Raw genomic sequence first — 54,807 nt, 5'->3', positions numbered from 1 at the left:
TGTCACCAAGCCGTTCTCCTCGCGCGAGCTGGTCGCCCGTATCCGCGCCGTCCTGCGCCGCCGCGGCGAGCCCGAGGAGGTCACCCCGGCCGCTCTGGAGGCCGGTCCGGTCCGCATGGACGTGGACCGCCACGTGGTCACGGTCTCCGGCTCCAAGATCGACCTGCCCCTCAAGGAGTTCGACCTGCTGGAGATGCTGCTGCGCAACGCCGGCCGCGTCCTGACCCGCATGCAGCTCATCGACCGCGTCTGGGGCGCCGACTACGTCGGTGACACCAAGACCCTCGACGTCCACGTCAAGCGCCTGCGCGCCAAGATCGAGCCCGACCCGGGCGCACCCCGCTACCTGGTGACGGTCCGCGGCCTCGGCTACAAGTTCGAGCCGTAAAGAGCCCGAAAAAACAGCTGCGGTACGCCGAAGGGCGGGACCTCCTCGGAGGCCCCGCCCTTCGTGTCGTACGAGGGTCTCGTACGGCTGCTCAGTGGCTAGCGGCCGATTCACCGGCCGTCGCGCTCGTGGACGCGGAAGCAGACGCAGACGCCGCGCCGGTCGGCGTGGCCGCACCGGTCGGGGTCGGGGAGCCGGTCGGCTTCGGCGAGGTCTTCGGCGCCGACGGCACGGCGCTCGGGCCCCACTTGGTGTAGTAGCTGTCGGCCGGGACGACGAAGGCGCGCAGGCTCACGTCACCGGTCGTGCTGAAGGTGAAGGTGACCTTCTGGGCGTTGCCGTTCTTGACGCTCTCGCCGAGTTCGGTCACCGCGGCGGAGGCGTTGTTCCTGCCGCCGAGGACGACGGAGCCGTGGGCCGGGACGGTCACCTTGCCCTTGCCCTTGGCGGGCGTGATCTCGGCGCTGCCGCCGCCGTCGATGCTCACGGAGTCCAGCGTCTGGGGCTTGTCGCCGGCGTTGAAGACGGTGGCGGAGATGACGGCCGGACCCTTTGTCTCACCGGACGCCTCGGGGGTCGTCTGGGTGATCACCACGACGTTCTGGAGCTTGATGTCGCCCACGCGGGTCTCCGCGTTGTCCGGCTTGACCTCCAGGGTCTGGGCGTTGCTGCCGGCCGCGCACGCGGAGAGCGCGGCGATCGAGAACGCGATGGCAGAGGCGGCGAGGGCGCCGCGTCGAAGGCTGCTGCTCACGGCGGCGGCAACTCCTTGACTTGAGCGGGGCGGCCCGTAAAGCCGCGCTAAGTGTCTGTCAGCGGCCTTAGGTTACCGAGCCGTTCCCGCAGGGCCGCACCCGACCCTCCCCAAGAGGCGTGTCACTCGCTTCACAAGTGACTCACCAGTCACTTGTGACCCGTACTCCGGCCCGGTCCGGCTTTCACATAACCGCGTTCGCAGCCAGTAGCAAAACTTCCGTGAAGGAATGTGTGATCGTCCCCGGAATTGATCACCACCTGATCCGCCGGCCGCGCGTGATCAATTCCGGATTCGGCGGGGAAGTGACGCCGAGCACCGAACGGAGTAGCGGAAGTCGCACACTTGGAACCGGACATTTGGGGACGTTAGCCCGCTCGGAGGGGGCTCCGGATGCGTGTAACGTACGCGTTTCACCTCGCCCGGAGAGCCGCTCCGACCTGCGAATTCCTTCTTCCGCGCGGCCTCCGCAGCACGTTCCTGTTGCTGTTGTCAAGCCCCGAGATATGCTCTGACCTGCGAAAACACCATTCAGAACCCGCAGTTTCCGTGTTACCCTGGATAGCCACGGAAGGGGTACCTGTCACATGACGTTCAAGGTTGGCGACACCGTGGTCTATCCCCATCACGGGGCCGCGCTGATCGAGGCTATCGAAACTCGCCAGATCAAAGGCGTGGACAAGACCTACTTGGTGCTGAAGGTCGCCCAGGGTGACCTGACGGTACGTGTGCCAGCGGACAATGCGGAGTTCGTCGGCGTGCGGGATGTGGTCGGTCAGGACGGGCTGGACCGGGTCTTCGAGGTGCTGCGCGCGCCGTACGCCGAGGAGCCCACTAACTGGTCCCGTCGTTACAAGGCAAACCTGGAGAAGCTCGCCTCCGGCGATGTCATCAAGGTCGCGGAAGTCGTGCGTGACCTGTGGCGTCGTGAGCGCGAGCGCGGACTCTCCGCAGGTGAGAAGCGCATGCTCGCCAAGGCTCGGCAGATCCTGGTGAGTGAACTCGCCCTCGCGGAGAACACGAACGAGGACAAGGCCGAGGCGCTGCTCGACGAGGTTCTCGCGTCCTGAGCGTCTCTGTGCAGGCACCTCGCCCGCTCAGCTCAGCACACACTGAATCCGAATTGCCGCACTGAAATGCCGCGGTGCCCGATGACGCAACAGCTGTCGCCGGGCGCTGCGGCATGTCTGTCTCCGGATGCCGGACCCAGCACGCCCCCGAAGACACTCCGGCGAAGACGCCCGGAGTGCCGTGCGCGTGTTTCTCTCGGAGAAAGATCCCCCGATACTTGGCGTGCCGGGCCCGGGCAGCAGGCTCGACCGGGGTCACGGAAGGGTCCGGTCAAGGCGTCGCGCCCGGCACGCTGTCTCCGTACCCACGTTGGCCGAGCACACAAACCTGACAGGAACCGATGTCTGACGTTTCGCGTCCTTCGCCCGCCGAAGCACGTGCGGGGGCCCGCACCGCGGTGGTGATTCCGGCCGCCGGAAGGGGCGTACGCCTCGGTCCGGGCGCTCCCAAAGCGCTCCGGGCGCTGAACGGCACTCCCATGCTGATCCACGCGGTCCGCGCGATGGCCGCATCCCGTGCCGTCTCGCTGGTCGTCGTCGTGGCCCCGCCCGACGGCGCCGGCGAGGTCAAGTCCCTCCTCGACGCGCACGCCCTGCCCGAGCGCACGGACTTCCTCGTCGTCCCGGGCGGCGAGTCCCGGCAGGAATCGGTCCGGCTCGGCCTGGACGCCCTGCCCTCCGACTTCGGCATCGTCCTGGTCCATGACGCGGCCCGCCCACTCGTCCCGGTCGACACCGTCGACGCGGTCATCGAGGCCGTACGGGACGGTGCGAGCGCCGTCGTCCCGGCGCTGCCCCTCGCGGACACCGTCAAGGAGGTCGAGCCCGCCGTCGCTCCCGGTGAGCCGGAGCCGGTTGTGGCCACCCCGGTCCGCGCGCGACTGCGTGCCGTGCAGACCCCGCAGGGCTTCGACCGGGCGACCCTGATCCGCGCCCACGAGACGGTCACCGAGGACGTCACCGACGACGCGAGCATGGTCGAGCAGCTGGGGCTCACCGTCGTGGTGGTGCCCGGTCACGAGGAGGCCTTCAAGGTGACCCGCCCCCTGGACCTGGTCCTCGCGGAGGCGGTCCTGGCCCGCAGGAGGCTCAACGATGGCTTCTGAGCAGCCCGTGCTCCTGCCCCAGGTCGGCATCGGCACCGACATCCACGCCTTCGAGGAGGGCCGCGACCTGTGGTGCGCCGGCCTGAAGTGGGAGGGCGAGGGCACCGGCCTGGCCGGCCACTCCGACGCGGACGTCGTCGCCCACGCCGCCTGCAACGCGCTCTTCTCCGCGGCCGGCCTCGGCGACCTCGGTCAGCACTTCGGCACCGGCCGCCCCGAATGGTCCGGTGCGTCCGGCGTCACGCTGTTGACGGAGGCCGCCCGGATCGTCCGCGCGGCGGGCTTCCGGATCGGCAACATCGCCGTTCAGGTGGTGGGTCCGCGCCCGAAGATCGGCAAGCGCAGGGACGAGGCGCAGAAGATCCTCTCGGCGGCGGCGGGTGCCCCGGTGTCGGTGTCGGGGGCGACCACGGACGGCCTCGGATTCCCCGGCCGCGGCGAGGGACTGATGGCGGTGGCGACGGCCCTGGTCGTCAGGCAGGGGTGACAATCGGCCGTAAGGGAAGGGTGACAAAAGGACTGCTCCACGCACCCCCTTCGGCCCACTACCCTAGGTCCCGTGACTATTCGCCTGTACGACACCAGCGCCCGGCAGATCCGTGACTTCGCCCCGCTCACGCCGGGCTGTGTCTCGATCTACCTGTGTGGTGCCACCGTGCAGGCCGTCCCGCACATCGGTCACATCCGCTCCGGCCTGAACTTCGACATCATGCGCCGCTGGTTCGAGTACCGCGGCTACGAGGTCACCTTCGTCCGGAACGTCACCGACATCGACGACAAGATCATCGTCAAGGCGGCCGAGCAGAAGCGCCCCTGGTGGGCGATCGGGTACGAGAACGAGCGCGCGTTCAACGACGGCTACACCGCACTCGGCTGCCTCCCGCCCAGCTACGAGCCGCGTGCCACCGGGCACATGACCGAGATGGTCGAGATGATGCAGGGCCTCATCGAGCGCGGCCACGCCTACGAGTCCGACGGCAACGTCTACTTCGACGTGCGCTCCTTCCCGGGCTACCTGCAGCTGTCGCGGCAGGAGCTGGACAACCTGCTCCAGCCGTCCGGCGACGGCGAGACCGGCAAGCGGGACCCGCGTGACTTCGCCCTGTGGAAGTCCGCCAAGCCGGGCGAGCCGACCTGGTCGACGCCGTGGGGCCCCGGCCGCCCCGGCTGGCACCTGGAGTGCTCGGCGATGGCCCACAAGTACCTGGGCACCGCCTTCGACATCCACGGCGGCGGCCTCGACCTGATCTTCCCGCACCACGAGAACGAGATCGCCCAGGCCAAGGCCTACGGCGACGACTTCGCGCAGTACTGGGTGCACAACGCCTGGGTCACCATGGCCGGCGACAAGATGTCCAAGTCGCTGGGCAACTCGGTGCTCGTGTCCGAGATGGTCGAGAGGTGGCGGCCGATCGTGCTGCGCTACTACCTCGGCACGCCGCACTACCGCTCGATGATCGAGTACAGCGAGGACGCCCTGCGCGAGGCCGAGTCGGCGTTCGCGCGGATCGAGGGCTTCGTGCAGCGCGTGGTCGAGAAGGCCGGTCCCGTGGAGCCCTCCGCCGAGGTACCGCCCGCCTTCGCCGAGGCCATGGACGACGACCTGGGCGTCCCGCAGGCGCTCGCCGTCGTGCACACCACCGTCCGGCAGGGCAACAGCGCCCTCGCGGCCGACGACAAGGAGGCCGCGGTGGCCCGCCTCGCCGAGGTGCGCGCCATGCTCGGCGTCCTCGGCCTCGACCCGCTCGACGCGCACTGGGCCGGTGAGTCCGACCGGGGCGAGGACCTGCACGGCGTGGTCGACAGCCTCGTACGCCTGGTCCTCGACCAGCGGGAAGCGGCCCGTGCCCGCAAGGACTGGGCCACCGCCGACGCCATCCGCGACCAGCTCGGCCAGTCGGGCCTGACCATCGAGGACGGCCCGCAGGGGCCGCGCTGGACGCTGGGTCCCCGCTAGCCCCTTTCTTGATCGATTGTGCCGCCCGGCCCTCCGGGCGGCACACTGCATAGACGTACGAACGTTTCACCGACGCAGGCACTCACGGAGAACAGGTAGGTCATGGCAGCCAACAACCGCCGCATGTCCGGCAAGAAGGGCGCGCAGGTCGGCAGTGGCGGCCAGCGACGCAGGGGCCTGGAGGGCAAGGGTCCGACCCCGCCCGCCGAGGCGCGCAAGGGCCACAAGAAGAACCGAATCGCCAATGCCAAGGCGAAGCAGACGGTGCGCCGTTCCGCGCCGCGCGGCCGGGGCGGCAAGGGCACCTCGGAGATGGTCGTCGGACGCAACCCCGTCGTCGAGGCGCTGCGCGAGGGCGTGCCCGCGGTGACGCTCTACGTCCAGCAGTTCATCGACAACGACGAGCGCGTGCGCGAGGCGCTCCAGCTCGTCGCCGACCGGGGCGGCGTCCACCTCATGGAGGCCCCCCGCCCCGAGCTCGACCGCATGACCAACGGGCTCAACCACCAGGGCCTGGTCCTCCAGGTCCCGCCGTACGAGTACGCCCACCCCGAGGAGCTGGCCAACGCCGCCTACGACGAGGGGCAGGACCCGCTGATCGTCGCCCTCGACGGCGTGACCGACCCGCGCAACCTCGGTGCCGCCGTCCGCTCCGTCTCCGCCTTCGGCGGCCACGGCGTCGTCGTACCCGAGCGGCGCGCGGCCGGCATGACCGCCGGTGCGTGGAAGTCGTCCGCCGGTACGGCCGCCCGCACCCCGGTCGCCCGCTGCACCAACCTGACGCGCGCCCTGGAGGCGTACAAGAAGCAGGGCATCGCGGTCGTCGGCCTCGCCGCCGACGGCGAGCACGAGATCGGCGACCTGGAAGCCCTCGGCGGCCCCGTCGTCATCGTGGTCGGCAGCGAGGGCAAGGGTCTGTCCCGCCTGGTCGGCGAGACCTGCGACTACCGGGTGCGGATTCCCATGCCGGGCGGCGCGGAGTCGCTCAACGCCGGTGTGGCGGCCGGGATCGTGCTCTACGAAGCGGCTCGCCGCCGGGCCTGAACGACTGTTCGGCGCAGTCCCCCACACGGGGTGTTCCCGGCGTACGGGGCAAGCTTGACGGGGTCCGGACACATCCGGCGAGTCAAAGCAGTGTCCTAACCACACGTCACTCGGTTAGATGAGTGTGGACACCAGAACACCCCGCACACCCACGGGGGACGGCCCGTCGGGATTCGACGACGCTCCCGCGCTGAGCATGGTGAAGGTGCCGAGCGATCCGGCGCAGATCATCGTCAATCATGCGAGCTTCCGCGTGCAGTTGGGCGCGTCGACGAGACGCGCCCAATCCCCGCGGATCGCACGGCACTTGATCGCCGCCGAGGACACCGCCCGGATGCCGGCCGTAGGCGCCGCGGGGCGCCGTCGGCCCGTCGTGTGGAGCGGCAGGTCCGCCCCCGACGACACCGGCGCCCACCGCCTGTTGCAGGCCGTCCGGGGCGGCAGCGTCGGCCATGCCGAGCCGGCCGCCGCCGACGCCGGAGCCACCCAGGTCATCCCCCGTATCGACGTCGATCACGGCTACCAGGCCGACTACGACGGCGAGTTGGCCCAGACCATGGCGACCCCGCTCGTCGGCGCCCAGCGCACCCCCGACGGCGACGGCACCCGGCTCCTGCCCCACATGCGCACGGTGGGCAGCGCGTACGACGAACCCGCCCACGAGGGCGAGGAGTTCGACGACGGCTTCGACGAGGCCCGCGCCGACCGCGCCACCAGGCGACAGGGCGACGAAGCCGCGCGGCACGCCTACTACCCGGGCCGCCGGATGAACCTCGGCGTCGTCCTCCTCCCGCTCCGGATCTTCCTCGGCTTCATCTCCATCTACGCCGGCATGGGCAAGCTGTGCGACCCCGTCTACTTCGACGGCGGCAAGCGCGGCTCCATGGTCAAGTGGCTCAACACCCTGCACCCGTGGGACGTGGCCGAACCACTGCGCCAGTTCGCCCTCCAGCACCCCGTCGGCTCCGGCCTCGTCATCGCCTTCCTCCAGGTCATCGTGGGCGTCCTCACGATCCTGGGCTGCTGGCAGCGCGTCGCCGCGGTCGTCGGCGCCGGCCTGTCCGCCGCGCTCCTCGTCACCGTCAGCTGGAAGAGCGTTCCCGCCTACGACACCCCCGACATCATCTACCTCGCCGCCTGGTCCCCGCTGATCATCGCCGGCGCCCCCGTCTACTCCATCGACGGCCGCCTCGCGGGCCGCGCCTGGCGCCGCCTCGGACCCCACTCCGACATCTGGGAACTGCGCCGCTACGTCCTTCGACGCGGCGCCCTCGTCACCACCATCGTGATGGGCCTGACCCTGCTGATCGGCTCCGTGCTCGGCAGTGCCGTCCGCGACGCCGACCGCATCATCGTCCCCGGCCCCGGCGAGGCCCCGCGCAACGAACTGCCCGGCTCCCCGCTCCCGCAGGACTCCGCCAAGGCCCGCAAGAAGAGCCCGTCGGCGTCCACCCGGCCCAGCCAGGGCGCCACCACGGGCCCCTCCGCCGGCACCTCGGCGACCCCCGGCGCCACCCGCGACACCGACACGACCACCACCACCGGCGGCTCGCCCAGCCAGACCCAGGGCACCACGGGCCGGACCTCCCCCCAGCAGTCCTCCCCGGCCCAGCAGGCCCCCAGCACCACCTCGGGCCCGACCGGGGGCACGAGCACCTCCGGCGGTTCCACGGGCGGCTCCGGCACCGGAGGTTCCTCCTCCGGCCAACCGGGCCTGGTGGGAGGCCTGTTGGGGTAGGCGGGCCGGTGGGCGACGTACTGGGCGACCCCACCGGCTGAGAGACACCGCCCACACACGGAGAAGGTCCCGCACACAGGATGTGCGGGACCTTCCCGGTGTACGGCGCCGCTATCGGCCGAGTGCCGCGAGTTCCTTGGCCGCCTCGGTCAGATCCTTCGCGGTGTCGATGGCCCGCCAGTACGCCCCCTGCGGAATCGGGAACCCGGCCAGCCGCAACTCACGGGCCAGCGTGGGGAACGTCGTCCGCTCATGATCCCCCCGCTCCGGCAGCAGATCGGCGAACCCGGGCGAGAAGACGTACACCCCCGCGTTGATCTCGAACGTCGACGGCGGTGCCTCTATGAAGTCGGTGATGTGACCGAACCCGTCGGTCTGCACCGCCCCCCAGGGAATCCGCGGCCGCGCCAGCGCGAGCGTCGCGATCGCGTCCCGCTCGGTGTGGAAGTCCGCCATGTCCCGCAGCGAGAACCGGGTCCAGATGTCACCGTTCGTCGCGTACCACGCCTGATCCGGGTGCGGCAGACGCGCCGCCGCGTACTTCAGTCCGCCACCCCGGCCGAGCGGCTCCGTCTCGATGACCGTCTGCACGCGCAGCGGAAGGTCGGCCGTCTTCAGCCAGTCCTGGAGCACCTCGGCGAGATGCCCGCAGCTGACCACCACGTCCGTCACGCCCTCCTCGGCGAGCCAGACAAGCTGATGGCCGATGATCGGAGTTCCCGTGCCGGGGATCTCGATCATCGGCTTGGGCCGGGTGTCGGTGTAGGGGCGCAGCCGGGATCCCTGGCCGCCGGCCAGGATCACGGCCTGGGTGGGGCGGGACGCGGCGTTCGGATCGGTCATGACCGGAACTTTACGACGCGCCCCTCTCCCGACCTCGGTCGGCATCCCCTCTCGCGGGGTCAGCCGCTGTGTGCCGCGGCCACACCCGTCGCGAAGGACGTGTCGCAGACGGGGCGGGCGTAGGACTGGGCGCGCGTGGGGCCGTACACACGGACCGCGGCGCGGCCCAGGGCCTTCGCGATGGAGGCGCAGTGTCTGGCGAGCGAGGGGCGCTCGTTCACGGCCTCCTGGAGGTGCGTGAGGGCGATGCCGGGGTTCTTCTCCTGGAGTTCGGTCAGGAGCTGCCCGCGCAGGGCGTCCTGGGGGGCGAGGGGGGCGCTGCGCGGCTTGCTGTCCGAGACCGTCGCGTCCGACGCGGTGAGCACCGAGGAGCTCGAGGGATCCCCCGACCAGTTGACTCGGGTGACCGCGAGGGTCCCGGAGAGCACCAGGACGACCGGCAGGACAAGGGCGAGGGAGCGGCCGATACGGCGGGCGGGGCCCCGGCCGCGTCGCGTCTGTTGGTAAGTGGAGTGCTTCACGCGTGTGAGGGTAGCGTGCGGTAATGATTTGGCGACATTTAGTCACCGGTTCGGGGGATGAGGCAGTGCCGATTTTCGGGTAGGGCGTTGACGAACACTGCTCGAAATGGCCGGTGTGCCGGGGTATTTGTCGACGCGTTGGGGGGCGCTCGGGGCGGGTTCCGGGCGCGAGAAGGGCCCCGCAGAGGCTCTGCGGGGCCCTTCTCGTCAACCTGGGTGAATTGCTGCGGTTCGTCCTCAGTCGGTGAGGCGCTCGCCCGTGGAGGTCGAGAACACGTGGGTCTCGCCCGGACGCGGCACGACGTGCAGCGTGGCGCCCTTGTCCGGGACCGCGCGGCCGCTGACGCGGACGACCAGGTCCTTCAGCTCGCCGTCGACCTTGGCGGAGCCGTAGACGTAACCGTCGGCGCCGAGTTCCTCGACCACGTTCACGGAGACCGCGAGACCGGCCGGGGCGTCCTCGGTGTCCTTGGAGAGGGCCGCGGCGGCGGCGCCGTTGTGCTCGACGATGTCGAAGTGCTCGGGGCGGACGCCCACGGTCACCGTGGTGTCACCCTTGTCGGAGGCGGCCTTGAGGGCCTCGCGGTTGACGGGCACCACGCTGTTGCCGAACTTCACACCGCCGTCGGTGATCGGGACCTCGACGAGGTTCATCGCCGGGGAGCCGATGAAGCCGGCGACGAAGAGGTTCGCCGGGCGGTCGTACATGTTGCGCGGCGAGTCGACCTGCTGGAGCAGACCGTCCTTGAGCACGGCGACCCGGTCGCCCATCGTCATGGCCTCGACCTGGTCGTGGGTGACGTAGACGGTGGTGATGCCCAGACGGCGCTGCAGCGAGGCGATCTGCGTACGGGTGGACACACGGAGCTTGGCGTCCAGGTTGGACAGCGGCTCGTCCATGAGGAAGACCTGCGGCTCACGCACGATGGCGCGGCCCATCGCGACACGCTGGCGCTGACCACCGGAGAGGGCCTTCGGCTTGCGGTCCAGGTACTCGGTGAGGTCGAGGATCTTCGCGGCCTCCTCGACCTTCTGCCGGATCTCCGTCTTGTTGATGCCGGCGATCTTGAGCGCGAAGCCCATGTTGTCGGCGACGGTCATGTGCGGGTAGAGCGCGTAGTTCTGGAACACCATGGCGATGTCCCGGTCCTTCGGCGGCAGGTGCGTGACGTCGCGGTCACCGATGCGGATGGCACCGCCGTTGACGTCCTCGAGCCCCGCCAGCATGCGGAGCGAGGTGGACTTGCCACAGCCGGACGGGCCGACCAGGACGAGGAACTCGCCGTCCTCGATGTGGATGTCGAGACCGTCGACGGCGGGCTTCGTGGAACCCGGGTAAATGCGGGTCGCCTTGTCGAACGAAACAGTGGCCATGGCTCAGAGGCCCCCTTCTACCGGCAGGAACGTGCCGGACGATCCGTTGTAGGAAGGTGGTGTAGTCCACACAGGTGTGGACTGGCTCTGGACGGTACCTGGCGTTCACGCGTATGTCAGTACCTGGCGGACTGTGAACTTCGCGGAAATTTTCGAACGGGGCAGAGCACCGCACTTTTGACCTTGCTGTTCGGCTTCCTGCTTCATCGTCCACGGCCGACCACACACAGCCCTGGTGAGCTGGGTCTGATCGGTCTTAGGGGGACTCCACAGGCATTCCGGCCGACGGCCCGTCGGTCCGTACTGCAGCAGCCGCGCTCTACGCGGCCAGCAAACGCAAACCCTCGTCCCTGAGGCTCACGGCAGCGTTCACACGCGCCGAATGTCCGCTCCAACTGCTCGGCCTGCTCCTCGGTCGGATAGAAGCGGAACCGATAAATGCGGTGATGCGTGCCGGGCGTCTTGGCGCGGGACTTCAGCGGCGTCGCCTTGCGCGTGTGGTGCTTCAGGCGCTCGACGATGCCGAGGACCTCGCGCTTGACGCGCTCAGCCACTGTCTCCTCCATGACCCCTCCCCTGACGACCCGATCTTCGGAACAGCACGACGAGGTTCCGCACTCCACACGCCCCCGAAACCGTACTGGCTGGAGGAAACGAGCGCTGTGTACAGTGGAGCCGCCTTCGCGTACGGCGTTCTGGTACGCGGCGCCTCCTTAGCTCAGCTGGAACGAGCAGCTCACTTGTAATGAGCAGGTCGTCGGTTCGAATCCGACAGGGGGCTCTGTCGAAAGCCCAGCTCAGACCCTGTCTGAGCTGGGCTTTTTGCTGAGCAGAGGCGGTGCCAGCCCGTCGCTTCTACGATGGCAGCCCCCACACCAACGGATTCTGCGGTGTTCACGCACGAGCGTCTTTCCCTAGAGGTTGGGTGGGGTGATCTCAGCGGATGATCCGAAGTGGATCGAGCCGTTTGTCGGTCGAGTCCGGAGCAGTTCAACCGGTTCGTCGCGCTGGTGCGCCGGCGCGGTGGTGACATTCAGCGAGGCCGACCGTGGCGCACGAATCTGACGTTGCGGCAGGTGGCGCCGCTGTTCGGGGTCTCCGAGTCGGCCGCGGACCGGATTCTGGACCACACTCGACGAACCTGCAGGTGGTCATCGACGCCAACAGCCGCCTGGTGGTGGCCATCGGCGATCCGCTGCCCGGCAGTCGCAACGACTGCCGGGCTTTCAGCGAGTCCGGAGTCGACCGGGTCTGCCGCGGTGTCCCCACCATCGCCGTACAGGAAGCGGAGAACTCGGTCCACCGTCGCGCTCGGGCACGCGTCGAGCACGCCTTGTCCCGAAGGGCAACGGGGTCCACCAAGCCGCACTCGCCATCGCCCGCCTCCACAACATGGCCCTCACGGGGCGGTGCGACTGTTCGGCATCACCGAGCTGACCGGCATGTACTACCTCGGCGCGGCCCACCCGAAAGCACCGCCAGGCTGCCCAGGCAGCCCGTCTGGTTCAGCTCGGAAGCGTGGCGAGCCAGTCGGTCAGCAGGCGGTTGACCTCGTCGGGGCGTTCCTGCTGGATCCAGTGGCCGCAGCCTTCCAGGAGGTGGGAGGCCGACAGGCGCGGGAGGGTGGTGGGGTAGGCGTCGATGGCGTCGGACATCCAGATGGTGGAGGCGTCCAGGGCTCCGCCGATGAACAGGGACGGCTGCTTGATCGGGGCTCCGCGGTGCGGGGCGAGGTCTTCCCAGTCGCGGTCCATGTTGCGGTACCGGTTGAGGGCGGCGGTCAGACCGGTGCGCTCGAACTCCCCGGCGTAGACGTCGAGGTCCTCCTCGCTCAACCATGCCGGGAGCGGGCCGACGGGGAAACGGTCGCGCAGCTGACAGCCCAGGGTGACGAAGTGCGGGTCGGGCTCGCCCTCGGCGGGCATGGTGTCGGCGGACAGGGCCGCGTAGAAGCCCGCGAGCCAGCCCCGGACATCGGGGTCGATCTCCGTCTCGGCGCGGCCGGGCTCCTGGAAGTAGGAGACGTAGAACTCCTGCTCGGGGCCGCCGATCTGGCCGAAGATGTCGGTCGGGCGCGGGCCGCCGGGCGGCGCGTAGGGGACGCTCAGCAAGCCGACCGCGCGGAAGTCCCCGGGGTGGAGCAGGGCGGAGGCGGCGGCGATGTTGGAGCCCCAGTCATGGCCGACGACCACCGCGCTCTCCTCGCCGAGGGCGCGCACGACGGCGACGTTGTCCTCCACCAGGTCGAGCATCCGGTAGGCGTCGATCGCGGCGGGCTTGGAGGAGCGGCCGTAGCCGCGCACGTCGATCGCCACTGCCCGGTAGCCGGCCGCGGCGAGGGCCGGGAGCTGGCGGCGCCAGGAGTACCAGGACTCGGGGAAGCCGTGCACGAGCAGGACCAGCGGGCCGGTGCCCTGCTCGACCAGGTGCAGGCGCCCGGCCGGGCCCTCGACGGTGCGGTGGCGGAGCTCAGCGGTTGGCTCGGGCTGCATGGGCTTCTCCTCGGTTCGCGGGCGGACGCGGCTACCCATCGATCATGCGGCGCGGCACCCGCCCGACGCGATCAGCCTTGCCCATTTGGCAAACTTGCAGGACAGAGCGGCCGAGCGGCACGGCAAGAAGGAGCGGGAAGGTGGCAGTCGACGACGTGGACGGCACGCTGGCCGCGATGGGGCCCCGGTTGCGGGCCGCGCGCGAGCACCACGGCGCGACGCTCGCCGCTGTCAGCTGCGCGACCGGCATCTCGACCAGCACGCTGTCCCGGATCGAGACCGGCCGGCGCAAGCCCACCCTGGAGGTGCTGCTGCAGCTGTCGAAGGAGTACGGCGTCTCCCTCGACGAGCTGGCCGGCACCGCGCTCGCCCCCGCGGCCGAGCTGCGGGGGCGGGCGCCGCTGAGCTTCGGGGATGACAAGGCGGTGCTGCCGTTGACCCGGTACGTGGGCGGCCTGCACGCCCACAAGCACGTCCTGCCCGCTGTCGAGGGTCCGCCCGCACGGCCGCGGCAGGTCTCCCACGAGGGCTACGAGTGGCTGTGCGTCCTGTACGGGCGGCTGTGGCTCGCACTCGGCAACCAAGACCTCGTCCTGACTGCCGGGGACGTCGTCGAGTTCGACACCCGCACCCCGCACGGGGTGGTGAACGCCGGCTCCGGCGGGCCTGTCGAGTACCTGATTATGTTCGGGCCCCAGGGCGAGCGCCTACGGCTGCGCACCCCTCCAGGCGTCGCGGGACTGGTGACAGAAAGGTTGCTGAGTGAGCAGTTGTGACAAGCCGCGTGCCTCCTCGGTGACAACACGCTGCTTCGGTCGGCCTCATGCATCCTCCGGCGACCCGGAGGGCGAGGACGTCCGCGCCGCCTCCGTCGGGCAGCTCTCCGTCGAACCCCAGGTCAGACCTCCTCTGGCCTGGGGTTTTGTGCTGGCAGTTCTACGGTGATGCGCAGACCGCCCGTGGGGCGCGGGGTCAGGATGAGGGTTCCGTCGTGGGCCTGGGTGATGGTCTTGACGATGGCGAGGCCCAGGCCGACGCCCGCGTGGCCGGTGTGGACGCGTTCGGTGCCGCGCTGGAAGGGCTCGGTGAGGGTCGGGAGCAGTTCCGGGGTGAGGTGGTCGCCGGTGTTCTCGACGGTGAGGACCGCTGTCCCCGGGCGGACCTCGGTGGTGATCCACACGGTGCCCTGCTCGGGGAGGTTGTGGACGATCGCGTTGTGCACGAGGTTCGTGGTCAGCTGGAGCAGAAGGGCCTGTGAGCCGGTCGTCGGGGTGATGTCGCCGCGGGTCTCGATGGTGACGCCGTGCTTCTCCGCGAGGGGGAGAAGGGTCTCGGTGGCCTCTTCCGCCATGAGGGACAGGTCGACGCGTTGTCGGGTGAAGGACCGCTGCTCGGCGCGGCTGACCAGGAGCAGTGCCTCGGTGAGGTCGATGGCCCGGGTGTTGACGGTGTGGAGGCGGTCGATGAGCCGGCCGGTGTCGTGGTGCGGGTCGGTGCGGGCCACGTCGAGGAGTGACTTCGAGATCGCGAGCGGGGTGCGCAGTTCGTGGGAGGCGTTGGCCGCGAATCTGCGCTGTTCGGCGACGTGTGCTTCGAGGCGGGCGAGCATCGCGTCGAAGGTGTCGGCCAGTTCGCGGAATTCGTCCTTGCGGCCCGGCAGCCGGATCCGGTGGGAGAGGGATCCGGTCGCGGCCGTACGGGTGGCGTCCGTGATGCGGTTGAGGGGGGCGAGCATGCGGCCGGCGAGGATCCAGCCTCCCAGGACGCCGAACACCAGCAGGAACGCCATCGTCGCGGCTGCCGTCGGGGCGAAGGCTTTCAGGAACATGGTGCCCGGGGTTGCCTGCACCGCCCCCGCTTCGTTGAACAACTCCCCCTGGAGAGACAGGTACAGCCCCACGGTGACGATCAGCAGGATGCCCGCGAGCATGAGGAACCCGGCGTAGCTGAGGGTGAGTTTGAGGCGGACGCTCAGGCCGGGTGCTCTATCCGCATCCACGGTTCGCTCCCTCGTCCGAGGCTCCCGGCTGTGTGTCGATGCGGTAGCCGACGCCCGGCACGGTGGCGATGATCCAGGGTTCGCCGAGCCGTTTGCGCAGGGCCGAGACGGTGATGCGTACGGCGTTGGTGAACGGGTCGGCGTTCTCGTCCCACGCGCGTTCCAGGAGTGTTTCGGCGCTGACGACACCGCCTTCGGCGCCGACGAGGACTTCGAGCACGGCGAACTGCTTCCGGGTCAGGGCGACGTAGCGGCCGTCCCGGTAGACCTCTCGGCGGAACGGGTCCAGGCGCAGGCCCGCGATCTCCCGTACGGGTGGGCGGTGGTGGGCGCGTCGGCGGTCGAGTGCTCTGAGTCTGAGCGCGAGTTCCTGGAGTTCGAAGGGTTTGGTGAGGTAGTCGTCGGCGCCGAGTTCGAAGCCGGTGGCCTTGTCGTCGAGGCGGTCGGCGGCGGTGAGCATGAGGATCGGCGTGCCGGTGCCGGAGGCGATGATGTGGGTGGCGATCTCGTCGCCGGAGGGGCCGGGGATGTCCCGGTCGAGGACGGCGATGTCGTAGGTGTTGATGCTCAGCAGTTCGAGGGCGGTGTCGCCGTCGCCCGCGATGTCGGCCGCGATCGCTTCGAGGCGTAGACCATCGCGGATGGCTTCTGCCATGTAGAGCTCGTCCTCGACGATGAGCACACGCATGCCTTCGATGCTACGAGCGGGTGCATATCGTCGGCGTATCGGAATCCGCATACGGGGCGGCAACAGCGTGCGGTCTTGGCTGGTCGTATGACGAGATACCCGCCCTCGGTGCGGACAGCGACCCGCCGGACTCACCCGTCCCCGCAAGGTGGCTCCGGTCGCGGGGACGCCGGCCTCCGACGGGTGCTCCGCGCCTGCTCCCGGCCGGGTCTCTGGAAGCGCGGCCCGGTGCTCGCGGCGCTGGCGGTGCTGCTCGGTCTGGTGATGCTGCTGCACGCGGAGATCCCGGACCACGGCGGGCTCGGGAGTCTGGTGGAGACCTTCCTGCCGTGGTTCGGCCTGTTCGTGCCGGTGTTGCTGGCCGGTGCGCTGTGGCGCCGTTCCGCTGCCGCGGTGGTCGCGCTGCTGCTGCCGGTCACGGTGTGGCTGAGTCTGTTCGGGGGGCTGCTCGGTGACCGGTCCCACTCGGGCGGTGATCTCGTCGTGGCCGGTCACAACGTCGGTGCCGACAACCGCGACCCGGCCGGTACCGCTCGCGACCTGGCCGCGTCGGGGGCGGACGTGCTGGGCCTGGAGGAGATCACCCCGCGGGCGAGGCCGGTGTACGAGGAGGGTCTGGCGAGGGCGTACCGGTACCACGCGGTGCTGGGCACGGTCGGGCTGTGGAGCAGGCTGCCGCTGTCGGACGTCCGGCCGGTGGACACGGGGATGGACGCGGGGCCGTTGGGGGACACCAAGTCGGCCGCCGTCAAGCTGTCCTACAACCGCGCGCTGCGCGCCACGGTGGCGACGGGCCGGGGTCCCCTGGCGGTGTACGTGGCCCACCTGGGGTCCGTACGGCTGATGCCCACGATGGGCTTCTGGACGGACAGCCGGGACCGCAACGCGAAGGCGCTCGCCCGGGCTGTCGCCGCCGAGCCGAACGACCGGGTGGTGCTGCTCGGCGACCTGAACGGCACCACCGACGACCGCGCGCTCGCCGGCCTCACCGCACGGCTGCACTCGGTCCAGGACACGGCCGGCGCCGGTTTCGGCTTCACCTGGCCGGCGAAGTTCCCGGTGGCACGGATCGACCAGATCCTGGTGCGCGGAGTGACCCCGCGGAGCTCCTGGGTCCTGCCGTCCACGGGCAGCGACCACCGCCCGGTGGCGGCCGGGATCAGCTGGTGAGCACCGTGCGGAGGCTCACCACAGGTGTCTCTCCGGTTCGGTGTCTGCCGGTTCTGGCAGTGGCAGTTCCCGGATCGTCGGGTCGGGGATGCGGGCCATCAGGGCCTGTGCGAACCGGTCCGCGCGCAGGACGCGGAAGGGGCGGGAGTGGTACGGCCTGGTCGTGGGGTCGACGCGGTCCGTGAGGCCGAGCCGGTTGTGCAGGCCGCCGACTATTTCGTAGGCCGTGGCGAGACGGTGCTCGCGTTCGTGCCGGTCGGTGGCCGCGAGGGCCGCGGTGAGGACCGGGGTGAGACGGTCGCCCGCCGCGGTCCGGGCGAAGGCGCTGCCGAGCCATTTGCCGTACGGCGGGTAGCGGCGGTCCATGAGGAGGCACAGGCGCATCAGGTGGCGGGCCAGGCGGGCGGCGACGACGGCCGAGCCGAGTTCGTCGCCGACCTCGCCGCAGCGGCCGACGAAGGCCTCCTCGTGGGCGATGCGCTGCCACTGGCAGGCCAGGACGTACAGCCACAGGTCGTGCGGGTACCAGCGCAGGGCGGCGCGGACGGGGGCGAGGGCGTGCAGGCCGTCGTGGAAGACGGCGCCGGCGGTGACCTCGGCGAGGCGTTGGGTGGGGGTGGCGAGCCAGTGGGCGGGGGTGATCGCGGAGGTGGGGTCGAAGCCGAGCGTTTCGGTGAACCACGAGGAGACGTGGGTGATCTCGACGCGGTGGTGGACAGGACCGTCGGTGGCGCGCATGACGCGGATGTCGCGGGTCTCGCCGGTGGGCGCGAAGTGGGTGGGAAAGCCGAGGAAGGTCTTCGGGAGGCGCTCGGCGAGGGCGTCTTTGATACGGCCCGCATGGCGGGAGACGTCCCGGGGGTGGAGGAAGAGCTGGAGACGCGGGCCCCATTCGTGGTCGGCGGAGCGCGGGGTGTCGTAGCCGAGGACTTCGGAGCCGGGGCCGATGCGCGCGGCGGAGTGCGGGATGCCGGGCGCGGCCTCCTCCAGCAAGGGGCCCACCGCCTCGGTGTAGAAGCGGCGGGCGAGTTCGAGGCCGGGGAGGAAGGCGGGCGTACTCGTCACGTGCCGGATGCCCTGACGAGGGCTTCGTCGGTGAGGCGGTACACCGTCCAGTCGTCCTGGGGGCGGGCGCCGAGGGATTCGTAGAAGTCGATCGCGGGGGTGTTCCAGTTCAGGACGGACCATTCGAGGCGTTGGTAGCCGCGCTCGACGCAGAGGCGGGCGAGTTCGGTGAGGAGGGCCTTGCCGTGGCCGGCGCCGCGGGCGGTGGGGCGGACGTAGAGGTCCTCGAGGTAGATGCCGTGGACGCCGCGCCACGTGGAGAAGTTGAGGAACCAGACGGCGCAGCCGATCACGGAGTCCGTGGAGTCGGTCGCCACGTGGGCGTAGGCGGCGGGGCGAGGGCCGAAGAGGGCCTCGTGGAGTTGTTCCTCGGTCGCCTTTGCTTCGGACAACGCCCTTTCGTAGTCGGCGAGTTCGCGGATCAGGGCGTGGATCGCGGGGATGTCGGCGGGGGTGGCGGGGCGGATCACGGCTGTCGGCTCCGGGGGGTGCGCAGGCGGTCGGCGATGTCGAGTTGGCGGGGTTCCAGGGGGCGGCCGTCCTCGATGTTCCAGAGGGCGTTCTGGAGGAGCCGTCCCAGGGTCCAGGCACGCGCGCGTGCGCGGTCCAGGCCGAGGATGTCGGTCATGGCGTCGAAGCGCCAGGTGACCTCGTCGGCGTCGTAGCGGTTGTCGAGGGCGGGCCACAGTTCGAACCCGGGGTCGCCGGCGAGGGGTTTGGGGTCGATGGCGAGCCAGGGGGCGCGGTCTGCGGCGAGGACGTTCTCGTCGTGCAGGTCCCAGTGCAGGAGCCGGTCGCCGGGTTCGTCGACGACCTCGCGTACGGCGGCCGCGCAGTCGGCGACGGTACGGCGGATCCCGGGGTCGGGGATGCGCTCGAGGGCCTCTGGGGTGCGGTCCAGCATGGCTCGCGCGATGTCACCGAGGCGGCGCATCCCGGCGGGGGCGGGTCCCGCGGTCAGGCGGGCCAGCAGACCGGCGATGACGAGGACCGCGTCCCGGGTGCCGGGCAGGGTGGACAGCATGCGAGTGGCGTCGAGGCGCTCCAGGAGCATGGTGTGGGTGACCGGGTCGTGGTCGAGGAGGCGGACCGCCCCGTCGCCGTCCCACAGGCGCAGGGCGACGGGTTCGCCGGCGCTCTCCTCGTCGAGGAGCTGGAGCTTGAGGGCGGCCGGGGTGGCGTCGGCGCGGCGGACGACGGGCAGGACCAGCGCGGCGACGCCGTGCATCGGGGAGCCGTCCGGTCTCAGGTCCCAGCGCTCCAGGAAGTCCTCGGTCAGGGCGGGCAGCCCGGCGATGAACTCCCGGCCGCGGTCGCCGTTGTAAAGCTCCTGTGCGGCCGCCAGTTCCTCCGGGATGTCGATCACGTGCCGGACCCTACCGGCGTGCGTGAATCGACTCATGCGAATTAACCGGGGTGTCCACAGGGTGTGGACGTACGTCCGCAGCGCCCCCGGCACCTATGTGTGGCTGGCGGTCCTCTTCGTGACGACGGTGGCGTTGCACCACATGTCGCCGGAGTTCGAGGAGGAGTTCCTGCGGCAGCGCTCGACCAACATCCACGAGCTGTCGAGCGATCCGCCGCGGGTGCTGGTCTCCAGCGCCATGTGGATCGACAGCGGGCACTGGCTGCCGTACGTCGTCCTCTACTCCGTCTTCCACGCGCCGGCCGAGCGGTGGCTGGGGACGGGGCGCTGGCTAGCGGTGTGCGCGGCGGCGCACGTGCTGGCCACGCTGATCAGCGAGGGGGCGCTGCTGTGGGGGATCCGGCACGGGATGGCGCCCGCCTCCGCGGTCAACACGCTGGACATCGGGGTGAGTTACGCGCTGGCCGGGGTGATCGCCGTGCTGGTGTACCGGATTCCGGCGCCGTGGCGGTACGTCTACGGGTTCGCCGTCCTCGTCGTGTACGCGGTGCCCCTGGTGACCGGGCGGACCTTCACCGATCTCGGGCACTTCGCCGCCGCGCTGATCGGGTTCGGGTGTTATCCGCTGGTCAGAGGGCGGGAAAAAGCACGGATTCCGAAGGAGACAGCGGGTGTGCCGGCGGGTTAACGTCCCAGGCCATGAGCAGCAGGGCCGTGAACGGCGGCATCTCCTTCTGGTACGCGGACGACGGCTTCCCCGAGGCGCGGGAGCCGCTCGGCGGTGACGCGTCGGCGGACGTCGTGATCGTCGGCGGCGGGTACACCGGACTGTGGACGGCGTACTACCTGAAGAAGGCCGTGCCCTTTCTGCGGATCACCGTCCTGGAGCAGAAGTTCTGCGGTTACGGCGCATCCGGGCGCAACGGCGGCTGGCTCTACAACGGCATCGCGGGCCGCGACCGGTACGCGAGGCTGCACGGCCACGAGGCCGCCGTACGCCTCCAGAAGGCCATGAACGGCACCGTCGACGAGGTCGTCCGGGTGGTCGGGGAAGAGGGCTTCGACGCCGGGCTCCACAAGGGCGGCGTCCTCGAAGTCGCCCGTACGCCCGCGCAGTTGGCGCGGCTGCGGGCCTTCCACGAGCACGAGCTGTCGTACGGCGAGAAGGACCGTGAGCTGTACGGCGCCCGGGAGACGGCCGAGCGGATCCGGGTCGCGGACGCGGTCGGATCGTCGTGGACGCCGCACGGGGCGCGGGTGCATCCGGTGAAGCTGGTGAAGGGGCTCGCGGCGGCCGTGGAGGCGCTGGGCGTGACGATCCACGAGCAGACGCCGGTGACGGAGATCCGGCCCAAGCACGCGGTCACCCCGTACGGCACCGTCCGCGCGCCCTATGTGCTGCGCTGCACCGAGGGCTTCACCGCCGCGCTGAAGGGCCAGAGGCGGACCTGGCTGCCCATGAACTCCTCGATGATCGCCACCGAGCCGCTGACCGACGAGCAGTGGGCGGCGATCGGCTGGGAGGGACTCCAGACACTCGGCGACATGGCGCACGCCTACATGTACGCGCAGCGCACCGCCGACGGGCGGATCGCGCTGGGCGGACGCGGGGTGCCGTACCGCTTCGGTTCGCGCACCGACAACGACGGCCGGACGCAGGCGGCGACCGTCGAGGCGCTGCGGGAGGTCCTCGTCGGGTTCTTCCCGATGCTGGCCGGGACGCGGATCGCGCACGCCTGGTCGGGGGTGCTCGGCGTGCCCCGCGACTGGTGCGCGTCGGTGACCCTGGACCGTTCGACGGGCATCGGGTGGGCGGGCGGTTACGTCGGCTCGGGTGTCGCCACCGCCAACCTGGCCGCCCGGACCCTGCGCGACCTGGTCCAGCAGGACTCCGGGCAGGGCGGCCGCACCGAGCTCACCGAACTGCCGTGGGTCGGCCACAAGGTGCGCCGGTGGGAGCCGGAACCGCTGCGGTGGCTCGGCGTGCAGGGCATGTACGCCACCTACCGCACGGCGGACCGGCGGGAGCTCACCGGCCACCGCGCGGAGTCGTCGAGGCTGGCGCGGTGGGCGGACCGGATCGCCGGACGGCACTGATCGGATAACGCTTTCTGCACCCTGTGGATACTCGTGAAGGCGTTGTCGTACCCCTGTGTCACTATCGCCTCAACGTTTGCTGATCCAGGGGGGATCCTTTGCCTGACGTTGACTCCTGTCCGCCTGTCGGAAGACAGAGACGGGCGGCCGTCTTCGCCGCTCTCGTCGCGCTGTTCGTCTCGCTGCTGAGCCTGACCGGGGCGGGTCCGGCCGCCGCCGAGGACGCGGACTGCGCACCGCTCGTGCTCGCGCCCTTCGGCGATCCCGGGGACGCCGTCAACAGGACGACCGTCCCGGTGGGGGAGAGCACCTGCTTCACCCTGACGGCGCCGACGGCCGGCCGGTACCTGGTGTCCAAGGACCGGAGCAGCCCCACGTCCGCGACGCTGTACGCAGCGGACGGCACCGAGGTCGACTGCTACGACGAGACGTTCTCCGAGAGCGGCCGGTGCGACCTGCCCGCGCCCGGCGACTACACCCTCAGGATCGTCAACACCGGCCAGTGGGGCCCGGCGGACACCACGTTCACCGTCGTCCCGCTCGGTTCGGCCACCGAGGGCTGCTACGACGACGTCGGCACCGCCTGGTACCCGCCTCTGCCCGTCCGGACCGCCGTGAGCGGGCTGGAAATCGACTGCCAGGCCTTCGAGGGCACACCGGGCGAGCGCGTCCTGCTCAGCCGGGCCACCAAGGTCTACGGCGAGATGGTCTCCTGGATCACCGACGCGACCGGCACCCGTATCTGCCCGCGTGTCACCGCCGACGACGAGAGCAGCCTCAGCTGTGTGCTGCCCGGTGAGGGCCCCTACCGGGTGATCTCCGAGGTGACGTACGCGGAGAAGGGCTTCCCCGCCGAGTACACGGCCGGGGTGCATTCGCTGACCGACCCCGAGGGCTGCCGGACCGCGTCCGTGCGCCCCTTCGGAGCGCCGGAGGGCCTGGACTACCAGGACAACCCCTGCTTCACCTTCACCGTCGGCAAGGCCGGACCGTACGTGGTCCACGAGGTCGACGACTACTCGGCGAGCGCCGCCCTCGTGTACGACGCGGCCGGGAAGATCGCCTGCGAGGAGACCGACCCCTGCAGGCTGCGGGCCGCGGGCACCTACACCGCGATCATCCATCTCGGCGTCGACCCCGGTGACGACCTGCTCCTCCTCGACCGTGCCTCCGGCGCCGGGTGCGTGGCGGCCGGGACCGGCGTGTTCCGGGGCGAGTTGAGCGTCGTGGGCGAGTACGACTGCCTGGCGCTCGACGTCCCCCAGGGCGCCACGATCGCCGCGCTCACCCCGATCGGCGCCGACGGTGTCGACGCCGAGGTGGAGGTCGTCGACGCGAACGGCACCATCCAGTGCGGCACCACGAAACTGGCCGATGGCACGTGCGTGCTGACCGGCGCGGCTCCCTTCCGGGCGCTGGTGCACACCGACGCCCTCGGTACGGGCAACTCCACCGGCCCCTACTCGATCGCCTTCCACCGCGTCGACGGGGCGAACGACTGCCCGGTCCTGCCCGCCGGAGGCTTCGGAGCCGACGGCGCGAAGGCCGCCTTCGGCACGGGTGACGGCGTGTTCTCGCAATGCCTGAGCATCCCGGCGGACGCGCACACGGGCGCGGAGGTACTCCAGCTGGTCAACACCTCCGGGGGCGTGCCGGCGAAGTTCTCCGTGCTGGACGCCACCGGCAAGCAGGTCTGCGACCGCACCGCCACCAGCAACGGCTGGGTGGTGTGCGCGCTGACCCCGGGCGGGGCCCACACCGTGCTGGTCACCGGCCGCGACCTGCCCGCCACCTACACGCTGGCCCGGCGGGACGTCACCGCGAGCGCTGCCTCGGCGGGCTGCGTGAAGACCGCCGCGACGAAGGTCGGCGGCCCGTCCGTGACCGGCGCGGCCGGCGAGCCGGGCACCCTCACCTGCCACCAGGTCACCACCGACGCGGCCGCCGACGCCCTGCACCTCGACGTGCGGGACGCCCTGGGCACCGCCAACCTCGCGGTGTTCGGCGGCGACGGCGGCTCCGAGTGCTCCTTCCGCAACCGCTCCTGCGCGGTCACCGGGTCCACCACCCACCAGGTCCTCGTGCAGACCCCGGTCACGCTGAAGGCGGCCCCGGAGTACCACCTGGACGCCCTGCGCGTCGCGACGGCGGACGGACCGGCACCGGAGTGCACCCGGGTGCCCTCGGTGGCGTACGGCTACGGGCCCGTCACCGGCACGCTGGACGAGCAGCACAGCGCGGTGTGCGCGGTGCTGCCGACGGCCGGATACGACAGCTTCGGCGTGGACGTCACGGACACCACCGGAGCGGCCACGACCGCGGTCCCGGCCCTGTACAACAGCACCTGGAAGAACGGCTGTTCGCTGTCGACCTCCGGAGGCACGTGCTCGGTGAGCGGCTCGACCAGCGGCCCCTCCCCGTCGGTGTTCCTGCTGGGTCTGCCCGAGAAGGCATCCAGCACCTCCTACCGTGCCAGGCTGGCCTGCACGTTCACGCTCTGCGGTACGGACAAGGTGAGCGTCGCCTCGGTGAGCCCCGCCACCGGGGTCGCCGGCGGCAAGGTCACCCTCACGGTGACCGGCACGGCGCTGCCGGCGAACGCCACGGTACGGCTCACGCAGAGCGGCAAGACCCTCACCGCCACGGCGGATTCGGTCTCCGCGGACAACAGGACACTGACCGCGACCCTCGACCTCACGGGCGCGGCCGCGGGCACCTGGAACGTCAGCGTATTCACCACGTGCTGCGAGCACCCGCGCGGCACCTTCACCGTCACCGAGCCCCAGCTCACCAGCACGGCCGCGCCGAAGATCACCGGGACCGCCAAGACCGGCGCCAAGGTCACGGCGGAGCCGGGCAGTTGGTCGGCGGCGCCGACGTCGTACACGTATCAGTGGAAGGCGGACGGCAGGGCGATCAGCGGGGCCACGGCGAAGACGTACGCCGTCGCCGCCGCGGTCGTCGGCAAGAAGCTCACCGTGACCGTGACCGCGCTCAAGAGCGGCTGGAAGAGCGGTACGGCGACCTCGGGCGCGGTGACCGTGGCCAAGGGCGACGCGCCCAAGGCGACCAAGCTGCCGGTGATCAGCGGCACCGCGAAGGTGGGGAAGACGCTGAAGACGACCAACGGGACGTGGAGTCCGGCGGCGACCTCGTACGCGTACCAGTGGTACGCGAACGGCACGGCGATCAGCGGTGCCACCAAGTCCTCGCTGGTGCTGAAGACCGCCCAGAAGGGCAAGAAGATCACCGTGAAGGTGGTCGCGCACCGCACCGGGCACAAGGACGGGTCGGCGGTGAGCAAGCCGACGAAGGAGGTCGTCAAGTGAGGTGAGCGTCGAAGGGGTGGCCTCCGGGCCGTCCCTTCGCGAAAATCCCCCTCCACAGGCAGGGCACCCACCTCCGATCTCAAGCGTGCTTGAGGTCAAGGGCGTTCCGGCCGAGTGCCAGCGACACGGCGGTGAGCGCGCTGGTGAAGGAGACCTCCGAGAGCACCCCGGGCGCCGCGACCTGGTCGCCCGCGAGATAGACGCCGTCGCCCCGGTCGACGGCGGGCCGGTCCCGCCAGCTGGTGCCGGGCAGGTCGACGGCTCCCGTACGGCCGTTCGCGACGGACTCGCGCCGCCAGGTGACGCGCTCGCGCCAGCCGTCGAAGGCGAGATCGAGCAACTGCTCCGCGCGTGCGACCCCCTCGGCCTTGGTCTCGTGCGGGGCGATCGGGATCTGCCCCTGGAGGAGCTGTTCGCCCGCGGGTGCCAGGGTGCGGTCCTGGGCGGTGAACCGTTCGATCCAACCGGGGGAGTCGAGGTCGGAGACGGCGAAGGCGTCGCCGCGCCGGGTGCGCAGGGCGAGGTCGATCAGTGTCGTACGGCCGCTCGGCCAGGTCAGGGAGTCGTCGCGGAGGAGGCGGCGGGCCGCGTCGAGGGACGTGGCGACGACGACCGGGGTGTCGGTGGGGAGGGTGTCGACGCGGGACAGGGTCTCCATCCGGACGCCCAGGTTCCAGGCGCGGGCGGCCATCCGGTCGACGACGCCGGCCCAGCCGCCGAGCGGGTAGTGCGCCTCGGGCGGCAGCTTGGTGGCACGTCGGAGCCGTTCCTGCACGAACGCGGCGGACAGGGCACCGGGGTCGTGGTGGAAGAGGGCGACGGCGGAGTAGTGGGCGGCGGCGCGGGCGCCTTCCTCGCCGGCCTGTCCGGTGGCCCAGGACATGAAGTCCACGTCGACCGGGGCCTGTCGGGCGCTGCGGCGCAGGAGCTTGAGCATCGCGAAGGGAGGGGTGCGGCGCAGTGTGCCCTTGTGCCGCAGTCGCAGCCGGGCCGCCTCCAGGGGTGGGAGCGGTGCGAGCGGTCCGACGAGGTCGCGCTGCTGGAGCCAGGACCAGTGCGGGCCGCCGTTGTAGAGGGCGTGCGGGCCGTCGTTCGTGCGGTACGGCCCCTCGGCGGTCCTGGCCCGGCCGCCGAGCGTGTGATGGGCCTCGTACACGGTGACCTTGGCGCCCGCCTCGGCGGCGGTGATCGCCGCGGTCAGTCCGGCGAGGCCGCCGCCGATGACGGTGATGCGGTGCATGTCTGGGGGTCTCCCTCTGCTCGGGTGCGCGTTTTGTTGTCGTGGTCGTCCTCGCCGGTATGACTGATTGAGGGCACCCGAATGTGACATGGGGGCTGTTCGCGCAGGTCAGGGGATTGTCAGTGGTGGGGTGCAGGATGGGGGCATGGTGAGTCGAGCGGCGGGTGCGAGCAGGGTGAAGGGGGCGCGGCGGCCGGAGGTGCGGCTGCCACCGCTGGAGCCGTACGGGGGAGGGGAGCTGGAGCCGGACGGAGACTATGACGGCCTGGAGTTCCTGGAGGCGGACTTCGTGGGGCAGGACGGGGCGGGGGCCCGCTTCATGGACTGCGCGCTGAGAAGCTGCGCGCTGGACGAGACCCGGCTCCACCACGCCCGCTTCCTCGACTCGGTCCTCACCGGCATACGGGGCGTGGGCACCGACCTCGCGGAGTCGACCCTGCGTGACGTCGAGCTGATCGACGCGCGCCTCGGCGGAGTGCAGTTGCACGGGGCGGCGCTGGAGCGGGTCGTGATCCGGGGCGGCAAGATCGACTATCTGAACCTGCGTACGGCGGTCCTGAAGGACGTCGTCTTCGAGAGCTGCGTCCTGGTGGAACCGGACTTCGGCGGCGCCCGCCTGGAGCGCGTGGAGTTCGTGGACTGCGCTCTGAAGGGCGCGGACCTCACGGCGGCGACCCTCAAGGACGTCGACCTGCGCGGCGCCGCGTCCCTGGAGATCGCCCGGGGCATCGACCGCCTTGCGGGGGCGGTGATCAGCCCGTCCCAACTCCTTGACCTGGCACCGGTGTTGGCGGCGGAGGTGGGGATTCGGGTGGAGGGGTGACGGGGAGGGGATGAAGGGGAAGCCCCCTTCACTTCACCCGCGGGAACCGTGCCTGGAGCGTCCAGATCGCCGGGTTCTCGCCCAGGTCCTCGTGCAGGTCGACCAGGTCGGCGATCAGGTCGTGCAGGAAGTCGCGGGCCTCGCGGCGCAGGACCGCGTGGGAGAAGGTGAGCGGGGGTTCCTCCACCGGCATCCAGTCGGCCTCGATGTCCACCCACCCGAAGCGGCGCTCGAAGAGCATGCGGTCGGTGGACTCGGTGAAGTCGAGTTCGGCGTGCTGGGGGCGGGAGGCGCGGGAGCCCCGCGGGTCGCGGTCGAGGCGTTCCACGATGTCGCACAGCGCCCACGCGAAGTCCAGCACCGGCACCCATCCCCAGGCTGTGGACAGTTCCCGGTCCTCCTTGGTGTCCGCGAGATACACGTCGCCGCAGAACAGGTCGTGCCGCAGCGCGTGGACGTCCGCGCGGCGGTAATCGGTCTGCGGGGGGTCCGGGAAGCGGTTGGAGAGGGCGTAGCCGATGTCGAGCACGTAGGCGATGGTGTCACGCGGCCCTCGTAGGATCACGGCGTGCCCCGATCCGTGCCGCTCGTCCACAGTGCCCCGCTCGTCCCCACCGCCCTGCTCCTGGCGGGAGTCCTCGCCCTGACCGCGTGCGACGGCGGAGTGCACGGCACCCCCGGCGGCTCCGGCCTGCGCGACCGCGACCCCTACTTCCCGAAGGCCGGCAACGGCGGCTACGACGTCACCCACTACGACCTCGCCCTCGCCTACGACCCCGACACGTCGAGGCTCTCCGGCACCGCGACCCTCACCGCCCGCGCCACCCAGGACCTCTCCGCGTTCAACCTCGACCTCGACGGCCTGGACGTCGAGAAGGTCACCGTCGGCGGCGACCCGGCCCGCTGGAACCGCACCGGCCGGGAGCTGACCGTACGCCCGCACGACGACCTCGACGAGGGCCGCGCCTTCCGCGTGACCGTCACCTACTCCGGCACCCCGAAGACCGTCACCGACCCGGACGGCTCCGAGGAGGGCTGGCTGCCCACCGACGACGGCGCGGTGGCCCTCGGCGAACCGACCGGCTCGGCGGCCTGGTTCCCGGGCAACCACCACCCCTCCGACAAGGCGTCCTACGACCTCACGGTCACCGTGCCCGAGGGCCTCCAGGCAGTCTCCAACGGAGAGTTGACGGCGAGCAGGACCAGCGGCGCCCGTACGACGTCCCACTGGCACACGGCCGAACCCATGGCGAGCTACCTCGCCACGCTCGCGATCGGCGACTACGACATCCACCGCACCACCACCCCCGACGGCCTGCCCGTCTACACCGCGGTCGACCCGGCACAGGCGGCCGCGAGCCGGAAGGTGCTGGCGCAGATCCCGGCCGTCATCTCCTGGTCCGAGGACACCTTCGGCCCGTACCCCTTCTCCTCCACCGGCGCGATCGTCGACCGCCAGGGGGACGCCGAGTACGCCCTGGAGACCCAGAACCGCCCCTACTTCCCCGGCGCCCCCGACACCGAGACCCTCGTCCACGAACTCGCCCACCAGTGGTTCGGCGACTCCGTCACCCCGAAGACCTGGCGGGACATGTGGCTCAACGAGGGCTTCGCGACCTACGCCGAGTGGCTGTGGGCCGAGGACCACGGCGGGGACAGCGCCCAGAAGACCTTCGACGAGCTGTACACGCACGGCGAGGACGTCTACGTCGACCTGTGGTCCTTCCCGCCCGGCAAGCCGTCCGGCGCCGCGCACCTCTCCGACAGCCCCGTCTACCAGCGCGGCGCGATGGTCCTCCACCAGGTCCGCCGACAGCTCGGCGACACCGCCTTCCGCGCCCTCCTCCGCGACTGGCCCACCACCCACCGCCACGGCAACGCGGACACCGAGGACTTCACGTCGTACGTCGAAGACCTCGCCCCCGACAAGGACTTCGGCCCGATCTGGGAGCAGTGGCTGTACGGGGACGGGAAGCCGGAGCGCTCCGCGTAGCCGACAGGGCGCGATCGCTGTACGGCTATCGGCCGCCGTCTCGTTTGCGCTCGCTGCGCCGCAGTGCGCGACGCTCCTTTCCCGGCAGCGTGGCGGCCAACTCGCCCACCGGACAGACGTCATGGCCTGTGCCGTCCCGGCTGCCCCGGCACCACCACACCACCGGGTCCGACGGGTCCGCCGCGTCCCCGCACCAGTCGTCAGTGGTCCCTGCGGGACGAACGTGCACCCCGATCTTGTGTTCCCGACAGACCGGCCAGACCTGCCAGAGCAGCTCCGTGATCGTCTCCTGCGCCGCTTCCGCGACCAGGGTCAGGGCCGTCATCGCGTCCGGCTCCGGCGGGTCGCCCTCCTCCAGGTCGAAGACGTTCACCGCATTGCCCTGCCAACGGCCGTCCGGCATCGCCACATGGACCTGTCCCCTGTCGATCCCGCTCGCAGGCAGCGGCTGCCAGGACGGGTCGACCATCAGTATCAGCGCCTCCTGACCGGGCAGGGTCGCCGTCACGTCGCGATTGACCACGGCGAGTGCGGCCTCGAACATCGGCCACTCACCGGGCTCGGCCCGCCTGGGCTCCGAGAGCTGCGGCCGGTCATGACCAGGACCGATGCGGTCGTACGAGGAGGAGTTCACCGGGGCATCGTCTCAGCCACGCGGAGTACGGATTCAGTCCCGGGGGCCTTCGGGGGTGGCGTGGATGTCGGTGAGGACGGCTCCGGTGCCGGTGCGGGGGTCGAAGATCGCGTATACGGGAATGCCGATCAGTGGGTAGTCGCGGACCTTGCCCACCCAGTCGTTGTCCGGGTTGGAACGGGAGACGACCTCGATGGCGGCGATGAGGGTGCGGGGCTCGAAGGAACCCGGGACGTCCATGTCTGCCCAGGCGATCACCATCACGTCGGGACGTCGCATGATGCCCGCGGACTCGTCCTCGACGTCAGGGCTTCCGGTGTGGGCGACAATCTCCATCGGCATGATTTTCTCCAGCCGCTTCCGGAGCCCAAGCCTGGTCAGCTCGTGGGAGCTGTTGGGCGAGATCATGTCGTGGACGATCCCATCCCTGGTGATCTCGAACTGGCCGGGGAGGACGTCGTCCATTGACTGAACGACGTCCCGCATGGCTCGGTAGACATGGATCGCCACGTTCATGGTCAGAATCCGAGATAAGTGATCTGAACGATGTAGACACGCTCGCTGCGGACGACGACCTGGTATCGGAACCAGCCGCCGGAGACGATGATTTCGCCGCCCTTCGGGTCGACCCCTTATGGGCTCGGCCGTGGAGATGAAGGGCTTCAGCTGCCCTGACGAGTTCGTCGGCCCGGGACGAGACAGTGGCCAAGAAGTCTGCCGGGGCGGAGCGGGCGGTTTCTTCGGCCCCGAAGGCGTACTCCCATTTCCAGCTCACTCGCGAACTGCCCTCAGCGCCTCATCAAGGACCGCGCTCAGCTCTCGGAGGGCCTCTTGCGCAACGGCTGGATCCTCGTGTTCCAGGTTGTTCTCCGCCTGGGTATAGCGGTTGCGCAGATCCGGCCGCCGGGCGATCTCGATGTCCCTGGCCCAGATCAGGACCCAGCTCTGCACCGGACTGAGGGACTGCCACTCGACGGCTTTGGCGAAGGCTTCGTCCTTCATGGCCTGCATTTCGTCAAGGCGACCGGGAGCGACCACGGCGAGGGCTGCACGCAGGGCATCCGGCGTCAGCTCGGGACGGGGGATCAGCTCGTGCCCATGGTCGGCCTGAGTGCTCATGGTGTCCTCCAGAGAGTGCCCAGCCCAGCCTACCGAGGCGAGCCGAAGGGGACGGGGCTGAGCGGTCTCAGGCGGTGGTGGCGATGGGAGTGCGGCAGTCACGGCAGAGTCCTGGAGTCGGTGAGCGGAAGACGCGGGTGCAGCCGTCGCAGGTCTGGAAGGGGTGCCGGATGGGCGGGGGTGGGGCCGGAGGGCGGTACGGGGGCAGGGGTGGCAGCTCGGCTGTGAGGCGGTGGGCCAGGAAGGCCGCCGGGCGGTACAGGGGCTCTGCGGGGAGGCGCGCGGTCAGGGCGGCGCGTACGGCGGTGGGGGTCAGGTCCCGTTCCAGCCAGGCGGCGACTCCGGGGGCCAGGTGTTCGGTGTCCGTGGCCGAGAGGAGCAGGCGGGGGTCCTGGCGGCGGAGGCCGGCGAGGAGGTCGGTGGCCTGCTGGAGGAGGGCGGGGGCGGGGTAGCAGGGTTTCGGTACGGCGGGGAGGAGTTTCCTGCGGGCGGGCGGCTGCCGTTTCTTCGGCGCCGCGGGGGTGTGACCTTCGGCGGTCCCGCCGCGGTGACCTGGCCGGTTGCAGGAGACCGTGCGGGTGACGATACGGCCGCCGGGGACGCGTTCGCGGGTGCGGCGCAGGTAGCCGTGGGCTTCCAGGTCCCGCAGGGCGGCGGCGATACGGTCCCGGCCCTCTGGGAAACGGGCGGCGAGGGTCTTGATGTCGACGCGGGCCTCGGCGGGGAGGGACTGGATGTAGACGGCCAGTCCTCTGGCGACGAGCGAGAGGTCGGGGTGCTGGGCGAGGTGGTTGCCGATCACCGTGAAGCGTTCGGTGTGGCGGGCGTTGTCGTGGCGGAGACCACCCGCGTGGGGGTGGTTTTTGCCCGCGGTACGGGACTCGGCGCGCGGGGGCGCGCTAGTGTTTTGCGTGTCCATCGGGAAGCCGTACTTCCTTGGTGGTCAGGCCCTCGCATTGGGATGCCAGTCCCAGCGAGGGCCGTTGTATGTCTGCGGTTGTGTTGCGCTGACTGTAGGGCAGGCAACCGGGCCGAAATCCAGCTGAGTTGGTGATGTTCACTCGCGCGGGTGAGCTGCGCTTCGGGGCGGGAGGAGGGGAGGGGCTTGGTTGGGTTCCTTTCTCCCAGAGGTTCTTCAGGAAAGACCGCCCACGCCACCGAAGCCCGGGTTTCCGGACGACGGTGAGTGGTCGATTTCCGCCCACACCGTCTTGCGGGGGCGGGGTCCCGGCGCAACACCCCATCGGTCGGCCAGTGCGTTCACGAGGACCAGTCCGCGGCCCGATTCGGCGTCCGGCGCGGGGAGTTCGATGTGCGGGAGGCGGTCGCCTCTGGTGTCTGTGACCTCGATGCGCACGGTGTCGCCGACGACGTAGAGGGTCAGGCGGAAGTCGCGTCCCGGGACCCGTCCGTGCGTGGCCGCGTTCACCGCCAGCTCCGCCACGATGTGCTCCGCCGGGTGCAACGGCAGTCCCCACTCGCGCAGTTGCTCGACCGCCAGCAGCCGGGCCAGGCGGGCTCCACGCGGGGTGGGGGACAGCAGGAGGCTGAAGTTGCGGATGACGGCGGTTTCTTGATTCACGTCACTCAGCGTGGCCGTGGGTGCTTACCGTGAACAGTGACGACTCCGGTACGTACGGTGACTGTCCGGAGCTTGTCCGGTCGTGTCCGGGCTGTCGGGGGCGGTCGCAGGGGTAGGGGCGTCGCGGGTACGGACGTACGGCGGAGGGGTGCGGGATGAGCGTGGACGGAGAGACGGTCGAGCCGGGGTGGGAGGTTGATCCCGACGACGAGTGGGGTGTCGCGGTGATCGCCACGGTGGGTCGCCAACTGAAGTTGCGGCGCGAGGCGGTGGGGATGCGGGCCGCCGAGTTCGGGGAGGCGGTGGGGTACGGGGAGGACCTGGTCTACAAGGTCGAGGGTGGCAAGCGGATTCCTCGACAGGAGTATCTGGACAGGGCCGACGAGGTTCTGAGGGCGGGTGGGCTCATCGCCGCGACTTGGGAGGACGTCAAGAAGGTCCGGTATCCGAAGAGGGTTCGGGAGCTGGCGAAGTTGGAGGCGCAGGCCGTTGAGATCGGGGTGTACGAGTGCAATAGCGTCAACGGTCTGTTGCAAACGCCGGATCATGCCAGGGCAGTGATCTCGGCAGCCCAGCCGCCCTACTCACCGGACGACGTGGAGCGCATGGTGACCGCTCGCGTCGCCCGGCAGTCGGTCTTCGAAAGGGACCCTGCCCCGTCCATCCACTTCGTGCTGGAAGAGGCGGCCCTGCGTCGTCCCATCGGAGGCACAATGGTGTGGCGACGGCAGCTCGAACATCTGCTGGAGTTGGGGCGACTGCACAACGTCATGCTTCAGGTGATGCCGTTGAACTCCGAGGTGCACTCCGGCCTGGACGGAACGATCGAGGTGCTGAAGTTCCCGGACGGCACGGCAGTTGGACGCTCCGACGGCGCGTTCAACGGGCGGCCGACAACAGACCCGAAACAACTGCGCATCCTTGAGCTGCGGTATGGCACCATCCGGGCGCAGGCTCTCTCACCAGGGGAGTCACTGACCCTCATCGAGCAACTGCTGGGAGAAACATGATCCGCAAGACCGCTGCCGGGGACGTCTCCGAGCTGGTGTGGTTCAAGAGCAGCTACAGCAGCGGCAATGACGGCAACTCCTGCGTCGAGATCGCTGTGGCACCCCGCACGATCCACGTCCGCGACTCCAAGAACGCCCCCACCGACCCCCGCCTCGCCTTCACCCCGTCCACCTGGACCGCATTCGTCTCGCAGGCGTAGGACAGAACGCCGGGAGCCCCCGGCCGACAAGACCAGGGGCTCCAGCACAGCTCAGCTCAGTGCAGCGGGTGTCAGACGTTCACGCCGAAGTCCTGCGCGATGCCGACCAGGCCGGACGCGTAGCCCTGGCCCACCGCGCGGAACTTCCACTCGGCGCCGTTGCGGTAGAGCTCGCCGAAGACCATCGCCGTCTCCGTGGCCGCGTCCTCGGAGAGGTCGTAGCGGGCGATCTCGGCGCCGCCGGCCTGGTTGACGATGCGGATGTAGGCGTTGCGGACCTGGCCGAAGTTCTGCGAGCGGTTCTCCGCGTCGTAGATCGAGACCGGGAAGACGATCTTGTCGACGTCGGCCGGGAGGCCGGCCAGGTTGACGTTGATCGCCTCGTCGTCACCGGCGCCCTCGCCGGTGCGGTTGTCACCGGTGTGGACGATGGTCTGGTCCGGCGTCTGCTTGTTGTTGAAGAAGACGAAGTGGGCGTCGGAGTAGACCTTGCCCTCGGGGTTGACCGCGATCGCGGACGCGTCGAGGTCGAAGTCCGTGCCGGTGGTGGTGCGGACGTCCCAGCCGAGGCCCACGGTGACGGCGGTCAGGCCCGGAGCCTCCTTGGTGAGCGAGACGTTGCCACCCTTGGACAGGCTTACAGCCATTGTTGGGAGTCCCTTCCTTCGTTGAGTAACGGGCACGAAGCTACAGCTACCTCTATGAACGCCGCGAGCGGTGTCGAAGGTTCCCCGCTTCTTTACTTTCTTTACCCAAGCTCACCCGGGGGACGGACAGGCGATATTGGGGTGACGTGGACCGGACAGACCCGGGAACATGGACCCCATGTCCGGTCCCCACGTCATCCGCGGCTCCGTCTCCCTTCCCGAGGCCGAGCTCATGTGGCGTTTCTCGCGCTCCTCCGGCCCCGGTGGCCAGCACGTCAACACCAGTGACTCCCAGGTGGAGCTGCGGTTCGACCTGGCCCGCACCGAGTCCCTGCCCGACGTGTGGAAGCAGCGTGCGCTGGCCAAGCTGGCCGGGCGGCTCGTCGACGGGGTCGTCATCGTCCGTTCCTCCGAGCACCGCTCGCAGTGGCGCAACCGCGAGACCGCGGCCGTACGGCTGGCGGCGCTGCTCGCCGAGGCCACCGCGCCCCCGCCCAAGCCCCGCAGGGCGACACGCATCCCGCGCGGGATCAACGAACGCCGGTTGCGGGAGAAGAAGCAGCGCTCGGACACCAAGCGGGGGCGACAGGGCCGGGACTGGGGCTGACCCCTCGCGTTCACGTTCGTACACGACCGGATCGTTCGCACGGCCACCGGATCATTCGTACGCGACCGGATCAGCCCTGCGTGAGGTCCAGGACGCCCACCGTCTCGTCCTCGCTCAGCTCCCCGGTGCGGCGGAAGCCGAGCTTCAGATAGAACTCCGCCGGGCCGTCCGCGCCCTCGTGCCAGGTGACGTACAACTCCTTCGTGCCCCGGCGGCGCAGCTCCGCGGCGACGGACTCCACGGCGAAACGGCCGTACCCCCTGCCCTGGGCGTCCGCCGCGATGTTCAGGCGCCACAGGCCGGAGCGGACGACCTTGCCGCCCTCGGTGTTCCAGTCGATGTCGAGGAAGGCCATCAGGAAGCCGACCGTGCGGTCACCGTCGACGATCAGGCGGGGCCAGGCGACGCCCGCGGGATGGACGTAGGCCTCGGCGAGGGACTGCATCACGGGGGAGACCGCGAATTCCTGCTCGGGGCGGACGCGTATGCCGGTAGCCGTTTCGAAATTCCCGGGTGTGATCTCTTCGAGGCGGGGTGCGAATGTCATCCGGGGACCTTAGGACGGGCCGGCCGGGCGCCGCCACGCAAATTCATCCCAACTGCCGGTAGCGGCCGCGGAAATACGTCAGCGGCCCACCTTCCGCGCTCGGTACGTCGGCGGTCAGGACGCGGCCGATCACCAGGGTGTGGTCGCCCGCCTCCACGCGCTGTTCGGTGCGGCACTCCAGGGTGGCGAGGGCGCCGCGCACCAGAAGGGCGCCGGTCGCGGAGCCGCGGACGTACGGAATGTCCTCGAACAGGAGGCGGTCGCTGATGCGGCCCTTCATGGCGAAGCGGCCGGCGATGTGCCGCTGGCTCTCGGACAGGACGGACACCGCCCACAGCGGCTGCTCGTCGAGCAGGTCGTCCATGCGGGAGCCGGTACGCAGGCTGACCAGCACCAGAGGCGGGTCCAGGGAGACCGACAGGAACGCCGTGGCCGTCATGCCGACGTCCTCGACCTTGGGGTCCTCCGCGTCGAGCGGCGGCTCGAACGCGGTCACCAGGACCACGCCCGCGGCCAGCCGGGACATGGCGGCGCGGAACTCGTCGTTGCTCACCCCCACAGCATGCCCGGAAGCGGGCGGAGGGATCATCGGAGCGGTGGCGGCAGCAGTGTTCGGCACGCCTGGAACGCTAATGTCACGTCGGGGCGGCCCGCATCGGGCCTTCGTCCGAGGCCGGACCTAGGTCTACCGGCGGAGACGTGACGGCGTTCACAAACGACCAAACTTTACGTTCAGTAAACGCACAGGAAAAACGCAGAAACCCCACTCAATTGTTCATCTTTCGCTGTGACTTGGGTCACAAGGCGCGTTAATTGTTGACCCTGTGTACCGAGTGGGCAGCGCGCTGTGATTCAGTGGCGGGGAAGTACCGACGAAGCGCACCAACGAAACGGCACGGAAGATACGCCGAAGAGAACCCTTGATTCGCTGCGAGGTCTCGGGGGGAGGGCGAGCAATGGAGAGCGAGTCGGAGCCGTACGTCCGTCTTGCGTCCCTGCGACAGCTGCACGAGGTCATGGCCGACATGAACACGGCCCGCAGCCTGGCCGACACGTTGCAGACCGTCGCGAACGGCGTGGTCACCGCACTCGGCTACGAACTGGCGTGCGTCAATCTCGTGCGCCCCGACGGTGACCTCGTGGTCGCCGCGTTCTCCGGGAACCAGGCCGCCGAGGCGCTGATCACCGGCCGGGTGGGCTCGCGCGAGTCCTGGGACCGCCGGCTGAACATGGGGGAGACCTGGGGCGACCTGGTCTTCATCCCGCACACCGAGGGCTGGGTCCTCGACGACGACGACGTCCCGCAGTGGTACACCGACGGGCCCGCGCCCCGCTTCGAGGACGAGTGGCACCCCTCCGACCGGCTGTTCGCGCCGATGTACACGCCGGGCGTGCAGGGCGGCCAGTGCGGCGAGCTGATCGGCGTGCTCTCCGTGGACCGCCCGCGCAACGGCCGCAGGCCGGGCGCGTGGGGCCGCGAGGCGCTCCAGATGTACACGTTCCAGGCCGCCATCGCGATCAGCAACGCGCGTCTACGTGCGAACATGCAGCGCGCGCTGGTCAGGCTCGAAAGGGAGCAGCAGGCCCTCCGGGCCAGTGAAGAGAGCTTTCGGCAGGCCTTCGAGTACGCCCCCTCCGGCATGGCCATCGCCGAGATGGGCGGCGACCAGCACGGCCGGATCCTGCGCACCAACGACGCCCTGTGCCGTCTCCTGGGCCGCCCCGCCTCCGCGATGCGCCGCTACTCCTTCTCCGACCTCGTCCACCCCGAGGACATAGGCACCCTGTTGCGCACCTCGGCGGAGGGCGGCCGGGCCGAGCTGCGCCTCGCGCGCCGGGACGGCACGTACGTCTGGGTGTCCCTGCGCAACTCCGTCGTCGCCGACGCCGCCGACGGGCCGCGCTTCCTGCTCACCCACGTCGAGGACATCGAGGACCGCAAGCGCCGCGAGCTCCAGCTCGCCCACCGCGCCTCCCACGACTCCCTGACCGGCCTGCCGAACTCCGCCGAGCTGCGCTCGCGGCTGTCCTCCCGGCTCTGTCAGCGCTCCACCCACACCGGCGCCGCCCTGGAGTCCATAGACGCGGCCTTCGGGCACCCGGCCTTCGACGCCAACGGGCACGGCTTCGACTTCCGGCAGGGCGGCACCGAGGCGTTCGCCGCCTTCGACCACCATGTGCACACCGTCGCCCCCGAGGGGGAGCGCGACGACGGCACCAAGGGGCTCGCGGTGCTCTTCTGCGACCTCGACGGCTTCAAGTCGATCAACGACCGGTTCGGGCACAACGCGGGTGACGCGGTGCTCATCGAGGTCGCCCGGCGGCTGTCCCAGTGCGTCCGTGACGGCGACACCGTGGCGCGGCTCGGCGGCGACGAGTTCGTGATCCTCGCCGACGGGCTCGGCAAGGCCGACGCGGCGGACCTCGCGGTACGCCTGCGCAACGAGATCATCCAGCCCATCCGGGCCGAGGGACGGGCCGTGCGGGTCGGTGCCAGCTTCGGTATCGGCTGGGCGCACTGCGGCATGACCGCGGACGAAGTGCTGAAGTCGGCTGACGAGCGGATGTACGTCGAGAAACGATCTCGTCCCAAACAACACAGACGCGCGGGCTGAGTCCCAGGTCAGCGGGCTGGTGCGATCCGAGTCACCCGTTTGGGCCAGCGGGAGCGGGTAGGCTCGCCATTCTGACTCCACGTATCGCATCCGATCGCACCTGCTGAGGAGTACCAAGGGATGACGTCCGGCAACAACGGCGCGAGCACGCCCGAGGACGACGACCCGTTCGGCTACCTCTACGCCGACGGCCAGGCCAACGGGGCCCAGCCGCCGTCCGGGGGCGGCTACGGCTACGGCTACCCGAACTCCGTCAACCGGTCGCGCTCGGTCGGCCAGCGCCAGTACGGGCAGCAGCAGCAGGCGCCGACCGCGCCGACGGCGGCGTACGGCCAGGTCCCGCAGCAGCAGGCCCAGGGCAGCTACGGCCAGCCCAGCGCCCACTACGCGGCCCCCGAGACCTTCCCGGGCTCGGCGCCCACCTCCCAGCAGCCCATGCCGGGCCACGGCGGCGGCGGCCGGAGCGGTGGCCCCAACACCAAGGGTCTGCTGATCGGCGCGATCGCGGTGGTCGCCGCGGTGGTCATCGGCATCGGCATCGCGATGGCGGGCGGCGACGACCAGAACGACGACAAGGGCAACCAGGCGGCGACGACGCCGACCACGTCGCAGTCCTCGCAGCCGAGCGCGTCGACCTCGGCGGCAGCGGAGGTGGAGCTTCCGAAGGCCGACGCGAAGACGATGCGGCTGGAGGGCGGCACCCGCGCCGCGTCCGACGTGAAGGGCGCCAAGTCCGACGGCGGCGTCTACGTACAGGACTTCAACCAGGTCGGCGCCTCGGTCACCTGGACCGTCAACGGCATCAAGAAGGCCGGCACCTACCGGGTCTACGTCCGCTACGCCCTCCCCGCCGAGGATGCCAACGGGACGATGACGGTCAACGGCAAGCCGGCCTCCCGGCCGCTGAACATGAAGAACTTCGGCGGGCTCCCCGCGAACGGATGGCAGGAGACCTGGGCCCAGGTCTCGCTGACCAAGGGCACCAACACGATCCAGCTCTCGTGCCAGCAGGGCAACCAGTGCAACGCCCTGCTCGACCAGTTCAGGGTGACGGAGAACGTCGACCAGTAGGGCTCACGCCGCGCTGACCTCGCCGGTGACCGTGACCCGGCCCAGCAGCTCCTCGTAGGCCGCTCGGTCGAACTCGCCCGCCACCGGGGCCAGCACCGTCGCCGCGGACACCGCGACGGCGCGGAGCAGGCGGTCCGGCCAGGGGAGCTGCTCGACCAGGCCCGACAGCAGGGCCGCCACCGCCGAGTCGCCGGCGCCCGTGGGGTTGCCGCGGACCGGGGCCGGGAGAGCGGCTCGCCAGCGGCCCTCGGGTGTGGCCGCCAGGAGGCCCTCCTTGCCCAGGGAGGCGACGACGGCGAGGGCGCCCCGCCGCCGGGCGTCCTGTGTCGCGCGCAGCGGCTCGTGGGAGCCGGTCAGTTCGGACAGTTCGGCGGCGTTCGGCTTGAGGATGTCCGGGCGGGCGGCGACCCCGCGGCGCAGCGCCTCCCCGCTGGTGTCGAGGAGGACCGGCACCCCGGCCGCCTTCGCCGTGCGGATCAGACCCGCGTACGCCCCCACCGGCACCCCCGGCGGCAGGCTCCCGCACAGGGCCACCGCCGAGACGGACGGGACGAGATCCTCGTACGCCTCCTGGAAGGCCGACCACTCCTCGGGCGTCACCGTCGGACCCGGTTCGTTGAGCTGGGTGGTGTCGCCGGACCGTTCGTCCACGACGGCGATCGTGCGCCGGGTCGGGCCGCCGACCGGGACCAGCGCGTCCACCAGACCCGGTACGGCGGTGAGCCGGTCCTGGACCGTGCGGCCCGTGGCGCCGCCCGTGAAGCCGGTGACCGTCACCTCGTGGCCGAGCGCGGCCAGCACCCGGGCCACGTTCAGGCCCTTGCCGCCGGGGCGTTCGACGACCTCGGTGACCCGGTGGCTGGTGTGCGGCCGCAGTGACCGTACGCGATAGGTGATGTCGAGAGCGGTGTTCAGCGTGACCGTGAGGATCACCTGGCCGACCTCCCACGTGTCCCCCGACGACAGAATGTGCCCGTCCAGTCTCCCAGGACCGTCCCGGCCCCAACAGCGGGACAGATCAGCCCAGTTGGGGATCGACCACCCATTCTCCCCGGCGCATGACGCCCTTGAGGTCGAAATGATGGTCGAGGAGGACCAGGTCGGCGTCCTTGCCGGGCTCCAGGGAGCCGATGCGGTCGGCCATCCCCAGCAGCCGGGCCGGGTTGGCGGAGATCGCCGCGACCACGTCCTCGACGGGCAGCCGGTCGATCGTCACCGCCCGCTTGAAGGCGCGGTCCAGGGTGAGCGTCGAGCCCGCGATCGAACCGCCCTCCACCAGCCGGGCGACTCCCTCACTGACCTCCACCTCCAGGGGGCCGAGCAGATAGCGGCCGTCGCCGATGCCGGCCGCGTCCATCGCGTCGGTGATGAAGGCGACCCGGTGCACCGCCGCGTGATGGAACGCGAGCCGGAGGGCGGCGGGGTGCAGATGCGTGCCGTCGTTGATGAGCTCGACGGTGACGCGCTCGTCCTCCAGGAGGGCGGTGATCGGGCCCGGCGCCCGGTGCCCGATCTGCGGCATCGCGTTGAAGAGGTGGGTGGCGACCGTGGCCCCGGCGTCGATGGCCTCGACGGTCTGCTCGTACGTCGCGTCGGTGTGGCCGACCGCCGCGATCACGCCGTGCTCGGTGAGCAGCCGTACGGAGTCGAGACCGCCGGGGAGTTCGGTGGCCAGCGTGACCATGCGGGCCTGCCCGCGTGCCGCGTCGATCAGCTTGCGGACCTCGGCCGGGTCCGGGTAGCGCAGCAGCGCCTCCGAGTGCGCGCCCTTGCGGCACGGCGAGATGAAGGGGCCCTCGAAGTGGATCCCGGCGATGTCCCCCTGCTCGGCCAGTTCCGACAGCAGACCGGCCTGCCCGACCAGGAAGTCCATGTCGTCGGTGACGGTGGAGGCGACGAGGGTGGTCGTGCCGTGGTCGCGGTGGACGCGGATGGCTTTCTGCACGTCCTCGGCCGGGCCGGAGAAGGAGGCTCCGCCGCCGCCGTGGTTGTGGAGGTCGACGAAGCCGGGGACGAGCCAGTGGTTGGTTACGTCTATGACGTGGGCGTTCTCCGGGGCGGTGCCGATGATTCGGGACCCGTCGACGATCACTCGGCCGTTTTTGACGGTTCCTGTGGGGAGGACAACCGTTGCGCCGGACAGGACGAGGGGGACCTTGCCCGTTGCGGGGTGCGGGTTCGTTGTGGCTGGTCGCGCAGTTCCCCGCGCCCCTGAGGGGGTTGCCATCAGCGAGTTGCCTCCGAACCGTTCGTAGTGTCTAGGAGATCCCAGGCCAGGAGGCCGGCGCCGAGGCAGCCCGCTGTGTCACCCAGGGCCGCGGGGACGATCGTCGGGAGCTTTTGGAAGGTGACCCGGCTTCGGACCGCCTCCCTCAGCGGTGTGAACAAGGTTTCCCCCGCCTCCGCCAGGCCGCCACCGATGATCAGGATGCGTGGGTCCAGGAGGGTGAGGGCGGTGACCAGGCCGTCGGCGAGGGCGTCCACGGCGTGCTGCCAGACCTCCCGAGCCCTGGGGTCCTCCGCCTCCACCGCCTTCGCGCAGTCCGCCGCGTCCGCCTCCGGGTTCCCGGTGACCGAGGCCCAGGCCTCGCTGACGGCCGCCGCGGAGGCGTACCGCTCCAGGCAGCCCCGTTGGCCGCACGGGCAGGCGGCGCCGTCCGGGCGTACGACGACGTGGCCGATCTCGCCCGCGAAGCCGTGCGCGCCCGCCTCCACCCGCCCCGCGATGCCGATCGCGCCCGCGATGCCGGTGCCCAGGGCGACGAAGAGGAAGCGGTCCGTACCTTGGCCGGCTCCGATGCGGCCCTCGGCGAGGCCGCCGGTGCGGACGTCGTGGCCGAGGGCTACCGGGACGCCGCCGAGGCGGTCGGCGAGCAGTTCGCGCAGGGGGACGTCCCGCCAGCCCAGGTTGGCGGAGTAGGACGCGACGCCGAGGTCCTCGTCGACGATGCCGGGGACGGCGACGCCGGCCGCGGCCGCGGGGGCACCGAGGTGCTCGGTGCCGTACGCGCGCAGCTCGGCGGCGAAGTCGAGGATGCCGTCGACGACCGCGTCCGGTCCGCGCTCGCGGCCGGTCGCCCGGCGGGCCCGGTGCAGGAGCTCGCCGCCCGCGCCGACCAAGGCCGCCTTCATCCCGGTGCCGCCCACGTCGAGGGCGATGACATGTCTCACGGGGGACAGTGTGGCCCGTGAACCCGCGAGAGGTCTAGTCCACTTACGTGGTGTAGACCTTAGTTCTGGAATATGTATGACTTTACGAAAGTGTTCGAACGTGAGTGTGGGGCGGTTGTCGGTGCGGCGGCGTAGGACGGGAACGATCGCGGCGGTGTCCGCACTGGGTATGACGGCGGTCCTCGGTGGCTGCGGGATGGGCGAAGGATCGGACGAGGTGACGCTGAAGCTGGTCGCCGCCGACTACGGCGACAGCTCGGCGAACAGCTCCCAGAAGTACTGGGACGAGCTCGTCAAGGAGTACGAGTCCCGGCACTCCGGCGTGAAGGTCGACGTCAGCGTGTACTCGTGGACCGATGTCGACCGCAAGGTCAAGGAACTGGTCGACGCCGGGAAGGCTCCCGACATGGCGCAGATCGGCGCGTACGCCGACTACGCGGACAAGGGGCTGCTCTACAAGGCCGACGACCTGATCGGGATCCGGGAGCAGGCCGACTTCGTCGCCCAGCTCGGCTCCGCGGGACGGATCAACGGCATGCAGTACGGGATGCCGTTCGCCGCGTCGACCCGGCTGCTCTTCTACAACAAGACGCTCTTCGCCGACGCCGGGCTCACCCCGCCGAAGACGTGGAAGCAGCTGGCCGCCGACGCCGAGGCGCTCAAGGCGGACGGGGTGAAGTACCCGTACGCGCTGCCGCTCGGCCCCGAGGAGGCGCAGGCCGAGACCATGCAGTGGCTGCTGAGCGGGGGCGGCGGGTACGTCGACGACGTCGGCACGTACGGCATCGACTCCGACGAGAACATCGCGACGCTGACCTGGCTCAAGGACGACCTCGTCGGCAAGGGACTGACCGGTCCGGTCGCACCCGAGAACCTGAACCGGGCCGCCGCGTTCTCGGCGTTCGCCGCCGGGGACGTCGGAATGCTCAACGGGCACCCCTCGCTGATGAAGATCGCCGCCGAGAAGGGGGTGAAGTTCGGGATGGTGCCCATGCCCGGCGCCGACCGGCCGACCAAGAACTCCATGGGGGTCGCCGACTGGATGATGGCCTTCAAGCAGAACGGGCACGCCGAGCAGGTGGGCGACTTCCTCGACTTCGTCTACAGCGAGAAGAACGTGCTCGCCTTCTCGCGGGAGTACGACCTGCTGCCGGTGACCAACTCCGCCTCCGAGGTCATGAGCAGGGCCTCCCGGGACGCCGACCTCAAGCCCTTCCTCGACGCGCTGCCCTCCGCGGAGCTGCCTCCGGTGGGCAAGACGTCCTGGGCCTCGGTCAGCGCGGCCGTGAAGCGGCGGATCGGCTCCGCGGTGAGCTCCGACGGGGACCCCACGGAGGTGCTGCGCGCGTTGCAGCTGACCGCGCGGAACGCCGAGTAGGCGCCCTGTAGGCGCTGTCAGTGGCGGGCGTTACGGTCGGGGGCATGGAGCATGCGGAACTCGACCGCCGGGAGCGGGACATCCTCGCGCTGGAGCGACGCTCCTTCGCGGGGCCCGGCGCCAAGGAGCGGGCGATACGCGAGGAACTCGGCCTGGCGCCGGTCCGCTACTACCAGCTGCTCAACGCCCTGCTCGACGACGAACGCGCGCTCGTCTTCGACCCGGTGACGGTGAACCGGCTGCGGAGGGTGCGGGAGGCCCGGCGGGCGGAGCGCTGAGGGCCGGCTGAACGTCGGCCGCGGGTCGGCCGCGGGTCGGCCGCGGGTCGGCCGCGGGTCAGGCGAGCCGTTCCGCCAGGTCCCGCAGCAGGCCCACCACACCGGCCGGGCCGTCCACCACCAGGTCCGCCCGCTTGCGCAGTTCCGCCACCTCGTCGCTGCCGCTGCACACCAGGAGGCCGGGGGTGCCGGCGCCGCGGAGTTGGTCGACCGCGGCGAAGGCGGGCAGGTCGCCCAGGTCGTCGCCGGCGTAGAGGACGGAGCCGGCGGACAGGTCGCGGACGTGGGTCAGCAGGGCCACGCCCTTGTCCATGCCCGGGGGGCGCAGTTCCAGGACCAGTCGGCCCGGCTCGACGATCAGGCCGTGATGGGCGGCCAGGTCGCCGAGAGGGGTGCGGAGGGCGTCGAACGCGGCCTGCGGGTCCGGGGCGCGGCGAGTGTGCACGGCCACCGCCCGGCCGCCCTTCTCCTCGACCCAGGCGCCGGTCCCGTCGAGGAGCTCCGGCAGCTCGGCACGGACCGCGGCCACGCCGGGATGCGGCTCGGGCGCCGTGACCTCGCCCGTCGCCGCGTCCCAGCGTTCCGCGCCGTAGTGGCCCAGGACGGTCAGGTGCTCCAGGCCGGGTACGCCCGCGAAGCCGCCGTAACGGACCGCGATCTCGGCCGGGCGACCGGTGATCACCGCGACGGAGGCCACCTTCGGTGCGAGGGCGGCGAGGACGGCCACCGCCTCGGGGTGCGCCCGCGCCTGCTCCGGATCCGCCACGATCGGCGCCAGCGTCCCGTCGAAGTCAAGGCCGATCACCGCCCGCCGCGGCTCCGCGAGAAGCGCCCGCAGACCGTCCCGCCCGGCAGGCGTGGTGGGTGTAGGAAGGTTCATGCTCACCCGTTCAGTGTCTTCAGGGCGTTCAGCTGGTCCAGGAACCACTGGGCCGGCGGGAGTGCCGTCGCCGCCGCGGTGAGCCTCTTCGCGCGTTCCACCCGTTCGTGGGCCGGCATCGTCAGGGCCTCGTGCAGGGCCGCCGCCGTCTGCTCGACGTCGTACGGGTTCACCACGATCGCGTCGTCACCCAACTCCTCGTACGCCCCGGCCTCCCGCGACAGCACCAGCGCGCACCCCTCGTCGGACACCACCGGCACCTCCTTCGCGACCAGGTTCATGCCGTCCCGGATGGGGTTGACCAGCGCCACGTCGGCCAGCCGGTACGCGGCGAGGGAGCGCGCGAAGTCGTCCTTCAGATTCAGCAGGACCGGCGTCCAGCCCGGTGTGCCGAACGTGTCGTTGATCTCCTCCGCCACCCGCTGCACCTCGGCCGTGTAGTCCCGGTACACCGCCAGGTCCTGCCGCGACGGATACGCGAACGCCACGTGCACGACCCGCTCCCGCCACTCCGGCCGCGACTCCAGCAGCCGCCGGTAGGCCCGCAGCCCGCGCACGATGTTCTTGGACAGCTCGGTCCGGTCCACCCGCACGATCGTCTTCCGGCCCGCGCCGATCTCCTCGCGCAGTCCGACGATGCGTTCCTCGACATCGGCCTCGTGGGAACGGGCGCGCAGGAAGTCCGCGTCCGCGCCCAGCCCGTGCACCCCGATCCGGGTCTCGCCGAGCCCGTCCGCGAGCTCCGTACAGCAGGCCGTGAAGGCATCCGCCCAACGCCGGGTGAGGAAGCCGAGCCGGTCGGCGCCCAGCATGCCGCGCAGGAGCCGGCCCGCGATGTCGTCGGGCAGCATCCGGAAGTAGTCCACCGGCGCCCACGGCGTGTGCGAGAAGTGGGCGATGCGCAGGTCGGGACGGAGTTCACGGAGCATGCCCGGCACCAGGCACAGGTGGTAGTCCTGGACCAGGACCGCCGCCCCCTCGGCCGCCTCCTGGGCCAGCGCCTCGGCGAACGCGCGGTTGTACGTCTCGTACGACGCCCACTGCCGCCGGAACTCCGCGTCGAAGGACGGCTCCAGCGGGGTCTGGTACAGCAGGTGGTGGACGAACCACAACACCGAGTTGGCGATGCCGTTGTACGCGTCGGCGTGCACGTCGGCCGGGATGTCGAGCATGCGGACCCCCGCCTCGCCGACCCCGCGCCGGACCGCCTCGCGGTCGCCGTCGCCGAGCGCCGAGCACACCCACAGGGAGCCCGCGTCGGAGCCGATCGCCGACAGGCCCGAGACCAGCCCGCCGCCACCGCGTTTGGCATGCAGCGAGCCGTCCTCGCGCACTTCGTACGAGACCGGGCCGCGGTTGGACGCGACCAGCACCTGAGCAGCACTGTTGGTTGACGCCATACGCCTCAACCTAGCCCGGCCCCCAAACGCTCAAACGTGCGGTTGCGCACTTCCGCGCACTTACGCGACCTTCCGCTCCGCGTACTCCGCGATCTCCACCATCGGCGGCCGCTCCTCGGTGTCCACGGAGTACGTCCGCGGCTCGAAGCCGTCCCGGCCCCGCTCGAACTGGGTGAGGGCGGGCCGGATCATATGGCCGCGGGCCAGCCTCAGCTGGGCGGTGCGGTAGATCGCGGCGGACATCCGGCCCAGGGCCTGGCCGTCCTGGTGGCGGTGCTTGCGCACCCCGACGTCGACCTGGGCGAGGGCGTCGAGGCCGACCAGGTGCAGAGCGTCGACCAGCATGCCCAGCTCGATGCCGTAGCCCACGGGGAACGGGAGCTGCTCCAGCAACGAGCGCCGGGCCGCGTACTCGCCGCCCAGCGGCTGCACGAAACCGGCCAACTGGGGCCAGTGCATGTTCAGCAGCGGGCGCGCCATGAGCTCGGTGACCCGGCCGCCCTGCCCGGCGGCGCCGCCCAGGGGACGGTCGTACATGCCCTTGACCAGGTCGACCCCGGGATCGGTGAGCAGCGGGCCGACGATGCCGGAGACGAAGTCCGAGGAGAACTCCTTCAGGTCGGCGTCGATGAAGCAGACGATGTCCCCGCTGGTGACCAGCAGGGAGCGCCACAGGACCTCGCCCTTGCCGGGCACGGTGGGTATGCGCGGGAGGATGTCGTCGCGGTGGACGACCCGCGCCCCGGCCGCGGCCGCGACCTCGGACGTGCGGTCGGTGGATCCCGAGTCGACGACGACGATCTCGTCGACGAGCGGGACCTGTTGCATGAGGTCATGACGGATCACGGCGACGATGTCACCGACCGTCTCCTCCTCGTTGAGCGCGGGCAGGACGACACTGACGGTCTGCCCCGAGCTCCGCTTCGCGGCCATGATCCGGTGGAGCGGGCGATCAGTCGCGGACCAGGACCTGGTGGCCAGCCAGCGCTCGACTTCGTTCAGCACAGTGCGCGGCTCCTTAGCGTGTGATCCATCTCGCGGTTCGGACGTCTCTCTCAACTGTCCTGGTCGTCGGTTACAGTCTTGAACAACGCGGATGACCATCGCATGTCCTGGGTGGCCGCCGTTAACAACTTCATACCGCTCATCCAGAGGGGCAGAGGGATACGGCCCGATGAAGCCCCGGCAACCCTCCAGTCGGTTCTCGTAGCGATCGCTGACGATCGTCTCCGCGAGGCTCCCGACTCGGGAAGGTGCCAAATCCGTCTCACGGCGAAGTGCGTCGTGAGGAAGATGAGGAGAAAGGGCCTCGCCTCCATGGCTGCGCAGACTGTTGCAAGCACCACGAACTCCGTCGATCTGGGTCCCGCCGCGGCACTGAGCTGCCGCGAATGCGGCCACCGCGTCCCGCTCGGCCCGGTCTTCGCCTGCGAGGAGTGTTTCGGCCCGCTCGAGATCGCGTACGACTTCTCGGCCTACGAAACCGAGGAGCTCCGCAAGCGCATCGAGGCGGGACCTTCGAACATCTGGCGCTACGCCCCGCTGCTGCCCGTCCCCGCGGACGTGGCCGACAAGCCGAACATCAACCCCGGCTGGACCCACCTCGTCAAGGCCGACAACCTCGCCCGCGAGCTCGGCGTCACCGGCGGCCTGTACATCAAGGACGACTCCGGCAACCCGACGCACTCCTTCAAGGACCGCGTCGTCGCGCAGGCCATCGAGGCCGCCCGCGCCTTCGGCTTCACCACCCTCTCCTGCTCCTCCACCGGCAACCTGGCCGGCGCCGTGGGTGCCGCCGCGGCCCGGGCCGGCTTCCGCTCCTGCGTGTTCATCCCGCACGACCTGGAACAGGGCAAGGTCGTCATGGCCGCGATCTACGGCGGCGAGCTCGTCGGCATCGAGGGCAACTACGACGACGTGAACCGCTTCTGCTCCGAGCTGATCGGCGACCCGGCGGGCGAGGGCTGGGGCTTCGTCAACGTCAACCTGCGGCCGTACTACGCGGAGGGGTCCAAGACCCTGGCGTACGAGATCTGCGAGCAGCTGGGCTGGCAGCTGCCCGACCAGCTGGTCGTGCCGATCGCCTCCGGCTCGCAGCTCACGAAGATCGACAAGGGTCTGCAGGAGCTGATCAAGCTCGGGCTCGTCGAGGACAGGCCGTACAAGATCTTCGGCGCGCAGGCCGAGGGGTGCTCGCCGGTGTCGGTGGCGTACAAGGCCGGGCACGACGTGGTCCGCCCCCAGAAGCCGGACACCATCGCCAAGTCCCTCGCGATCGGCAACCCCGCGGACGGTCCGTACGTGCTGGACATCGCGCGTCGTACCGGCGGTGCGGTGGAGGACGTGAACGACGAGCAGATCGTCGACGCGATCAAGCTCCTGGCGCGGACCGAGGGGATCTTCGCGGAGACCGCGGGTGGCGTGACGGTGGGTGTGACCCGCAAGCTGATCGAGAACGGCGTCCTCGACCCGACGAAGACCACGGTGGTGCTGAACACCGGCGACGGTCTCAAGACCCTGGACGCGGTGGCCGGTACCGGGCTCACCGCCACGATCCGTCCGAATCTGGACTCTTTCCGAGAGGCTGGCCTCGCATGAGCGTCAACGTCCGCATCCCCACCATCCTGCGCACCTACACCGGCGGCAAGGCCGAGGTGCAGGCCGAGGGTGGGACCCTCGCCGAGGTCATCGCCGATCTGGAGAAGAACCACACCGGTATCGCGGCGCGTGTTCTCGACGACCAGGGCAAGCTGCGGCGGTTCGTGAATGTGTACGTGAACGACGACGATGTGCGGTTCGAGCAGGGGCTGGAGACGGCGACGCCCGACGGGGCCGGAGTCTCCATCATCCCGGCGGTCGCCGGCGGGTGACCGTATGACTGGTCATTACCTTCGGTAACAGAAATTACCGAGTGTTCATCCGATTGCCCTCTCCGCGAGAGAAGCGGAGGGGGCAATTCTCTATGGTTGAGCACGGTACAGTTGGGGAACCTGCTGCTTCCTTCATGCCGGGCGCATATGAGTTCCGACTTCTGATGCGACGAGAAGTAGCCAAAGTGTGTGGGTTCTTTGCGTCTTATGCTCCTTTTGTGGGGCCCGACTTGCCCCGAATTCGGGCGAATTCTCACTACATTCCGGACCCCTTCCGTCCAGAATTCTCGTCCGATTGACCTGTTGCAGACGGCAGTTGGACAGATACATTCAGCCGCGGTCGACGCGTTCCGGCGCACGCCCCCAACCATGTGGGGGGTGAGGTCTGACCCGGATCCATGAAGTGTGGATCCGTGCAAGGGCCAGTAATAGGGGAGTTAGGCATGGCTCAGGGCACCGTCAAGTGGTTCAACGCGGAGAAGGGGTACGGCTTCATCGCGGTCGACGGTGGTGCGGATGTATTCGTCCACTACAGCGCGATTCAGATGGACGGCTACCGCACCCTTGAAGAGGGCCAGCGGGTCGAGTTCGAGATCTCGCAAGGTCAGAAGGGGCCGCAGGCGGACATGGTTCGTCTCGCGACTGGCTGAAGCACGCGCCGGGTAACAACAGCGTCGTTCTTCGTTCTTCTTCGGAGGGCTCGTACCCCATGGGGAGTCATGGGTACGGGCCCTTCGGCATGTGCGTGCGGGGTGCGTTCACGGGTGCGGGCTCGGTGGGGGCGGGCGTTTTGCGCAGTTCCCCGCGCCCCTGGATGCCTGCGGCGGCCTGTGCGGCTCCGGTGGGGGCTTGTGTAGCGCGTGCGGTGTGTTGTGGGTCGGGGCCGGGGTGGGGGGTGTCCGTCCTCGGTCCGGCGGCTCGGTCCCTTGAGTGGTGCCCTGTGACGGACGCCGGCCGCTGCGGGCGGACACCCCCCACCCCGTCCCCTGCCCGCCGTACGCGGCTTGAGGCCCGCCCGGCCTCTCCCCACCCCGCGAGTCCCACCCCGACCGCAGTCGCGGCGAGGCACGACACCCCGAACCCGGCCCTGTTGGCGCCCCCGGACCACCCGCCCGGGCGGCCCACTCACCCCCGCCCCGGGGGCCCGATACGCGAGAGGCGCTTGCACTCGACCATGCCGAGTGCTAATCATTGGCGTTAGCACTCTGAAGGTGAGAGTGACAAAGATGGACCGGGTCGGTGAGGCCCGCAGGCCTTGTGGGGCAAGGATCCACAGGCCGGCGAGCCGTCCGTCGCGGGCGCGGGCGCGGTCCGAAGGAATCACCCCCAGTCCTGGAGGGACCACTTCACATGGCCAAGATCATCGCGTTCGACGAGGAGGCGCGGCGCGGCCTCGAGCGCGGCATGAACCAGCTCGCGGACGCCGTCAAGGTGACGCTCGGCCCCAAGGGCCGCAACGTCGTCCTCGAGAAGAAGTGGGGCGCCCCCACGATCACCAACGATGGTGTCTCCATCGCCAAGGAGATCGAGCTCGAGGACCCGTACGAGAAGATCGGCGCCGAGCTGGTCAAGGAAGTCGCCAAGAAGACGGACGACGTCGCCGGTGACGGTACGACCACCGCGACCGTGCTCGCCCAGGCCCTGGTCAAGGAAGGCCTGCGCAACGTAGCCGCCGGCGCCAACCCCATGGCCCTCAAGCGCGGTATCGAGAAGGCCGTCGAGGCCGTCTCCGCCGCCCTGCTCGAGCAGGCCAAGGATGTCGAGACCAAGGAGCAGATCGCCTCCACGGCCTCCATCTCCGCCGCCGACACCCAGATCGGCGAGCTCATCGCCGAGGCGATGGACAAGGTCGGCAAGGAAGGCGTCATCACCGTCGAGGAGTCCCAGACCTTCGGTCTGGAGCTGGAGCTCACCGAGGGTATGCGCTTCGACAAGGGCTACATCTCGGCGTACTTCGCCACCGACATGGAGCGGATGGAGGCGTCGCTCGACGACCCCTACATCCTGATCGCCAACTCCAAGATCGGCTCCGTCAAGGACCTGCTCCCGCTCCTGGAGAAGGTCATGCAGTCGGGCAAGCCGCTGCTGATCATCGCCGAGGACGTCGAGGGCGAGGCCCTGTCGACCCTGGTCGTCAACAAGATCCGCGGCACCTTCAAGTCCGTCGCCGTCAAGGCCCCGGGCTTCGGTGACCGCCGCAAGGCGATGCTGAACGACATCGCCATCCTCACCGGCGGCGAGGTCATCTCCGAGGAGGTCGGCCTCAAGCTGGAGAACACCACCATCGACCTCCTGGGCCGCGCCCGCAAGGTCGTCATCACCAAGGACGAGACCACCATCGTCGACGGTGCCGGCTCCTCCGAGCAGGTTCAGGGCCGGGTCAACCAGATCCGCGCCGAGATCGAGAACAGCGACTCGGACTACGACCGCGAGAAGCTCCAGGAGCGCCTGGCGAAGCTCGCCGGTGGCGTCGCCGTCATCAAGGCCGGTGCCGCGACCGAGGTCGAGCTCAAGGAGCGCAAGCACCGCATCGAGGACGCCGTTCGCAACGCGAAGGCGGCCGTCGAGGAGGGCATCGTCGCCGGTGGTGGCGTGGCCCTCATCCAGGCCTCCTCGGTCTTCGAGAAGCTGGACCTGGAGGGTGACGAGCTGACCGGCGCCAACGCCGTGAAGCTGGCCCTGGAGGCCCCGCTCAAGCAGATCGCCGTCAACGGTGGTCTCGAGGGTGGCGTCATCGTCGAGAAGGTGCGCAACCTGCCCGTCGGCCACGGCCTGAACGCCGCGACCGGTGAGTACGTCGACATGATCGCCGAAGGCATCATCGACCCGGCGAAGGTCACGCGCTCTGCCCTGCAGAACGCCGCCTCCATCGCCGCGCTGTTCCTCACCACCGAGGCCGTCATCGCCGACAAGCCGGAGAAGGCGGGCGCTGCCCCGGCCGGCGGCGGCATGCCGGGCGGTGACATGGACTTCTGATCGACCCCCGGCCGCCAGGCCTGACGGTTGATCAACGTCCTTGCCGGGGGCGGCACTTCCTGGAAACAGGGGGTGGCCGCCCCCGGGCTTTTCTTGCGCTATGCTTGATCACGAGCCGCCCGACGTGAACTCCCGTCGGTCGACTACGCGTTGGTGGTCCAAGGAAAGACGCCCCGCTTCCTGCGGGGAGATGCAGGTGCAAGGCCTGCCCGGCGCTCCACAAGAAGCCCGCCCCACACTCGTGGGGCGGGCTTCTTCCGTGCGTGGCCCGAGTCACAGCGCGACAGGAAATCCTGGGGCGGACGAGGCGGTTGACTCCTGGGTACTGTCCATGCGCATGCACATACCGAGGAGTACCCCCACGTGACCGTCCCCGCCACGCCTCCGGCCGCCTCCCGGGCCGCCGAGATCCTCTCCCGTCCGGTCCACCTCAACGGTTTGACCGTCCCGAACCGCATCGCGATGGCGCCCATGACCCGGATGTTCTCCCCGGGCGGTGTCCCCGGTGAGGACGTGGCGTCGTACTACTCCCGTCGTGCGGGAGCCGGTGTCGGTCTGATCGTCACCGAGGGCACCTACGTCGGCCACGAGTCGGCCGGGAACAGCGGCAGCGTCCCGCGGTTCCACGGTGAGGAGCAGCTGGCGGGCTGGGCGAAGGTCGCCGAGCAGGTGCACGCGGCGGGCGGCACCATCGTCCCGCAGCTGTGGCACATCGGCATGGTGCGTGAGCAGGGGCAGCCGCCCTACGCCGACGCCCCCGCGGTCGGCCCCTCCGGCATCCGCCCCGGCGCCGACGAGCCCACCGGCAAGGCGATGACCCAGCGCGACCTGGACGACGTCATCGGTGCGTTCGCCGAGGCCGCGGCCGCCGCCGAGCGCATCGGCTTCGACGGTGTGGAGATCCACGGAGCCCACGGCTACCTCGTCGACCAGTTCCTGTGGGCGGGCACCAACCGCCGCACCGACGCCTACGGCGGTGACCCCGTCGCCCGTACGAAGTTCGCGGCGGAGATCGTCGCGGCCGTACGCGAGACGGTGTCGCCGGAGTTCCCGATCATCTTCCGCTACTCGCAGTGGAAGCAGGAGGCCTACAAGGCGCGGCTCGCCGAGACGCCGGAGGAGCTGGAGGCGATCCTCGCCCCGCTCGCCGCGGCCGGTGCCGACGCCTTCCACGCCTCCACCCGCCGCTACTGGCTCCCCGAGTTCGACGGCTCCGACCTCAACCTCGCCGGCTGGACCAAGAAGCTCACCGGCAGGACCACCATCACCGTCGGCTCGGTCGGTCTCGACGGCGACTTCATCCGCGGCTTCGCCGGCGAGGGCTCCCCGGTCAAGGGCATCGACGACCTGCTCGACGCCCTGGAGCGCGAGGAGTACGACATGGTCGCCGTCGGCCGGGCACTGCTCCAGGACCCGCAGTGGGCGGCGAAGGTGCTGGCCGGCCGCTTCGACGAACTTCAGCCGTACGACGCGTCCGCGCTGAAGTCGTTGAGCTGACGGCAACAAGGCTCCCCGGCTTGGTTGACTCGGGCAAGGGACGTGGGCTGGAGTGAGGCGAAGCAGCCCCGACCTGTGAGGAGTTCGACCGATGACGTCAGCCGAGGGTCTCGAAGTGCGCACCGCGGCCGGTGCCGTGCGCGGGCGGGCCGAGGAGGGACTGGTGGTCTTCCGGGGGATCCCGTTCGCCGAACCGCCGGTGGGCGAGGCCCGGTTCCAGGCGCCACGGCCCGTGCGGGGCTGGGAGGGGACCCGGGAGGCGTACGACTTCGGGCCCCCGCCCCCGCAGGAGTCCGCCTTCCAGGCGCGCGCGGGTGCGCTGGAGACGCCCACCGGCGACGACTGGCTGACGGTCAACGTCTGGACGCCCGGCACGGACCCGGCGGCCCGCCGCCCGGTGATGGTGTGGATCTACGGCGGCGCCTACAAGTTGGGCCACTCCGGCAGCCCCGGCTACGACGCCCAGCACCTCGCGCGCGCCGGTGACCTGGTCGTCGTGACCCTCAACTACCGCCTCGGCATCGAGGGATTCGCCCTGCTGGAGGGGGCGCCCGCGAACCGGGGGCTGCTGGACCAGGTCGCGGCGCTGGAGTGGGTGCGGGACAACATCACGGCGTTCGGCGGGGACCCCGGGCAGGTCACGGTGTTCGGGGAGTCGGCCGGGGCCGGGTCGGTGGCCTCGCTGCTGGCGATGCCGAGCGCGCGGGGGCTGTTCGGGCGGGCCGTCGCACAGAGCGTGCCCGGCCCGTACTTCTCCGCCGAACTCGCCCGGGACATAGCCGTGGAGATCGGCAAGGAGGCGGGTCTGGCGCCGACCGCCGCCGCGCTGTCCGCCGTGGATCCGCGGGAACTGCCCGCGGCCGGGGAGCGGTTGAGCGCGCGGATGCGCGAGTACGACGACCGGTGGGGGCAGGTGGCCCCCACCGCGACGCCGTTCGCACCGGTCGTCGACGGCGAGGTACTGCCCACGACCCCCTGGGAGGCGCTGGCGGCGGGCGCGGCGCGGGACGTGGAACTGCTCGTGGGGCACAACCGCGACGAGTACCGGCTCTTCCTCGCCCTCGGTGAGCAGCTCGGCAGAATCACCGAGGAGCAGGCGGCCGCGGCGCTGCGGACGTTCGCGCCGGGCCCGGACGGGGAGCGCTCCTATCGCGAGGCCTTCCCGGACGCCACCCCGACCGGACTCCACGAACGCGTGCAGACGGACTGGCTGTTCTCCATGCCCTCCCTGCGGCTGGCCGAGGCGCAGACCGCGGGCGGCGGGCGGG

At 70.4% G+C, this 54,807-nt stretch carries 53 protein-coding genes, 1 tRNA gene, 2 pseudogenes and 1 riboswitch (2 of these 57 only partly in view); of the genes and pseudogenes, 29 read left to right on the top strand and 27 right to left on the bottom strand.

Annotation, left to right across the window (positions count from 1 at the left end):
• On the top strand, positions 1-388 hold the 3' portion of the coding sequence (locus ACGFWE_RS31660) for a response regulator transcription factor (protein ID WP_352388866.1). The gene continues 293 nt to the left of window position 1, outside the view; only the last 388 of its 681 coding nucleotides appear in the window; the start codon falls outside the window, past its left edge; it ends in the stop codon at positions 386-388.
• A 91-nt stretch (positions 389-479) separates the two neighbouring features.
• Here the strand turns inward: ACGFWE_RS31660 and ACGFWE_RS31655 are convergent, their stop codons facing one another.
• On the bottom strand, positions 480-1,142 hold the full coding sequence (locus tag ACGFWE_RS31655) for a DUF461 domain-containing protein (RefSeq protein WP_352388865.1): 663 nt from the start codon (positions 1,140-1,142) through the stop codon (positions 480-482).
• Between the two features lie 587 nt (positions 1,143-1,729).
• On the opposite strand from ACGFWE_RS31655, the gene ACGFWE_RS31650 reads away from it, so the two are divergent.
• From ACGFWE_RS31650 to ACGFWE_RS31625, 6 genes are all read left to right on the top strand, one after another.
• Positions 1,730-2,212 (top strand): CarD family transcriptional regulator, encoded by a 483-nt coding sequence (locus ACGFWE_RS31650; protein WP_003953493.1) that lies wholly within the window; start codon positions 1,730-1,732, stop codon positions 2,210-2,212.
• 341 nt (positions 2,213-2,553) lie between these two features.
• The gene (gene ispD, locus ACGFWE_RS31645) at positions 2,554-3,318 is read left to right on the top strand and encodes a 2-C-methyl-D-erythritol 4-phosphate cytidylyltransferase (RefSeq protein ID WP_352388864.1); all 765 of its coding nucleotides are present in this window, start codon (positions 2,554-2,556) and stop codon (positions 3,316-3,318) included.
• Positions 3,308-3,805 carry a 2-C-methyl-D-erythritol 2,4-cyclodiphosphate synthase gene (gene ispF / locus ACGFWE_RS31640; protein WP_352388863.1) on the top strand — a complete coding sequence of 166 codons (498 nt, stop codon included), beginning with the start codon at positions 3,308-3,310 and terminating at the stop codon, positions 3,803-3,805. The genes ispD and ispF overlap by 11 nt, the downstream gene beginning before the upstream one ends.
• A gap of 72 nt (positions 3,806-3,877) precedes the next feature.
• Positions 3,878-5,275, top strand: a complete 1,398-nt coding sequence (gene cysS / locus ACGFWE_RS31635) for a cysteine--tRNA ligase (protein ID WP_352388862.1) — start codon at positions 3,878-3,880, stop codon at positions 5,273-5,275.
• Between the two features lie 102 nt (positions 5,276-5,377).
• Positions 5,378-6,319: a 23S rRNA (guanosine(2251)-2'-O)-methyltransferase RlmB gene (gene rlmB / locus ACGFWE_RS31630; RefSeq protein ID WP_352388861.1), complete on the top strand. Its 942-nt coding sequence runs from the start codon at positions 5,378-5,380 to the stop codon at positions 6,317-6,319.
• Between the two features lie 118 nt (positions 6,320-6,437).
• Positions 6,438-8,057, top strand: a complete 1,620-nt coding sequence (locus ACGFWE_RS31625) for a DoxX family protein (protein ID WP_393603336.1) — start codon at positions 6,438-6,440, stop codon at positions 8,055-8,057.
• Positions 8,058-8,168: 111 nt separating this feature from the next.
• Here ACGFWE_RS31625 and ACGFWE_RS31620 read toward each other — a convergent pair whose 3' ends face one another.
• The 4 genes from ACGFWE_RS31620 to ACGFWE_RS31605 form a co-directional block, all read right to left on the bottom strand.
• Positions 8,169-8,900 carry a nucleotidyltransferase family protein gene (locus tag ACGFWE_RS31620; protein WP_352388859.1) on the bottom strand — a complete coding sequence of 244 codons (732 nt, stop codon included), beginning with the start codon at positions 8,898-8,900 and terminating at the stop codon, positions 8,169-8,171.
• A gap of 59 nt (positions 8,901-8,959) precedes the next feature.
• Positions 8,960-9,421, bottom strand: coding sequence for a hypothetical protein (locus ACGFWE_RS31615; RefSeq protein WP_352388858.1), 462 nt, complete (start codon positions 9,419-9,421; stop codon positions 8,960-8,962).
• A 237-nt stretch (positions 9,422-9,658) separates the two neighbouring features.
• Entirely contained in the window at positions 9,659-10,795 is a 1,137-nt protein-coding gene (locus tag ACGFWE_RS31610) for a sn-glycerol-3-phosphate ABC transporter ATP-binding protein UgpC (protein WP_352388857.1), read from the bottom strand.
• A gap of 203 nt (positions 10,796-10,998) precedes the next feature.
• Positions 10,999-11,361, bottom strand: a complete 363-nt coding sequence (locus tag ACGFWE_RS31605) for a helix-turn-helix domain-containing protein (protein ID WP_393603333.1) — start codon at positions 11,359-11,361, stop codon at positions 10,999-11,001.
• 141 nt (positions 11,362-11,502) lie between these two features.
• On the opposite strand from ACGFWE_RS31605, the gene ACGFWE_RS31600 reads away from it, so the two are divergent.
• Both ACGFWE_RS31600 and ACGFWE_RS31595 read left to right on the top strand, forming a co-directional pair.
• Positions 11,503-11,576 (top strand) — tRNA-Thr (locus ACGFWE_RS31600).
• Positions 11,577-11,716: 140 nt separating this feature from the next.
• Positions 11,717-12,232, top strand: a pseudogene (locus ACGFWE_RS31595) (hypothetical protein).
• A 68-nt stretch (positions 12,233-12,300) separates the two neighbouring features.
• Here the strand turns inward: ACGFWE_RS31595 and ACGFWE_RS31590 are convergent.
• The gene (locus ACGFWE_RS31590) at positions 12,301-13,287 is read right to left on the bottom strand and encodes an alpha/beta fold hydrolase (RefSeq protein ID WP_393603331.1); all 987 of its coding nucleotides are present in this window, start codon (positions 13,285-13,287) and stop codon (positions 12,301-12,303) included.
• Positions 13,288-13,427: 140 nt separating this feature from the next.
• On the opposite strand from ACGFWE_RS31590, the gene ACGFWE_RS31585 reads away from it, so the two are divergent.
• Entirely contained in the window at positions 13,428-14,063 is a 636-nt protein-coding gene (locus ACGFWE_RS31585; RefSeq protein ID WP_393603329.1) for a helix-turn-helix domain-containing protein, read from the top strand.
• Between the two features lie 122 nt (positions 14,064-14,185).
• Here ACGFWE_RS31585 and ACGFWE_RS31580 read toward each other — a convergent pair whose 3' ends face one another.
• Positions 14,186-15,217, bottom strand: coding sequence for a sensor histidine kinase (locus ACGFWE_RS31580; protein WP_393603484.1), 1,032 nt, complete (start codon positions 15,215-15,217; stop codon positions 14,186-14,188).
• A gap of 55 nt (positions 15,218-15,272) precedes the next feature.
• Entirely contained in the window at positions 15,273-15,974 is a 702-nt protein-coding gene (locus ACGFWE_RS31575; protein ID WP_393603327.1) for a response regulator transcription factor, read from the bottom strand.
• 87 nt (positions 15,975-16,061) lie between these two features.
• Between ACGFWE_RS31575 and ACGFWE_RS31570 the strand changes: the two genes are divergently transcribed.
• On the top strand, positions 16,062-17,144 hold the full coding sequence (locus ACGFWE_RS31570; protein WP_352388852.1) for an endonuclease/exonuclease/phosphatase family protein: 1,083 nt from the start codon (positions 16,062-16,064) through the stop codon (positions 17,142-17,144).
• A 15-nt stretch (positions 17,145-17,159) separates the two neighbouring features.
• On the opposite strand, the gene ACGFWE_RS31565 is transcribed toward ACGFWE_RS31570, so the two are convergent.
• Genes ACGFWE_RS31565 through ACGFWE_RS31555 form a run of 3 tightly spaced genes read right to left on the bottom strand, consistent with a single transcriptional unit; the run spans position 17,160 to position 19,611 of the window.
• A complete protein-coding gene (locus tag ACGFWE_RS31565; protein WP_393603325.1) occupies positions 17,160-18,209 on the bottom strand; it encodes a DUF4037 domain-containing protein in 1,050 nt (349 codons plus the stop codon).
• A complete protein-coding gene (locus ACGFWE_RS31560; RefSeq protein WP_393603323.1) occupies positions 18,206-18,679 on the bottom strand; it encodes a GNAT family N-acetyltransferase in 474 nt (157 codons plus the stop codon). The genes ACGFWE_RS31565 and ACGFWE_RS31560 overlap by 4 nt, the downstream gene beginning before the upstream one ends.
• Complete coding sequence (locus ACGFWE_RS31555; protein ID WP_393603321.1) at positions 18,676-19,611, bottom strand: aminoglycoside phosphotransferase family protein; 936 nt, start codon at positions 19,609-19,611, stop codon at positions 18,676-18,678. Before ACGFWE_RS31555 ends, ACGFWE_RS31560 begins: the two co-directional genes overlap by 4 nt.
• Here ACGFWE_RS31555 and ACGFWE_RS31550 point away from each other — a divergent pair.
• From ACGFWE_RS31550 to ACGFWE_RS31540, 3 genes are all read left to right on the top strand, one after another.
• Positions 19,610-20,263: a rhomboid-like protein gene (locus ACGFWE_RS31550; protein ID WP_393603319.1), complete on the top strand. Its 654-nt coding sequence runs from the start codon at positions 19,610-19,612 to the stop codon at positions 20,261-20,263. The two genes, ACGFWE_RS31555 and ACGFWE_RS31550, sit on opposite strands and share 2 nt — an antisense overlap.
• A gap of 11 nt (positions 20,264-20,274) precedes the next feature.
• Positions 20,275-21,672, top strand: a complete 1,398-nt coding sequence (locus ACGFWE_RS31545) for an NAD(P)/FAD-dependent oxidoreductase (RefSeq protein WP_393603317.1) — start codon at positions 20,275-20,277, stop codon at positions 21,670-21,672.
• Between the two features lie 98 nt (positions 21,673-21,770).
• On the top strand, positions 21,771-25,001 hold the full coding sequence (locus ACGFWE_RS31540) for a Tat pathway signal protein (protein ID WP_393603315.1): 3,231 nt from the start codon (positions 21,771-21,773) through the stop codon (positions 24,999-25,001).
• A gap of 79 nt (positions 25,002-25,080) precedes the next feature.
• Here the strand turns inward: ACGFWE_RS31540 and ACGFWE_RS31535 are convergent, their stop codons facing one another.
• The gene (locus ACGFWE_RS31535) at positions 25,081-26,241 is read right to left on the bottom strand and encodes an NAD(P)-binding protein (protein ID WP_393603313.1); all 1,161 of its coding nucleotides are present in this window, start codon (positions 26,239-26,241) and stop codon (positions 25,081-25,083) included.
• 145 nt (positions 26,242-26,386) lie between these two features.
• On the opposite strand from ACGFWE_RS31535, the gene ACGFWE_RS31530 reads away from it, so the two are divergent.
• A complete protein-coding gene (locus tag ACGFWE_RS31530) occupies positions 26,387-27,064 on the top strand; it encodes a pentapeptide repeat-containing protein (protein WP_352388845.1) in 678 nt (225 codons plus the stop codon).
• Positions 27,065-27,092: 28 nt separating this feature from the next.
• On the opposite strand, the gene ACGFWE_RS31525 is transcribed toward ACGFWE_RS31530, so the two are convergent.
• Positions 27,093-27,593: a hypothetical protein gene (locus ACGFWE_RS31525; protein ID WP_393603482.1), complete on the bottom strand. Its 501-nt coding sequence runs from the start codon at positions 27,591-27,593 to the stop codon at positions 27,093-27,095.
• A gap of 39 nt (positions 27,594-27,632) precedes the next feature.
• On the opposite strand from ACGFWE_RS31525, the gene ACGFWE_RS31520 reads away from it, so the two are divergent.
• Positions 27,633-29,057 (top strand): M1 family metallopeptidase, encoded by a 1,425-nt coding sequence (locus ACGFWE_RS31520; protein ID WP_393603311.1) that lies wholly within the window; start codon positions 27,633-27,635, stop codon positions 29,055-29,057.
• A 25-nt stretch (positions 29,058-29,082) separates the two neighbouring features.
• Here ACGFWE_RS31520 and ACGFWE_RS31515 read toward each other — a convergent pair whose 3' ends face one another.
• From ACGFWE_RS31515 to ACGFWE_RS31495, 5 genes and pseudogenes are all read right to left on the bottom strand, one after another.
• Positions 29,083-29,691 carry a hypothetical protein gene (locus tag ACGFWE_RS31515; RefSeq protein WP_393603309.1) on the bottom strand — a complete coding sequence of 203 codons (609 nt, stop codon included), beginning with the start codon at positions 29,689-29,691 and terminating at the stop codon, positions 29,083-29,085.
• 39 nt (positions 29,692-29,730) lie between these two features.
• Positions 29,731-30,207, bottom strand: a pseudogene (locus ACGFWE_RS31510) (Uma2 family endonuclease); the annotation flags it as partial.
• 255 nt (positions 30,208-30,462) lie between these two features.
• Positions 30,463-30,810, bottom strand: a complete 348-nt coding sequence (locus ACGFWE_RS31505; RefSeq protein WP_352388840.1) for a hypothetical protein — start codon at positions 30,808-30,810, stop codon at positions 30,463-30,465.
• A gap of 67 nt (positions 30,811-30,877) precedes the next feature.
• Positions 30,878-31,729, bottom strand: coding sequence for a helix-turn-helix domain-containing protein (locus tag ACGFWE_RS31500; RefSeq protein WP_393603307.1), 852 nt, complete (start codon positions 31,727-31,729; stop codon positions 30,878-30,880).
• 216 nt (positions 31,730-31,945) lie between these two features.
• Entirely contained in the window at positions 31,946-32,392 is a 447-nt protein-coding gene (locus ACGFWE_RS31495) for an ATP-binding protein (RefSeq protein ID WP_393603305.1), read from the bottom strand.
• Positions 32,393-32,547: 155 nt separating this feature from the next.
• Here ACGFWE_RS31495 and ACGFWE_RS31490 point away from each other — a divergent pair, with 155 nt between their 5' ends.
• Together ACGFWE_RS31490 and ACGFWE_RS31485 are read left to right on the top strand one after the other, a co-directional pair.
• The gene (locus tag ACGFWE_RS31490) at positions 32,548-33,402 is read left to right on the top strand and encodes a helix-turn-helix domain-containing protein (RefSeq protein WP_393603303.1); all 855 of its coding nucleotides are present in this window, start codon (positions 32,548-32,550) and stop codon (positions 33,400-33,402) included.
• The gene (locus ACGFWE_RS31485; RefSeq protein ID WP_352388836.1) at positions 33,399-33,602 is read left to right on the top strand and encodes a DUF397 domain-containing protein; all 204 of its coding nucleotides are present in this window, start codon (positions 33,399-33,401) and stop codon (positions 33,600-33,602) included. The genes ACGFWE_RS31490 and ACGFWE_RS31485 overlap by 4 nt, the downstream gene beginning before the upstream one ends.
• A gap of 71 nt (positions 33,603-33,673) precedes the next feature.
• Here the strand turns inward: ACGFWE_RS31485 and ACGFWE_RS31480 are convergent, their stop codons facing one another.
• Positions 33,674-34,249: a TerD family protein gene (locus ACGFWE_RS31480; RefSeq protein ID WP_352388835.1), complete on the bottom strand. Its 576-nt coding sequence runs from the start codon at positions 34,247-34,249 to the stop codon at positions 33,674-33,676.
• A gap of 178 nt (positions 34,250-34,427) precedes the next feature.
• On the opposite strand from ACGFWE_RS31480, the gene arfB reads away from it, so the two are divergent.
• Entirely contained in the window at positions 34,428-34,856 is a 429-nt protein-coding gene (gene arfB / locus ACGFWE_RS31475; protein ID WP_352388834.1) for an alternative ribosome rescue aminoacyl-tRNA hydrolase ArfB, read from the top strand.
• Between the two features lie 70 nt (positions 34,857-34,926).
• Here arfB and ACGFWE_RS31470 read toward each other — a convergent pair whose 3' ends face one another.
• Positions 34,927-35,403: a GNAT family N-acetyltransferase gene (locus ACGFWE_RS31470; RefSeq protein ID WP_352388833.1), complete on the bottom strand. Its 477-nt coding sequence runs from the start codon at positions 35,401-35,403 to the stop codon at positions 34,927-34,929.
• 43 nt (positions 35,404-35,446) lie between these two features.
• On the bottom strand, positions 35,447-35,992 hold the full coding sequence (locus ACGFWE_RS31465) for a flavin reductase family protein (RefSeq protein WP_393603480.1): 546 nt from the start codon (positions 35,990-35,992) through the stop codon (positions 35,447-35,449).
• Positions 35,993-36,359: 367 nt separating this feature from the next.
• Between ACGFWE_RS31465 and cdgB the strand changes: the two genes are divergently transcribed.
• Positions 36,360-38,018: a diguanylate cyclase CdgB gene (cdgB, locus tag ACGFWE_RS31460; protein WP_393603300.1), complete on the top strand. Its 1,659-nt coding sequence runs from the start codon at positions 36,360-36,362 to the stop codon at positions 38,016-38,018.
• A gap of 120 nt (positions 38,019-38,138) precedes the next feature.
• The gene (locus tag ACGFWE_RS31455) at positions 38,139-39,089 is read left to right on the top strand and encodes a CBM35 domain-containing protein (protein ID WP_393603298.1); all 951 of its coding nucleotides are present in this window, start codon (positions 38,139-38,141) and stop codon (positions 39,087-39,089) included.
• Between the two features lie 3 nt (positions 39,090-39,092).
• On the opposite strand, the gene ACGFWE_RS31450 is transcribed toward ACGFWE_RS31455, so the two are convergent.
• The 3 genes from ACGFWE_RS31450 to ACGFWE_RS31440 form a co-directional block, all read right to left on the bottom strand.
• Positions 39,093-40,022 (bottom strand): 1-phosphofructokinase family hexose kinase, encoded by a 930-nt coding sequence (locus ACGFWE_RS31450; protein WP_352388829.1) that lies wholly within the window; start codon positions 40,020-40,022, stop codon positions 39,093-39,095.
• Between the two features lie 85 nt (positions 40,023-40,107).
• Positions 40,108-41,316: an N-acetylglucosamine-6-phosphate deacetylase gene (nagA, locus tag ACGFWE_RS31445; RefSeq protein ID WP_393603296.1), complete on the bottom strand. Its 1,209-nt coding sequence runs from the start codon at positions 41,314-41,316 to the stop codon at positions 40,108-40,110.
• A complete protein-coding gene (locus tag ACGFWE_RS31440; protein ID WP_393603294.1) occupies positions 41,316-42,260 on the bottom strand; it encodes an ROK family protein in 945 nt (314 codons plus the stop codon). The genes nagA and ACGFWE_RS31440 overlap by 1 nt, the downstream gene beginning before the upstream one ends.
• Positions 42,261-42,429: 169 nt before the next feature.
• Here ACGFWE_RS31440 and ACGFWE_RS31435 point away from each other — a divergent pair, with 169 nt between their 5' ends.
• Positions 42,430-43,638 carry an extracellular solute-binding protein gene (locus tag ACGFWE_RS31435; protein WP_352388900.1) on the top strand — a complete coding sequence of 403 codons (1,209 nt, stop codon included), beginning with the start codon at positions 42,430-42,432 and terminating at the stop codon, positions 43,636-43,638.
• A 44-nt stretch (positions 43,639-43,682) separates the two neighbouring features.
• Positions 43,683-43,916: a DUF3263 domain-containing protein gene (locus ACGFWE_RS31430; protein ID WP_352388826.1), complete on the top strand. Its 234-nt coding sequence runs from the start codon at positions 43,683-43,685 to the stop codon at positions 43,914-43,916.
• A 58-nt stretch (positions 43,917-43,974) separates the two neighbouring features.
• Here the strand turns inward: ACGFWE_RS31430 and otsB are convergent, their stop codons facing one another.
• Genes otsB through ACGFWE_RS31415 form a run of 3 tightly spaced genes read right to left on the bottom strand, consistent with a single transcriptional unit; the run spans position 43,975 to position 47,201 of the window.
• Entirely contained in the window at positions 43,975-44,796 is an 822-nt protein-coding gene (gene otsB / locus ACGFWE_RS31425) for a trehalose-phosphatase (protein WP_352388825.1), read from the bottom strand.
• A gap of 2 nt (positions 44,797-44,798) precedes the next feature.
• Positions 44,799-46,196, bottom strand: coding sequence for a trehalose-6-phosphate synthase (locus ACGFWE_RS31420; RefSeq protein ID WP_393603292.1), 1,398 nt, complete (start codon positions 46,194-46,196; stop codon positions 44,799-44,801).
• 60 nt (positions 46,197-46,256) lie between these two features.
• Complete coding sequence (locus ACGFWE_RS31415; RefSeq protein ID WP_352388823.1) at positions 46,257-47,201, bottom strand: glucosyl-3-phosphoglycerate synthase; 945 nt, start codon at positions 47,199-47,201, stop codon at positions 46,257-46,259.
• 136 nt (positions 47,202-47,337) lie between these two features.
• Positions 47,338-47,496: riboswitch (SAM riboswitch) on the top strand.
• A 17-nt stretch (positions 47,497-47,513) separates the two neighbouring features.
• Between ACGFWE_RS31415 and thrC the strand changes: the two genes are divergently transcribed.
• The 6 genes from thrC to ACGFWE_RS31385 form a co-directional block, all read left to right on the top strand.
• Positions 47,514-48,794, top strand: a complete 1,281-nt coding sequence (thrC, locus tag ACGFWE_RS31410) for a threonine synthase (RefSeq protein WP_352388822.1) — start codon at positions 47,514-47,516, stop codon at positions 48,792-48,794.
• A complete protein-coding gene (locus tag ACGFWE_RS31405; RefSeq protein ID WP_007382896.1) occupies positions 48,791-49,066 on the top strand; it encodes a MoaD/ThiS family protein in 276 nt (91 codons plus the stop codon). The genes thrC and ACGFWE_RS31405 overlap by 4 nt, the downstream gene beginning before the upstream one ends.
• Positions 49,067-49,509: 443 nt before the next feature.
• Positions 49,510-49,716, top strand: a complete 207-nt coding sequence (locus ACGFWE_RS31400) for a cold-shock protein (protein ID WP_007382895.1) — start codon at positions 49,510-49,512, stop codon at positions 49,714-49,716.
• Between the two features lie 700 nt (positions 49,717-50,416).
• On the top strand, positions 50,417-52,042 hold the full coding sequence (gene groL, locus ACGFWE_RS31395) for a chaperonin GroEL (RefSeq protein ID WP_352388821.1): 1,626 nt from the start codon (positions 50,417-50,419) through the stop codon (positions 52,040-52,042).
• Between the two features lie 363 nt (positions 52,043-52,405).
• Entirely contained in the window at positions 52,406-53,539 is a 1,134-nt protein-coding gene (locus ACGFWE_RS31390) for an NADH:flavin oxidoreductase (RefSeq protein WP_393603289.1), read from the top strand.
• 91 nt (positions 53,540-53,630) lie between these two features.
• Positions 53,631-54,807, top strand: partial view of a carboxylesterase/lipase family protein gene (locus ACGFWE_RS31385; RefSeq protein ID WP_393603287.1) — the 5' portion only. Its footprint extends 347 nt past the window's final position; the window shows 1,177 of its 1,524 coding nt (coding positions 1-1,177); the start codon lies at positions 53,631-53,633; its stop codon lies beyond the right edge, outside the window.

It is taken from the genome of Streptomyces sp. NPDC048523, from assembly GCF_043199815.1.
GTDB lineage: Bacteria > Actinomycetota > Actinomycetes > Streptomycetales > Streptomycetaceae > Streptomyces.
Note: the sequence above shows the minus strand (reverse complement) of the source record. Positions and strands in the feature narration are given on the sequence as shown.

What these genes read in the sequence shown, in the direction of transcription:
- ACGFWE_RS31405 (WP_007382896.1), top strand. Translation starts at nt 48,791, where the DNA reads ATGAGCGTCAACGTCCGCATCCCCACCATCCTGCGCACCTACACCGGC.
- nagA (WP_393603296.1), bottom strand. Translation starts at nt 41,316, where the DNA reads ATGGCAACCCCCTCAGGGGCGCGGGGAACTGCGCGACCAGCCACAACG.
- ACGFWE_RS31485 (WP_352388836.1), top strand. Translation starts at nt 33,399, where the DNA reads ATGATCCGCAAGACCGCTGCCGGGGACGTCTCCGAGCTGGTGTGGTTC.
- groL (WP_352388821.1), top strand. Translation starts at nt 50,417, where the DNA reads ATGGCCAAGATCATCGCGTTCGACGAGGAGGCGCGGCGCGGCCTCGAG.
- ACGFWE_RS31555 (WP_393603321.1), bottom strand. Translation starts at nt 19,611, where the DNA reads ATGAGTCGATTCACGCACGCCGGTAGGGTCCGGCACGTGATCGACATC.
- ispD (WP_352388864.1), top strand. Translation starts at nt 2,554, where the DNA reads ATGTCTGACGTTTCGCGTCCTTCGCCCGCCGAAGCACGTGCGGGGGCC.
- ACGFWE_RS31610 (WP_352388857.1), bottom strand. Translation starts at nt 10,795, where the DNA reads ATGGCCACTGTTTCGTTCGACAAGGCGACCCGCATTTACCCGGGTTCC.
- ACGFWE_RS31530 (WP_352388845.1), top strand. Translation starts at nt 26,387, where the DNA reads ATGGTGAGTCGAGCGGCGGGTGCGAGCAGGGTGAAGGGGGCGCGGCGG.
- ACGFWE_RS31505 (WP_352388840.1), bottom strand. Translation starts at nt 30,810, where the DNA reads ATGAGCACTCAGGCCGACCATGGGCACGAGCTGATCCCCCGTCCCGAG.
- ACGFWE_RS31420 (WP_393603292.1), bottom strand. Translation starts at nt 46,196, where the DNA reads ATGGCGTCAACCAACAGTGCTGCTCAGGTGCTGGTCGCGTCCAACCGC.
- ACGFWE_RS31605 (WP_393603333.1), bottom strand. Translation starts at nt 11,361, where the DNA reads ATGGAGGAGACAGTGGCTGAGCGCGTCAAGCGCGAGGTCCTCGGCATC.
- ACGFWE_RS31480 (WP_352388835.1), bottom strand. Translation starts at nt 34,249, where the DNA reads ATGGCTGTAAGCCTGTCCAAGGGTGGCAACGTCTCGCTCACCAAGGAG.
- ACGFWE_RS31545 (WP_393603317.1), top strand. Translation starts at nt 20,275, where the DNA reads ATGAGCAGCAGGGCCGTGAACGGCGGCATCTCCTTCTGGTACGCGGAC.
- ispF (WP_352388863.1), top strand. Translation starts at nt 3,308, where the DNA reads ATGGCTTCTGAGCAGCCCGTGCTCCTGCCCCAGGTCGGCATCGGCACC.
- ACGFWE_RS31580 (WP_393603484.1), bottom strand. Translation starts at nt 15,217, where the DNA reads ATGCTCGCGGGCATCCTGCTGATCGTCACCGTGGGGCTGTACCTGTCT.
- ACGFWE_RS31650 (WP_003953493.1), top strand. Translation starts at nt 1,730, where the DNA reads ATGACGTTCAAGGTTGGCGACACCGTGGTCTATCCCCATCACGGGGCC.
- arfB (WP_352388834.1), top strand. Translation starts at nt 34,428, where the DNA reads ATGTCCGGTCCCCACGTCATCCGCGGCTCCGTCTCCCTTCCCGAGGCC.
- ACGFWE_RS31535 (WP_393603313.1), bottom strand. Translation starts at nt 26,241, where the DNA reads ATGCACCGCATCACCGTCATCGGCGGCGGCCTCGCCGGACTGACCGCG.
- ACGFWE_RS31430 (WP_352388826.1), top strand. Translation starts at nt 43,683, where the DNA reads ATGGAGCATGCGGAACTCGACCGCCGGGAGCGGGACATCCTCGCGCTG.
- ACGFWE_RS31455 (WP_393603298.1), top strand. Translation starts at nt 38,139, where the DNA reads ATGACGTCCGGCAACAACGGCGCGAGCACGCCCGAGGACGACGACCCG.
- ACGFWE_RS31625 (WP_393603336.1), top strand. Translation starts at nt 6,438, where the DNA reads ATGAGTGTGGACACCAGAACACCCCGCACACCCACGGGGGACGGCCCG.
- otsB (WP_352388825.1), bottom strand. Translation starts at nt 44,796, where the DNA reads ATGAACCTTCCTACACCCACCACGCCTGCCGGGCGGGACGGTCTGCGG.
- ACGFWE_RS31470 (WP_352388833.1), bottom strand. Translation starts at nt 35,403, where the DNA reads ATGACATTCGCACCCCGCCTCGAAGAGATCACACCCGGGAATTTCGAA.
- ACGFWE_RS31435 (WP_352388900.1), top strand. Translation starts at nt 42,430, where the DNA reads ATGACGGCGGTCCTCGGTGGCTGCGGGATGGGCGAAGGATCGGACGAG.
- ACGFWE_RS31575 (WP_393603327.1), bottom strand. Translation starts at nt 15,974, where the DNA reads ATGCGTGTGCTCATCGTCGAGGACGAGCTCTACATGGCAGAAGCCATC.
- ACGFWE_RS31400 (WP_007382895.1), top strand. Translation starts at nt 49,510, where the DNA reads ATGGCTCAGGGCACCGTCAAGTGGTTCAACGCGGAGAAGGGGTACGGC.
- ACGFWE_RS31500 (WP_393603307.1), bottom strand. Translation starts at nt 31,729, where the DNA reads ATGGACACGCAAAACACTAGCGCGCCCCCGCGCGCCGAGTCCCGTACC.
- ACGFWE_RS31465 (WP_393603480.1), bottom strand. Translation starts at nt 35,992, where the DNA reads ATGATCCCTCCGCCCGCTTCCGGGCATGCTGTGGGGGTGAGCAACGAC.
- ACGFWE_RS31570 (WP_352388852.1), top strand. Translation starts at nt 16,062, where the DNA reads ATGACGAGATACCCGCCCTCGGTGCGGACAGCGACCCGCCGGACTCAC.
- ACGFWE_RS31490 (WP_393603303.1), top strand. Translation starts at nt 32,548, where the DNA reads ATGAGCGTGGACGGAGAGACGGTCGAGCCGGGGTGGGAGGTTGATCCC.
- ACGFWE_RS31590 (WP_393603331.1), bottom strand. Translation starts at nt 13,287, where the DNA reads ATGCAGCCCGAGCCAACCGCTGAGCTCCGCCACCGCACCGTCGAGGGC.
- thrC (WP_352388822.1), top strand. Translation starts at nt 47,514, where the DNA reads ATGGCTGCGCAGACTGTTGCAAGCACCACGAACTCCGTCGATCTGGGT.
- ACGFWE_RS31550 (WP_393603319.1), top strand. Translation starts at nt 19,610, where the DNA reads ATGCGAATTAACCGGGGTGTCCACAGGGTGTGGACGTACGTCCGCAGC.
- rlmB (WP_352388861.1), top strand. Translation starts at nt 5,378, where the DNA reads ATGGCAGCCAACAACCGCCGCATGTCCGGCAAGAAGGGCGCGCAGGTC.
- ACGFWE_RS31620 (WP_352388859.1), bottom strand. Translation starts at nt 8,900, where the DNA reads ATGACCGATCCGAACGCCGCGTCCCGCCCCACCCAGGCCGTGATCCTG.
- cdgB (WP_393603300.1), top strand. Translation starts at nt 36,360, where the DNA reads ATGGAGAGCGAGTCGGAGCCGTACGTCCGTCTTGCGTCCCTGCGACAG.